Genomic DNA, 57671 nt, shown 5'->3' on the forward strand with positions numbered 1-57671 from the left:
GTGTTGTTTTTAATGTTGTTGTCGTGCTGCATTGCCATAGGTTTGATAAGTGTATTGCCATAGTAATGGAGCCCTGCGCCGACCACAATCGTTTAACAAACTGTATACCCGTCGGGTAGCCAGTGCCGCACCTAAGCCGTTTCAGGCGCTTTGACCGCACCCGCCAGCGCAATTGCCGCAATGTCAAAACAAGCCCGGGAGGGCTATGGTTGAATGGGATCAAATAAGAAATCGTGAGCACCACAGAGGATTCCCAATGGCGACACTTGCAGAAACCGCGTCCAAACTGCCGCGCAAACCCAGCAGCAAAGTTTCCCACATACCCGGCGAAAACGGCCTGCCCGTTGTGGGCTTCACGTTCCAGTTCCTGCGGGATTTTCCCGGCCTGATCGACCGCATGGTGAAAAAACATGGTCCGGTATTCCGCTATCGCGCGGTGATGCAGGATGTGATCACCCTCACCGGCCCGGATGCCAATGAATTCATCCTGAAGGATTCCGACCATAATTTTTCCAGCAAAAAAGCCTGGGACATTATTCTGGAAGAGCTGTTTCCCAATGGCTTGATGCTGCGGGATTTTGAGAATCACAAAGTGCATCGCAAAATTCTGCAGGGGGCGTTCAAAAAGCCCGCCATGCAAGCCTATGTAGACAAAATGAACCCGCGCTTCAACGACGGACTGGCGCAATGGCCCAAAGGCAGCGAGATCATGTTCTTTGATCACATCAAGAACCTGCTGCTGAACGCCGGTGCCGAACTGTTTCTGGGCATCAAAATGGGTCAGGAAGCCACCAAAGTGAACGAATCCTTTATTGCAGCGGTGGACGCGTCGCTGGCGGTTCTGCGCTTGCCCATCCCCGGCACCACCTGGTATCGGGGCTTACAGGGCCGACGTTTTCTGGAGCAGTTCATCGGTTCGCTGGTGGCGGAAAAACGCCGCAGCCAGGACAACGACTTCTTCACCCAGATTTGTCATTCCCGGGGTGAGAACAACGAGGAGCTCACCGACCAGGAAGTGATTGATCATATGATCTTTCTGCTGTTCGCCGCCCACGACACCACCACCAGTACCCTGTGTTCCCTGGTGTACCGCCTGGCCAAGCACCCGGAATGGCAGGAGGCCCTGCGGGAAGAAATCCTGAGCCTGGGCAGCGAAGAAGTCACCTATGAAGATCTGGATAAACTGGAGAAAACCGGCTTGGTGTTGCGGGAAACCCTGCGTATGCATCCGCCGCTGCCCACCATTCCGCGGCGGGCCATTAATGACTGCGAATTCCAGGGTTTCAAGATTCCGCGCAACGCGGCGGTGGGTGTGGTGCCCCTGCACACGCACTACATGGAAGAATACTGGAGCAATCCGTACCAGTTCGACCCGGAACGGTTCAGCCCGGAGCGGGCCGAACACAAGAAACACTTTTACCAGTGGGTGCCCTTCGGCGGCGGCCATCACAAATGCCTGGGCCTGAATTTTGCAGAAATTCAGTCGAAGGTCTTCCTGTTCCAGTTACTGCGTAATTACAAGGTGGAAATCCGCAGCGGCTATGACATGCCGACGCAGGTGGTACCGCTGGCGGTGCCCAAAGACGGCTTTCCCTGCACGCTGACACCGCTGCAATAAACGATTTAACTCAAGTACTTACTTAATCGGGTACTTTCTGTTGTTCGCCGGGCCCCTCGCCCGGCTTTTTTTCATTCTGTTGCAGGGTACGGCGATAGCGGGACGGCGGCATGCCGGTCCAGCGCTTGAACGCCCGATGAAAGGCACTCTGCTCTGAATAGCCCAGCATCATGGCGATATCCAGAAAATTGTAATCGTTGCGAATATACTCCAGCGCCATGCGGCGACGCAGGTCATCCACCATTTCCTGAAAATTCACCCCCAACTTGGCCAGCGCCCGCTGAAAGCTGCGCTCATTCTGCCCAAGGTGTTCACAGACTTCCTTCAACGACGGTGCCCCATGGGGCAGATGATCAATGATGTAACGGCGGACTGACTCCACCAGCTCATCGCTGGCGGACAGTGACTGCAAAACCTGATCGGCGTGCTCTTCCAGAATTTTCTTCAGGCGTGGGTCGCGGAACGCCGAGGCCTGACGCAGGCCTTCAATGTCCACGGTGATGCGGTTGCTGGCCTGCAAAAAATAACAATGGGATTGCAGAAACGTGTCGTAAAACGCCGGGGTGGGACCACCATCGTGTTTGAAGTGCACACTCAGGTACTGGGTTTTCTCATTGGAGGTGGCACGGGATAAAGACAGGCTGCTGGAAACAAAATAATCCACCACATGGCGGCTCCAGGTTCCCCCCAGCAGCGCAAATTCGCAGGACAGGGTCGCACTGTCGGTCAGCCATTTCATTTCCAGGGCATTGGTCACGATGGTGGCAAAGCGCTGGATATACTGGATGCCTTCGATGCCGTTTTCACCGGCCATGATCAGGTAACCCAGGCGACCCCAATGGCGGGCCAGAAAGTTCTCCCCCACCTTCAGGCCGATATAATCGTCGCCGGCAAACTGCGCCGCTGCATCAAACAACGCGGAGAACAGGGCGAAATCCACATAGCCGCTGTCGTTTTCCTCATCCGGGTGGAATCCGTTCTGTTGATAGAATTCCGCCGCTGACAGCCCCAGGCTGTCGAGGTATTCCCCAATAGCTTCAATCAATTCAATGGCGATGTGTAAGCGTGCTGTGGTCATGTCCAATCAGGCTTTATCTTGCTGCTCTTTTGATGGACAATGCCATCATTCTGCGTCTATATGCGATCATTATGTCAAACAGTGTTGTTGCCGAAATCCTTACTGATACTCTGAATCAGGAGCCCTGTGAACTGATCAAGCTGCATAACGGCCTGATCATCGCACTGTCGCCCCGGGCGCTGGGCTGTTACCGCAACCGACAGGCCTTGCACGATCCGCTCGGCAACGGTCTGATTTCCTTCAGCCCCCTGGCCGAAGAGCACCAGATTGAGTTTCAACAGCAGCGCTGCATCACCACTTACAGCGGCGGCTATGTGGGTCTGCTGGACGGCAAGGCCCTGCTGATCGCCCCTTACAAAATCCGCCTCTATCCCAACAACCAGGATGGATTGCGGGGCCACAATTGCCTGGCGGAGCTGGAGCTGCCGGAAATCGACGTGCTCTAACCCGTTCACCGCCACCTGCGGTACGGATTCAACACCAGATTCACATTATAGTAACGGGGATCGTCCGATACCTCCTGCCCAACCCAATCCGGCAGTTCCACCGGCTGGTCTTCGGATTCCAACTCCACTTCTGCCACCACCAGCCCGGCGTTATCCCCTTCAAATACATCGATCTCCCAGGTCAGGTTACCCTGCGGGCGGAGGTAGCGGGTCTTCTCGATCAAGGGGCGGGAACACAGGTTATCCAGCATCTGCTGCGCATCGGAAATTGGAATGTCGTATTCAAACTCCGCCCGCGACAAGCCCTGATTCTTCCCCTTGATGGTCAGCTTCGCCTCATCGCCCTGCAGGCGGATGCGCACGGTGGTCATACCCTCTGAGGGAATGTACCCCTGTCGATAGGGCACGCCGTCCAGCTCACTGCCGTCCTCCCGTCGACGCCACGCGTCACTGATGACCAGAAATTTGCGTTCAATCTCAATCGCCATAATCCCCCCGCTGCCTTACTGGCAAGCCGCCATTAGCAGAAGCGTCCGAACTGCAGGAAATGCAGAATCTGCTGACGGACCCGCTTGTCATTCATGATAAAGGTATGCCCCACGTCCAACGCCCGAAAATCCTTCATCCCCGGGTGACGGCTGCGGCTGACCGACACCTTACCATCATTCTCCTCACCGAACAGAGGCGAGAACCAGGGTTCATAGGAGGTGCGACCGGCGATGACCCCCACCTCCAACGGCAACCCGCCCTGCTCCCGGGCCAGCAACTGCAGGGGGACACTGGTGTCGTCAGTGCCCAGCTGCAGAAACGCCGGCCCCAGTATTTTCGGCAGCAGCGGGACGTGCCGCAGCACATCCACCACCTCACTGCCCTGGGAAGGTGGGGCCAGCATCACCGCCCGCCCCAGTCGACCCGGATGAATGCTCCAGTGCTGCAGACCAAAGCGCAACAGGATTCCCCCCAGGGAATGGGTCACAAAATGGATCTGACCGCTGGCCGGCAGTGCCGGCAGCAAGTCGTGAAACAAACGCCGGCACAGTTCCGCTATATTGCCACGCCGGGAGGCGTAGCCCTGATTGATCACATGATAATCCTGCCGCACCAGATATCGCTCCAGCCCTTTCATTGCCAGGGGGCTGCGGCCCAGCCCATGCAACAGTACCACGGTAGCGGCCGACATAGTCCAGTTCCTTGAATGGTAAACATTGTTCAATTATGCTTTTGGGAACAATAACAGAAAGCGTAGCCTGCCTCTACTTGATACCAACCGGGCAAACCGCTGTGACCAACAGGAATCGACATGGCACGTCGCAATGACCACACACGGGAAGAAATCCAGGGCATGGCCATTGATGCCACCCGCACCCTGATCGCCACCGAGGGACTGGAGGGTGTCAGCGCCCGCAAAGTGGCTCAGCAAATCGGCTACACCGTCGGTACGCTCTACCAGAATTTCGAAAACATCCACGAGCTGATTCTGCACGCCAACGCCTTTTCCCTGACCCAGTTACTGGCTGCGCTGGAACAGGCCTATCACCAGGAATCCAAACCCATGCAGCGCATCATCCGCATTGCCAATACCTACCTGGACTTTGGGCAGATGCATGAGAAACAGTGGGCTGCCATTTTTCGCCATACCCTGCCCCAGGGCTTTGTCATGCCCGACTGGTATCAGGCCCGCATCGACGCCCTGTTCTCGCTGATTGAACGGGCGGTGTGGGAGCTGGCCCCCGGTCGCGACAAGAAACAGATCCAGCTGGCCTCCCGCACCCTGTGGAGCAGTGTCCACGGCATCTGCATTCTCAACATCGGTAATAAGTTGTATTCGGACAATATCGCCACCCCACAAACGTTGATGCAATCTCTGGTCACTCACTATCTGAATGCCTGGGTGCGGGAAGGAAGCAAAGCATGAGCCAGCCCGACGAATCACGTTCACAGTTCAGTCTGCTCAAAACCAAACGCTTTGCGCCGTTTTTCTGGACACAATTTTTCGGCGCGTTTAACGATAATGTTTTCAAGAACGCGCTGATGGCCATGCTGACCTTCGGAATACTGCAGTCGGGGCTGGAACTGGCAAAGATGAACAATCTTGGGGCCATGTTATTCATTCTACCTTTCTTCCTGTTCTCGGCCCTGGCCGGGCAACTGGCGGATAAATATGAAAAGTCGCGACTGATCCGCTACATCAAGCTGTTGGAAATCGTGATCATGGTATTGGGGGCCCTGTGCTTTTTATACCTGCAAACCTGGGGCCTGATGCTGCTGCTGTTTCTGATGGGCACCCAGTCCACTTTCTTCGGACCGGTCAAGTACAGCATCATTCCCCAGCACCTGAAACCCGGTGAACTGGTCGGGGGGAATGCTTTGGTGGAAACCGGCACCTTCATCGCCATTCTGATTGGCACCATCGCCGCCAATGTGTTCAGCGACCTGAAAGCCGGCCCGCAAATGGTGGCCGGTATCGTCGTCATCGTTGCGATCCTGGGATTCCTTTCCAGCCTCAAAATACCCCAAGGTCCGGCCCCCAGCCCGGATTTGAAGATCCGCTTCAACCCCTTCACCGAAACCTGGCACACCATCCAATTCAGTCGCGCCAACAACGCCGTGTTTCTCGCTATCATGGGCATTTCCTGGTTCTGGTTTCTGGGCGCCGCCTATCTCACGCAAATCTACGAATACAGCCGTGTGAACCTGGGGGGTGCCCCCAGCGTGGTGATGACCTTGCTGTCCGCCTTTTCCATTGGCATCGCGGCAGGCTCCCTGTTGTGTGAACGTTTGTCGGGCCATAAGGTGGAGCTGGGCCTGGTGCCCCTGGGTTCCATCGGCCTCACCCTGTTTGGGCTGGATCTCTATTTTCACACCAGCCCCCACCACGGCACGGAACTGATCGAAGTGGGCCAGTTCCTGGCACAACCGGCAAACTATCGGGTGCTGGTGGATTTCCTCATGATCGGGCTGTCCGGTGGTCTCTACATTGTGCCGCTCTACGCCATGGTGCAGGAGCGCTCCGACGAAGCCCACCGGTCCCGCATCATCGCTGCGGTGAACATCATGAACGCGCTGTTTATGGTGGTGTCCGCCGGCACCGGGATTCTGCTGCTGGGCGTGATGGACCTGGACATTCCGGAATTCTTTGTGGTGCTGGCCATCATGAACGCCGTAGTGGCCTGGTTCATCTACACGGTGATTCCGGAATTCGCCATGCGCTTCCTGATCTGGATCATCACCCACACCATGTACCGGGTGACGCACACCGACCTGGATAAAATTCCGCAGCAGGGCCCCTGTGTGCTGGTGTGCAATCACGTTTCATATATGGATGCACTCATCATCGCCGGCGCCTGCCGACGGCCGGTGCGCTTTGTCATGTTCAAACCCATCTACGATCTGCCGGTCCTGAACTTTATTTTCCGTACTGGTAAGACCATTCCCATCCATTCCAAATCCGCTGATCCGTACACTTATGAGACGGCCTTCAAGCGTATCTCGGAGGAACTGCGGGATGGCGAGGTGGTGTGCATTTTCCCGGAAGGCAAACTGACTCAGGATGGTGACATTGACGAATTCAAATCCGGCATTGAAAAAATCATTGCGCAGGATCCGGTGCCGGTGGTGCCCATGGCATTAAAGGGTCTATGGGGAAGTTTCTTCAGCCACAAGGACAGCAAAGCCCTGACGGGTTTGCCACGTCGCTTCTGGTCCAGGGTGGAACTGGTGGCCGGGGCTGCCATTCCAGCCAGTGAGGTCAGCGCAGCACTGCTGCAGGACAAGGTGGCCCTGCTAAGAGGGGATCGCAAATAAGGGTGATGAATCATCCCGATTCATCACCTTGTTTCTCAACGCCCGTTTGTCCGCAGCACGCTGGGCTTTACGGGATTTTTCATGGACACCGCCTTTACGCAACAAGGGATCGTTGGCCAGCGGATTACGCAGCTTCCTGCGTTTGTGATTGTTGTGTTGCTGTTTGTGCTTCATACACTGCTCCTGTTCTAGATACCATGACAACTCAACCTTTGATGCACAACACCTGTTTCAGCCTGTGCACCACTTCCGCCAGATCGCTCTGGTTCTCCATTACCTGATCAATGTCCTTGTAGGCCGCGGGAATTTCGTCGAGCACGCCGCCATCCTTGCGGCACTCCACACCACGGGTTTGTGCGATCAGGTCTTCGCGGCGAAACCGCTTTTTCGCCGCCGCCCGACTCATTTTGCGACCGGCACCATGGGCACAGGAACACAATGAAGCGGCGTTGCCTTTACCACGCACAATATAGGAGTGAGCCCCCATACTGCCGGGGATAATCCCCAGCTCACCCACACCGGCCCGGATCGCTCCTTTACGGGTGACGATCACGTCTGCCCCCTGATGGTGTTCGTGGGCGATGTAATTGTGGTGGCAGTTAATGGCCTCCGAGGTCAGCTCAAACGCCGGCAGGTGATCACGCAACCCCGCCAGCAGCAAGGCCATCATTTCCCGACGGTTTTGGGCGGCATACGCCTGAGCCCACTGCACCGCAAACAGGTAGTCCGCAAAATGCCGGGTACCTTCCTGCAGATAAGCCAGGTCCTTGTCCGGCAGACTGTTCAGATGCACCCCCATATCCTTACGCGCGAGGGCAATAAAATGCTGGCCAATGGCATTGCCCACCCCCCGACTGCCGGAATGCAACATCACCCAGACATCCTGATTTTCATCCAGGCATAACTCTATAAAGTGATTGCCACCCCCCAGGCTGCCCATCTGGCAGACCCAGGTTTTGCCCAGGTTCTTTACTCTGCGGCCAATGGCGGGGTGTTTGCCGACAATGGCATCCAGGCCATCCGCCAGGGAACGGCAGGCACGATCGCGACTGTTGCTCCATTTGTGCATGGCGAAACCCACCGGCACCCGATCCTCCAGGCTACCGCGCAACGGCCGCAGGTTATCCGACAATTGATAGGCCTTCAGTGACAAACGCACCGCATGCATGCCGCACCCGATGTCCACACCCACGGCCGCCGGAATCACCGCCCCCAGGGTGGGAATCACCGAGCCCACGGTGGCGCCTTTACCCAGGTGCACATCCGGCATGGCCGCGATGTGGCCGTGCACGATGGGCAAGCTGGCAATGTTGATGAGCTGCTGAAAAGCCTGCGCCTCAATATCGTGGGTAAAAATTTTAACGGGCACTTTGCCCTTTCTGGTTTCCTGTAAAACAGGCATAACCGTTCTCCTGATCCGTCTGTGAATGCTTGCCGCCGGATGACAGGCATAAAAAAACCCCGGCATCTCGGATACCAGGGTTTCTGGTCCGGAAGCATCAATTCCTGCTTCCGAACGAAGGTTCGAAAGCCGCTTAAAGTACGTTGGTTACCTCTGCACGTTGTGTCATTTCAAACCTCCTCATGTTGTATTTAATCGTGGTATTCAATCACTGTGTTCGGTTGCTGCATTCGGTGTAGCAACGGTGCTGGGGCGCATTCTATGCCGGTGGGGCCAGAAGTCAACCACCCTGGCTAAAAATCAAATCATCTATGGCGATACGCTTTAATAACCCTTCCTGAATAAGCCACCGTGGTGATCCCGTCGTGCTGCGCATGGATTTTCCCCACTCTGCCCGGCTCCGGACAGCAGACTGTGTGACCTTGACTATACTGTTCGAACAACTTTCAGAATCTGCATCAATTCAAACACATAGGTTTGCAATGGAATTCATTGACTATCTGAAATACTTTGCTGAACGGGATGGTTCCGATCTTTACCTCTCCACCGGTGCGCCTCCCAGCGCCAAGTTCTATGGCAAGCTCACGCCCATCAGCAAGGAACCCATGCCCCCCGGGCGGGTAAAGGAAATTGCCGAGTCCATCATGAATGAGGAACAGCGGGCCGAGTTTGAACACAAGCCGGAAATGAATCTGGCCATCTCGGAGCCCGGCGTCGGCCGCTTTCGCGTGAACATCTTCAAGCAACGCAACCAGTATTCCATGGTCTGCCGCGCCATAAAAACGGACATTCCCAACTATAAAGACTTAGGACTGCCAGATATCCTGCCCAAACTGGTGATGCAGAAACGCGGCCTTATTCTGTTCGTTGGCGGCACCGGGTCGGGCAAGTCCACCTCCCTGGCGGCCCTGATCGATTATCGCAACAGCAACAGTGCGGGGCACATCATCACCATTGAGGACCCGGTGGAGTTCGTACACCAGCACAAAATGTCCATCGTCAATCAGCGGGAAGTGGGCATGGACACCAATTGTTACGACGATGCCTTGGAAAACACGTTACGTCAGGCGCCGGATGTGATTCTGATTGGTGAGATCCGTACCCAGGAGCAAATGGAACAGGCCATTGCCTTTGCCGAAACCGGCCACCTGTGTATCTCCACCCTGCACGCCAACAACGCCAACCAGGCCCTGGACCGCATCATCAACTTTTTTCCGGAAGAACGGCACAAGCAATTGTTCCTGGACCTGTCCCTGAATATCCAGGGCATTGTCTCCCAACGCCTGATCCCGACTCTGGACGGCAAACGGGCCGCCGCCATTGAGATCCTGCTGGGATCACCACGGGTGTGCGATCTGATCAAGCAGGGCAAAGTGGATGAGATCAAGGAAGTGATGCTGAAATCCGAAGCCGGCGGTATGCAGACCTTCGATACGGCTCTCTATAAATTGTATAAGGACAAAAAGATTTCGATGGAAGAAGCACTCAAGAACGCGGACTCCAAGAACAACCTGCGACTGCGCATCACCCTGGAAGAAAACCCGTCCCAGAAAGAAGCTCCAGCCGCTCCCAAAGCCGCTGCCCAACCCCAGACGGCTCCTGCCAAACCGGCGGGCCCAGCCCATTCGGCGAACCCGGCACCCGCGCCCACTACGGCCCCAGCCAAACCCGCTTCTGCATTGGATGGTCTGTCTCTGCAACCCATTGACGAAGAGGAAGAGGAAGCCCCCGCAGCCAATGGTCGCGCGTCATTCAATTTACCGAAATGAAGTTGTTATGACACATCCATGACGGCGTAGAGATTTTTTCGGTTTCCAACTCACTCGATTAGTTTTTGGTCTACTCTGATTAATACAGCGGTACATAAATGTACCGCTCCCAGGATATTTGAGTTGTTATCTTCAGGGGAATTTTGATGAGTAGTATTCCTTTCCGGAAACTGGCAGCGCTCGGTGCCATTTCCTTTTCTGTTGCCGTCTCCCAGTCTTTACCTGCTGTTGAAGTCAATGATTTGTTGTCGCAAGAGTTATGGGCGCTGAAGAACGCACCCAGAACCACCGCACCGGACAACGTGGACCCGAACCAGGTGGCGGCCACCGGCACCTGTGCAGAACGACCGGACATCAACGCCGGCAACTACACCTGTAACACTTACACACCCGCCGGTGTGGAAGACATGGACATCAATGCGGAAGAAGGTTGGGACCACTTTGTGCCCGCAACCGGCTTGCCACTGCAGCCGGTCGTGATCGCCCTGATCGATACTGGCATCGACTATCGTCATCCGGACCTGAAAAACAAAGTCTGGTTAAACCCGGGTGAAGCCACCGGTACGGACCTGGATCAGAACGGCGTCGATGATGGGTGTGAAGACGCCATCGATGGCGACAACAACGGTTACCTGAACGATTGCCACGGCGCCAACATGTTGGTGCCCCGGGTCAACGCCGATGGCAGCCTGAACAGCGAGGCAGGTGACCCCATCGACAATGCCGCAGGGCACGGTACCAACATGGCCGGAGTGATGGCCGCGGAAGGCAACAACGCCAGCGCTGATTATCACGGTGGTATTGTTGGAGTCGTCGGTCTGCAGCCCGACATTCAGGTCGCCACCTGCAAATCCGCCAAGATCGAACCTGATGTGCTGCCCCTGGTGCCGGGCGTTTCTGTGCCTGCTGCCAAAGAGACGGCAATACGGGATTGCCTCTGGTACTTCTACAATCTGAAACAAGCCGGCGTCAACATCGCGGTGATTAACGCCTCCGGCGGCATGTCCCGGTTCATCAATCTCTACGGCATCCTGTTCCCCACGGTGGGAGAAGCTTATCTGCTGGACACCCCGGAAATGTACCTGCTGGCGGACCTGCTGGAAGCGGCAGACATTCCGGTGGTGGCCGCTGCCGGCAACAACAGCTGGAGCATCGATCAGAAAACCCATGAACGGGCGTACTTTCCCGCGTCGTTTGAAAACAACAACATCATTGCCGTCGGCGCCACCAACAATCAGGGCAGCCTGTGGAGTGGCAGCAGCTACGGACGCTGGTCGGTAGACGTGCTGGCCCCGGGCGAAGACATTCTCAGCACCGCCCCCACCTATCCTATCTTTCCACAGGAAAACGCGGACTTTGTGGTAACTCACGGCACCTCCCAGGCCACGGCCTTCGTCACCGGCATCATTGCCATGCTGAAAGCCAACGCCGACACCCAGAACCTGGACGCTTTTGCCATCAAGCGACTGTTGATGAGCAGTGGCAAACCGGTTGCCGCCGGCCAGGACAAATCCGTATCCGGGGCACTGGTACGCTTGGCGGACACCGATGGCAAAGGCGCATTAACCTGCACCAATCAGCTGTTCACCCGCCGCCAATCCCCCAAAGCGGATAACCTGGTTGCCCTGCCGGGAGAAACCCTGCACCTGGAAGTACAAAGCTTCAATTGTGCTACAGCCTCCGGCGTTGGCCACATTGCGGTGAGCGTTGCCCCAACCGGCGAAACCTTCAATCTGTATGATGACGGGTTGGGTGATGACGCGCAGGCCAACGACGGCATCTACAGTGGTGACTGGACAGTACCTTTTGGTGAGTTCGAGTATTCGCTGACCACCGGCTGGGATTCCGTGAAAGCCGACGCCGATGAACTGGTGGTCACCGCGGCCATCATAGTGGACAACACCGATGAAACCGATTGGACCGGCAAGTGGTGGCCCTCCATCTATCGCGGTGGATTTTACGGCTCCAACTATCGTTATGCCTCGGTCAATGATCCGGAAAAATTATTCCTTTGGTCACCCACTGTGAACGAAGCCAATTATTACCGGGTCTATGCCCGCTGGCCGGACGGCCCCAACTTCGCCACCAACGCCACCTATCGCATTAATCATCACGACGCGGTCACCGGCAACCAGCAGATGACCTCACTGCAGGTGGACCAAACCCAAAACGGCGGCACCTGGATGGACCTGGGCGTGTATTGGTTTGACGCCGGCACCCAGTCCATTGAACTCACCAACCTGAATGCAAACGGAACGGTGGTGGCCGATGCCATTCTGCTGGTGCCCGACGCTTGATAACCGCTGCGTAATGACCTGAGTATGCATTCTAACCGTGTTTAACCGGGCCGTTTGATCTGCATCAATGCTCCTCCTCTTCACAGTGATAAAATAAAATTGTTGAAGAGGAGGCAGTTATTATGTTCCTAGACGATGTGGTCATTTCCGGTTTGATTGTGGTGGGTGGAACCTTGGCATTCCTGTTGGGAATCGGGGTGTTCGTATATCAGGACGCACATAAGAAGAAGCCGGATTCGGATGCGTTGAAATAGCCATTCATTTTGCTGTGGGCTGCTGCCCGGGGGTTCCGGCGCATCGGCTCATGGCTGCGGTTTTTATTCAACTCTGACATAAATTGTTGTTACCATAAGCGGAATTACAACCTCCCAGGGTAACAAACATGTCCTCAGGTTCCTGTCTGGTCATCAATACCGGCAGCTCTTCTGTGAAGTTTGCCGTTTTCCGTGCGGCAGATGACCAACCCTTGTGTTCGGGACAGGTTGCGGGGCTCCATTCCGCCAGCGCTGAACTGACCTTTTCTGCTACGCAAAGCACACTGCAACGATCCTTACCCAATGCCGATCACCAAGCTGCATTAAACACCATCCTGGCGCTGCTTAACGAATACGACATTCTGGATTCGGTGATTGCCGTGGGGCACCGGGTAGTGCACGGTGGACCTCGCGCCCACAAGGCCGAACCCATTACCGATGACATACTGGGCCTGATTCAGGAATACGCCGAATTTGCCCCCCTGCACAATCCGGCCAACCTCGCCGGTATCGAAGCCTGTCGACGCTTCGCCCCCAACCTGCCACAAATAGCCGTGTTTGACACCGCCTTTCACAGCACGCTCAACCCCGTTGCCAGCCATTATGCCATTCCATTGCAATGGCAACGCCAGTTCGGCATCAAACGCTTTGGCTTTCATGGTATCAACCACCACTACATCGCCCAGGCCAGTGAACCCTTGCTGCAACAATCCGGCGCCCGCAGCCTGGTGTCGGCCCATCTCGGCAACGGCTGCAGCGTGTGTGCAATCCGCGACGGCATCAGTGTCGATACCAGCATGGGGTTCACACCACTGGAAGGCCTGGTGATGGGCAGCCGCAGTGGTGATCTGGACCCGGGACTGCCGGAGTTTCTGTGCAGCAAGTTGAACCTGGACATCGCGGCACTCACTCACCAACTGAATCACCAAAGCGGACTGCAAGGCGTTTCCGGCAGCAGTGGTGACATGCGCCTGCTGTTGCAGGCCCGCGCCCAGGGGGACGAGCAAGCCGCCCTGGCCTTTGAGTTGTTTTGCTATCGTCTGGCAAAGTACATTGCCTCTTATGCGGTCCCGCTGCAGGGAGTGGATATGCTGGTGTTCACTGCCGGCATCGGCGAACATGCGGCGGAGGTGCGAGCCCGCACGGTGGAATGGCTGGCAGCGCTGAATTTCACCCTGGACCCGACGTTGAACGCAGCGCCGCAGCAGGGCCGGCGCCTGATTTCCGGCAACGGTTCCAAACCAGTCTATGTCATCCCGGCCAATGAAGAGTGGATGATCGCACAGCAGGCATTCCAGTACTTGGGCATGGATGCTGCCGCAGCGTTACCACCTGACACCCACACCTGACACCCACACGAGAGGAACCTGACTTGAAAACCTTACTGTTGACCCCCACCGGACCCGGCGTGGGCCTCACCTCCGTTTGCCTGGGCCTGGTCCATGCCCTGGATCAGATGGGTTTACGGGTCAAATATTTCAAACCCATTTCCTTTGCCCGCGAGGGGGTCGACCGTTCCACCGCACTGGTCGCCCAATCCTTCCTGTTTGATCCTCCCGAGCCGGTTGACTTGCAGCGGGCCAACAGCCTCATCAGTGAAGGCAAACTGGACCTGCTGCTGGAAGACATCATCTCCCTGCGCCAAAGTATTCTGGAGCAAAACCCCGACGAGCAACCGGATGTTCTGGTGGTGGAAGGCATCAACGAGAGCAGCAACGAAACCCTGTTTGACCAGTTCAATCTGCATCTGGCCCGGGCCCTGGATGCGCAGGTTATTTTAATCTCCACTCCCCAGGCCAGTACGGTGGAGGAGTTGAACAGTCACCTGTTGGCCACCGCCAGCCAGTTTGGCGGCGTCAATGATTCACGGGTACTGGGTTGCATCATCAACATGTTAAACGCCCCCCTGGACCGGCAGGGCCACATCCGCCCGGACATCACCAGCCCCACCTTCAACACAGCCTTCGGTCATGACACCCTGGTTACCCAGCTGCCGGTATTGCAGCGCGATGATTTTCATCTGGTGGGGGCCATTCCCTGGCATCGCAACCTGACTGCACCCCGCACCGTTGATGTGATGGCGTTCCTGCTGGCCCAGCCGTTGAGTGCGGGCGAAGCCATCGAGCGCCGGGTGTGGCAAGTGGTGGTGGCCACCCAACAGGTGGACCACCTGATCCCCCTGCTGAAACCCGGCACCCTGGTGATTACCTCACCGGATCGCAGTGACATCCTGATTACCGCCGCCATGGCGCAACAGAATGGGGTGGCACTGGCCGGGCTGCTGTTGACCCACCCGAGCTGCGATCGCCCGGCGGTGCGCGAATTCTGCCGCCCCGCCATTGATCTTGGCCTACCCATCTATCAAACGGAGCTGGACACCTATCAAACGGTGAATCTGTTGCCGGGCTTCGACAACCGGGTCCCGGTGGAGGACACCACCCGCATTCAGTACCTGATGGAAACCGTGGCCCAGAACCTGGACAAGCACTGGTTGAGACGGGTCATCGACAGCGACCGGGCACCGCGGGTGTCCCCGGCCGCATTCCGTTACAGCCTGGTGCAAAAAGCCCGCCGCGCCAAACAGCGCATCGTATTGCCGGAGGGGGACGAACCGCGCACCATCCAGGCAGCGATCACCTGCCATCATCGGGGAATTGCCCACTGCATTCTGATGGGCAACCCGGAGTCCGTGCGCACCGTCGCCGCGGCCAACGGCCTGGTACTGCCGGAACGACTGGAGATTCTGGACCCGGAACCCCTGCGCCCGAATTATGTATCGCGTTTGATGGACTTGCGGCGGCACAAGGGGCTCACCGAGGAACGGGCCATTCAGGAACTGGAAGACAACGTAGTGCTGGGCACATTGATGCTGTTCGCCAACGAAGTGGATGGACTGGTGTCCGGTGCGGTACACACCACCGCCAACACCATCCGCCCGGCCCTGCAGCTGATTCGCACCAAACCCGGCGTCAACATTGTGTCTTCAGTGTTTTTTATGTGCCTGCCGGACCAGGTCATGATCTTCGGCGATTGCGCCATCAACCCGGACCCCGACGCCAGCCAACTGGCGGACATTGCCATTGAAAGCGCAGACACCGCCGTCGCCTTCGGTATTCCCCCCAAGGTGGCCATGATCAGTTACAGCACCCTTGAATCCGGCAGCGGCGTGGATGTGGACAAAGTGCGGGAGGCCACCCGCATCGTGCGGGAGAAACGCCCGGACATCCTGGTGGACGGCCCCCTGCAATACGACGCGGCGGTGATCAAAGGCGTGGCCAGCAAGAAAGCACCGACCAGTGCTGTGGCAGGGGAAGCCACGGTGTTAATCTTCCCCGATCTGAACACTGGCAACACCACCTACAAAGCGGTGCAGCGCAGCGCTAACGTCATCAGCATCGGCCCCATGCTGCAGGGCCTGAACAAACCGGTGAACGATCTGTCCCGCGGCGCCAAGGTGGACGACATCATCTACACCATCGCCCTCACGGCCATCCAGGCCCAGGAATAAACGCAAACGGGAAGTGCGCCCTAGCAGGCCACTTCCACTTCGTAGCCGGTGAACTTGCGGATGTTGATCACCCCGCTGTCCAGAATCAGGTACTGCCCCTTGATTCCCAGCAGGGTGCCTTCCACCACCGGGTTCTTGTCAAAATTGAGGCTCACCACCTTGCTCGGATACTCCAGCACCGGATACTCAATACTGATTGCAGCGGCGTCCGTCATGGGTTCGATACTGCCCTCACCCAACTGCTCCCGCAGCACATCCAGCTCCAACCGGCATTGCTCCAGTAATGCGTCCCGCTGCGCCTGCATGTCCAGGGTATCCACCTGGTTTTTCAACATGGCCTGCCAACGGGTTTTATCGGATACGTATTTGCCCAGGGTGATCTCCACCAGCCCGGAGTGAAAACGGTTCTTCACCTGAAACACCGGCAGCGCCTGAATGGCGCCCTGGTCGATCCAGCGGGTGGGCACCTGATCATTGCGGGTAATGCCCACTTTGATGCCCGAGGAATTGGACAAGTACACGGTGTGCCCCTGAAAACAGAAATTCTGCGCCCAGTCCGGCTCACGGCAGGTGCCCTGGTCGAAGTGGCAGTTTTCCGGCTTCACGATGCAGGTATCACACTGCGCCAGTTTGCGAAAACAAGGATAGCAGTAGCCCTGGTCAAAGCTCTTCTTGGTCTTGCGCCCGCAGTGGGTGCAGAAGATCTGGCTGGTGTAGGTGAGCCTGATGGATTGTCCCAGCAACGGATTCAGATCCAGGCGCTGCTCACCCAGTGGCAATGCGTATTCCACCGGCGCCTGCAGCGACGATTTCAGCTTCGATAACGTACCTTGCATAACAGTTTGTGCACCCTTCTCTCATCAAGCTGGCTAAGCTACCAATCATCCTTGACGGGGTCAAACACCGTTGCTAAAACCCCACATACCCCAAAATAAAAAGAGCACCCCACCATGGAATACCGCGCCCTCACCGTCACCATCGAACAAAAAATCGCACACATCGTCCTTAACCGCCCGGCTGAGCTGAACACCATGAACGTGGACTTCTGGCGCGAACTGCCCCACGCCGTGCGCCAGATTGATGAACAGGCCAGTGCCCGCGTGATTGTGATTTCCTCCACCGGCAAGCATTTCACCGCCGGCATGGATCTGGGCGTGTTCATGAACCCGAAAAACATCTCTGTGCACGGCGACCCCGGCCGCAGCGCCGAAAACCTCAGGCGCCTGGTGCTGCAACTGCAGGATGCATTCAACGTGCTGGAGACCGTGCGCATCCCGGTGCTGGCGGCCGTACAGGGTGGCTGCATCGGCGGTGGACTGGACATGATCAGCGCGGCGGATTGCCGCTACTGCACCGAAGACGCCTTTTTCTGCATCAAGGAAACCGACTTAGGCATGACCGCGGATGTGGGCACCCTGCAACGCCTTCCGCACCTGATCCCCCAGGGCATGATCCGTGAGCTGGCCTACACCGGTGCCAAACTGCCCGCACAACGGGCCCTGGACATCGGTTTGGTGAATGCCGTGTACCCGGATCAGGAGAGCATGTTGAGCGCAGTGCAGCAAATCGCCCTGGAAATCAGCAAGCGCTCGCCATTGGCGATCACCGGTTGCAAGCAGATGATCAACTACACCCGTGATCACAGCGTGCAGGACAGCCTGAGCTATATGGCCACCTGGCAATCCGGTATGTTCCGGCCGGAGGATATGATGAAGGCGTTCAGCGCCAAAGCCCAGCAGATGGAGCCGGATTTCGAGGATCTGCACCCCATCAAACCGCCCTTTGCAGCGGAATAAAGTGACCGGTCTCCTGTCATTCAGGCACTCAACTCCGTATACTCGCCCCCCTGTAAATTCCAATTCAGGGGGGAAATGCCATGCAAAAATTCATTTATGCCGCACTGGCGCTGTTGCTTTCAACCCAGGTAAACGCCATCTCCAATATTGAAAGCGAACGCCCAGGCCTGCCCGTAGAAGGCTTAAGCGGTCACGTGGAAATCGGCCTGGACGGTAAAACCGGCAACAGCCGTGAAGAAACCTACAGCGGCGCCGCCAAACTGACCTTTCGCAAAAGCAGTAACATCGTTTTGGGCATCGTAGAGCGGGAATACGGTACCACCCGCGACATCAAGGACACCGACGAGAGCTTTGTACACGGCCGCTGGATTCATTTGCTGGATGAGCGCTGGGCCACCGAAGGCTTTGCGCAATGGGAAGAAAACGAGTTCGACAACCTGGTGTCCCGCTCCCTTCTGGGCGGTGGCGGCCGCTATGTGGTGGCGCAGGACGACCAGGTGTTCGACTGGTCAGTGGGCCTGGGTGCCTTCCGTGAGCGGGAAGTGCTGGATCTGGGCACCTATGAGGAAACCAGCTGGACCTGGCGCATCAACACCTTCACCGTGTACAAACACCGCCTACGGGAAAACATCGTGATCTCCGCCACCGCTTATTATCAACCCAGCACCGACGATTTCGGCGACTTCCGCACCCTGTTGGACGCAGCCCTGTCGGTGAGCCTCACGGACAAGCTCGACCTGAAGATCTACTACAAGGTGGAACACGACAGCGAGCCCGCCCGTAACCCGGATGCAGACCCGCCCATCGACGCCTATGAGACCAACACCGAATACGAGACGTCGCTGGTCTATAACTTCTGACCTGGCTGTTCCTTAATTTAATTCGCTCGCATGCGCTGCGTTCTGAAGCCTTTGACGCCGGAACGCAGCAACTGCCGCAGGAACACCAGCACCGGGCTTTCATTGGGTTTGGTGGGCTTGCCCTGGGCAATGCGCTCCAGCTGCCGGGCATACCACACAGTTTCCATCATGGCCATATCATCAATCGGTTTGATGCCGGTGATGCGGGGCTTGATGTCGATGGACCGGGTGGCTCCACTCAGCAGGCGGGCGCTGAAATCCGGCTCCACCGCCAACGGCCGGGCCAGGCCGACCATGTCCGTGGCGCCGCTGGCGATGGCATCCGCCATTCCCTGGGCCGAACGAAAACCACCGGTGACCATTAGCGCGGTGCTCACCCGGGCGCGGATTTTCTCGGCGTACTCCATAAAATACGCTTCCCGGGCCTGGGTACTGGCTTTGACATTCTTGCCGGTCATCTCCGGAACCTCATAGGTGCCACCGGAAATTTCGATCAGATCCATACCGGCTCCATCCAGCATTTCCACCACCGCCATGGATTCGTCCTCAGTGAATCCGCCGCGCTGAAAATCAGCGGAGTTCAACTTGATGGAAACCGGGTAATCGTTCCCCACCTGCTGCCGGATGGCCCGATAGATCTCCATCACAAAGCGGGCGCGGTTTTCCAGGCTGCCGCCCCATTGGTCCCGGCGTTGATTGTGATGGGGGGATAAAAACTGGCTGACCAGATAACCGTGGGCGCCGTGAATCTGCACTCCACTGAAGCCGGCCTGTTTCACCACCGCCGCCGCCGTGGCAAAACGTTCGATGATCGCTTCGATTTCACCGGGGGACAGTTCCCGCGGTGGGTTGAAGTAGCGCTCAAAGCGCGCGGCCAGCGGAATCGCCGAAGGTGCCACCGGTTGCTTGGTGACCATATTCGGGGACTGCTTGCCCGGATGATTGAGCTGCACCCAAAGCTGGGTAGCGTCCTGTGAGCCGGCCTGCGCCCAACGGGAAAGCAAAGGCAAATCCCGGGCATCCTCAATGGCCACATTGCCCGGTTCCCCCAGGGCCAGTCGATCCACCATGATGTTGCCGGTAATCACCAGGCCGGTGCCGCCCCGGGCCCAGGCATCATACAGGTTCACCAGAAGCTCCGTGGGACGGTTATCCAAAGTACCCAGGGCTTCACTCATGGCAGACTTGCCCAGGCGGTTTTTAATGACGGCCCCGCAACGCAGGGTAAGGGGTTCAGACAGGGGTTGGGAAAGGGATTCCAGGCCGGACACGGGCACCTCCAGAGAGCGCTCTATAGTTCGATACTTGTAAAACTATCGCATAATTGAGGCCTGGTCAATTTGTCCCCGCAGGAGGCTACCCGGGCGGCCCACCCGTGCTACAATCCCGCCACGTTTTCAGGAGCAGATCTATGTTTAAAACCAACCAATATTTTGACGGCAAGGTCACTTCCATTGCATTCCAGGGCGAGTCTCTGCCGGCGACCGTAGGCGTGATGGCCCCCGGTGATTACGAATTCTCCACCTCCCAGAAAGAGACCATGACGGTGGTCAGTGGCGCGCTGACGGTGCAATTGCCCGGCGCAGCAGAGTGGACCACTTATGAACGCAATGACAGCTTTGTGGTACCGGCCAATGCCAGCTTCAAACTGCAGGTAAAGCAGGATACCGCCTATCTCTGTACGTACGAGTAAGCCTGCACCGAATGGCCCCTGTACACCGGGGCCACTCCATCAACCCACCTTACTAACTGCCTTCTGCTTCTCCAGTTCGACCTCAATTTACACAAACCAGATCAAATTCAGAGCGTTTTAACGGTGCATTTTGCGCCATAACGCTGCTAGTATTTAACCAAGTTCACCTAGGGTTTGTAACCCTCGCCGTGGGCGGTTCAGCGTCAAATGGAATTGCACGGTATCGCAGGGATCGGCGGTACTGGTCTTGGGGGACCAGAGCCAGACGCCATCGAATAGTGTTTTGATTTGTGCTTGGAGTATCAACTTTGACGAAAACAGGGATGTTGGGCCTGAACATTGGCCGGGCACCAGGGCGATATCTTTGCCTGCCGCTGATTCTGGTGTTGTTGCTGGGGCTGGGCCTGACACGGCTCTCGTTCAATGTGGACTACCGGGTGTTTTTCGACGCCGATAATCCACAACTGGCGGCCTTCAATCACCTGCAGGACAACTTCAGCGCCTCTGAAAAACTGCTGCTGGTGTACACCCCCTCCTCCGGCGATGTGTTTACCGCAACCAGCCTGCGTGCCCTTCAGGCCGCCACCGCTGAACTCTGGAAAACACCCTATTCCACCCGAGTGGACTCCCTGACCAATTTTCAGCGCACCATCGCCGCCGGAGACGACCTGTTCGTGGACAACCTGGTGCCGGATGACAGTGCCTTCGACTCCGCGCAACTGGCTGACGTGAAACACTTTGCCTTGCACGAACCCATGCTGGTGAATCGTTTAATCGCACCGGGGGGGCATGTTACCGGTTTACTGGTCACCATCAACAAACCCGGCCACTCCCCCAAAGAGGCCGCTGCCATTGTGGCCCACGGCCACGAGGTGGAAGACCTGATCAAGCGGCTGGACCCCGGCGCGCGGGTGGACCTGACCGGCATGATCATGATGTCCAATACGTTTTCCGAAAGTGCGCGGGCCGATATGTCCACCCTGCTGCCGCTGATGCTGTTGCTGGTGGTGGTAGGGCTGCGTTATTTCCTGCAAAGCTGGAAAGCCACCTTCGGCATCGTACTGGTGATCCTGCTGTCGGCGGTGGGCGGCATGGGGGCCGGAGGCTGGATGGGCATTCAGCTGTCCTCACCCTCCGCGATTTCACCCATGATCATCCTCACCATTGCCGTGGCCCACTCCGTGCACATGGCGAACAGCTTCCTGCGCCTGCAATGGCAGCAGGCGAACCCCGACAACGTCAACCAGGCCATCCGCGACAACATCAAACCCATGCTGATCGCTGGCATCACCACACTGGTGGGCTTTATCACCATGAATTTCAGCGACGTTCCCCCATACCATGACCTGGGCAACATCGTGGCGGTGGGCGTGACCCTGGCCACAATGCTGTCACTGACGTTTTTGCCTGCGTTTCTGCACCTCACCAATGCCAGGCCGCGCAAGGAGCTGTTGGTGAACCGCTGGATTATTCCGTCGCTGCTGCGGCTGGTTACTCAACGCAGTGTCACCACTCTGCTGGTGGTGGGCGGTGGTGCGGTGGCCCTGAGCCTGTTCATTGGCAACAGCACCCTCAACGACCAGTTCGTGGATTACTTCGATGAACGCACCCCGTTCCGCATTGCCACCGATTACACCGATGAGCACCTCACCGGCATTTATTCCGTGGAATACGCCATCAGCCGACAAGGGTCCTCCTCCGCTGTGGACCCGCTGCTGCTGGCCGAGCTGGATGAATTCGAGACCTGGCTGTTACAACAACCGGAGGTGCGTCATGTGGCCAGCATCAGCGACACCTTCAAGCTGATCAACCAGAACATGAACGGCGGCGACCGGGCCCACTACCGGCTGCCGGCCAGCCCGGAACTGTCGGCTCAGTACCTGTTGATGTATGAGATGTCCCTGCCCTTTGGCCTGGATGTATCGGACCGCCTGAGCATGGACCGGCGCGCCACCCGGGTGGTGATCACCCTGCACAACATTTCCTCCCAGGACATGCTGACTCTGGAAACCCGCATCAACCAGCACATCAAAACCGTGTTCCCGCAGTGGGAGACCCTCAGTTCCAGCCCCATGCTGATGTTTTCCCACATCGGTCAGAAGAATATCAAAAGTATGATCATCGGGGTGCTGACGGCGCTGCTGCTGATCTCGGTGGCTCTGGCCGTGGTACTGGGTTCATTCAAGCTGGGGCTGCTCAGCCTGCTGCCCAACCTGGTGCCCATCGTATCGGTGTTCGGGCTGTGGGGTCTGCTGGTGGGCGAACTGGGCTTGTCCATGGCGCTGGTGGGGGGCATGTGCCTGGGGGTGGTGGTGGACGATACCGTGCACTTTCTGAATCGCTACCAGCTGGAACGCCGCCGCGGCGCCGATGGCAAGGCCGCCCTGGAACAGGTGCTGTATCACTCCGGCGCGCCCATCATCATCACCAGTGTGCTGCTGGCGGCCGGTTTTCTGCTGCTGGGGGGCTCCAGCTTCAAGCTCAACAGCGATATGGGCAATGCCACCGGCCTGATCATCCTGATGGCGTTGCTGTTTGACCTGCTGGCGCTGCCGGCCTGGCTGGCGTGGAGCAGCCGAACCAGCACGCAAACGGCCACCAAGGCCATCACCGACTAGCAACCTGCCAGTGGCTCAGGCTCGCTACTGGCGCCGCCGCTTGCCTTTGTCGTCCTTGCCGGAGAGCAAACGGGAAGACGCCTGCTCCAGCCAGAGCAAGGTCTCGATGTAATTCACAAACCGCCCCAAATACTCCGGGGCGGACGCCTGCATGGTCTCCAGCGCTCTCACTACCAGACGGTGGGCATTGAGTGGGCCAGCATCTTCCGGCGCCTCTTGCAGGGCTTTGGCCACCGCCTTTTCAGTGCTGCGCCGGGCCCACTCCTCGCGCAACTGCTGCAGGGCTCTGAGCTCACCGGCCGGGGCCAGGGCATCCAGACTGGCCACCGCGTCCGCATCGTCCACCTGTTGCAGGGCTTCCACTTCCTGGCGCCGCAACAGGGCTTCGAAGCTCGCAGGCTCCTGGGGCTGCGTCTCACGGGAGGTGCGTTGTTCCCATTGCCGCAACAAAGCCGCCAGTTCGGAACGGGGTTGAACGGGCTTGTCCTGAAGGCGCTGCGCCGCGGGCTCCGGGCGCGCTTCCAGGGTGCCGATCAGTGCTTCCACTTTGAGCAACAGACGTTGCGCCAGCGGAGCGCGCGCAAGGGCCGCACGCCGCAGCATCGACTTGGCACGATACAGGCGAATGGCATCGGCCTGATTCATGGGCATCCGCTGCATTTGTTCGCAACGCAAACCACAATGGGCCAACTGCTGCTGCAACGCATCTGGCTGCAGACTGTCGTTCCGGCCCGCCACGTCAGAAATGACCCTGGCCTGGCCGGGCAGCCTGAACGGTTGCCGCATCCTGGCCGGCGCGGGGCACCGGCGCCATCTCCACCCGGCGATTCCTGGCCCGCCCTTCCGCCTGCTCATTGCTGGCCACCGGCTGCTGGGCGCCAAAGGCGGCCGCAAACACCATGGCCTGGGGCATGCCCTCTTCAATCAGGGCCCGGGTCACCGTCAGTGCCCGTTGGGCCGACAGCTCCCAGTTATCCTGATAGCGGGTGTTGTTCTTCTGGATGGGCAGGTCGTCGGTAAAGCCACTCACCATCAGCAGTTCACCGTGCTCCTGCAGATACACCTGCAGTGGCACTACCAGGGTCTGCAGCAATTGCCGCCCATCCGGCTGCAGCTCATCAGAATTCAGGGCAAACAGCACACTGCCACTGATGCCGATGCGACCGTTATCCAACGTGATACGGCCACTGGCCAAGGGCTCCGCCAGCGCCTCCTCCAGGGCCATACGCCGCTGTTCTTCCGCCTGGCGTTTGGCCACCTCCTGCTGCAGGTTCTGGGTCAGTTCCAACTGGATGCCCATCACCCACACCAACACCAGCACAAATACCCCCACCAAACCGGACATCAGATCCCCGAAGATGGCCCAGATGGGCGTGGCGTCGGCCTGGTCCTCCAACTGCTCCATCAGCTCGGTTCTCCCTCAGCGACCCCGGTCTTGGCTTTGGCGGCTTTGGCGGCTGTGGCGGCTTTGCTGTTGGCATCGCCTTCGACATCGGCTTCAACTTCAACCTCGGCTGCGGCGCCGGCCTCCGCTTGCTGTGTCTCCTGTTGTGCCCCTTGCTCTGGCCGGGCGGCTGCCTGGGTATCCGCCCCGGCGCGCAGCTCGTCCATGATTTCTTTTTGGGACAGCATGCTGAGATCGATGATTTCCCGTGCCTGGGCTACGTAATACGCCAGCTGTTCATCACTGCGGCTGCTGGATTTGTCGAGGGCGGCTTCCACCCGGTTCAGGTTTTCAATCAGTTTGTCGTTGGACGCGCTGAACAATTCCACCGCATGCCCAAAGGCTTCGCCGAGGCTGGAAACCTCCACCGCACTGGCTTCCAGATGGTCTGCCATGTCCTGCAGCTTGGCGGTTTCACCGCCCACCTGATGGCCAAAGTGCTCACTCACCGCCGCCAGTTTTTCGGTGGAGACGGTCACCAGGGCTTCAATGGCGGCACGTTGCTCGGTGGACGCCTTCTCCACCGTGCCCAGAATGCCGTTCAGGTCCGCCATGATGCGCTGGCGTTCCGCCAGCAGTTCGTTGTCACGCTCGATGTTATTGGAGATTTCCCGACGCAGTTGTTCCAACACCTCGGCCGCGGCTTTGGGCGCCTGGCTCGCAGTTTCGATCAACGCCAGCATAGGCGTTTCCAGCGCGGAGCCCAGCTGCGTAAGGTGGCCGCTGACCACCGCTTCCAGATCCGCCAGGCGTTGCACTGCGGCCTGTCCGCGGCTGGCTTCCTCGGCCCGCAGCTGACCCAGCTCCGCGTGCAGGGTTGCGGTCAATTGCTGCAGGCGCTCGCTTTGCTGCGTTCCCCACTGCTCCTCGGCCTGCAGGCGGGCCTGCACCTGAGCGCTGGATTGATCCAGCACACGCATCCACTCTTGCAACAGGGTTTTCGCGTTCTGTTCCCAGGCCGCCACCAACCCTGAGCTGGTGCCTTCCAGTTGACTCTGCCACTGCAGCAGGCGCTGCTGATCGCCTTCACCCAGGCGCTGCAGCACCTGTTCACTGTGCCCGTTCACACCATTTAGGAAGGCTTCCGCCATGTCGTTGAAACGCTGGTCAAAGCCCTGCATGGCTGCGTCCAGCGAGGTCACCAGTTGTTGCTGGCGCTGATCGTATTGCGCCAGTCCGGACTGCCAGGCATCGCTGACCCCAACCACCGTGGCGCTGAACTGGGTCGCCAGCTCCTGCAGTTGCTGCCGGGTCTGGGATTGCAGCGCTGCCTGGGTGTGCTGTGCCTGCTGCGCCAGCTCGCGCATGGTGCCACTCACCAGCGGCTGAATGCTTTCACCGGCCAAGCGGCCGCTTTCCGCCAGGCTGTTTTTGAGGGACTGCTCCACCGAGCTCGCCAGTTCCGCAAACTGCCGGGCTGCGGTGTCCTGAAACTGTTGCTGCCCCGACACAATGGCGGAGGTCATGGTGCGGGTCATGGTTTCCATCTGATCAGCCATGGACTGCAGGCGCTCCGCCACCTGGGGCAATGCCTGGGCCTGGCTTTGCAGGGCTTTGTAGGTCTCCTGCCGGGAATGGTTGAGGGAGAAGCCGCGGAATTCCTCACCGATCACCTGATCCAGGCGGGCGGTGGCGCTCAGGCGCTCGCGCCGGCTGAGGGTGGAAATCAGCCCCAACATGGCGGAGGCGGCCACCCCGGCCACCGAGGTACCGAAGGCCAGGCCCAGCCCCTTGATGGGAGTGGCCAACCCGGCGCGCATGGCCTGCAGCTCGGTAGTGCTTTCCAGGGCCAATACAGCGCCTTGCAGGGTGACCACCATACCAACAAAGGTGCCCAGCAAGCCCAGCATCACCAATAGTCCCACCAGATAGGGGGTGAACACCGGCCCCGGCAGGGCAATCCGCTCCCCCTCTATGCGCAGGCGCACCGGGTTCCGCAAGCCATCGGGCAGTTGCGCCAGCCATGGGTCCAGGCGCTCCAGTTGGGCCGGCACCGACTGCAGCGCGGCGCCCAGGGACGCTGTGGCTCGCCGGTACTGCAGCATTTCAAAGCAGCCGATACCGTACACCAGGCCGATCATCAGGGTGACGGTCAGGGCCAGGGCATCGCTGCCGATAAACCCGGCCGCAATCCAGATCACCGCCACAGCGCCCAGGGCGAACGCGCCGCCAAACAAAATTCGATTCATAATGGGGGAATTACCTCTATTCATATATCCGGTTTCAGGTGCCTGCTCGGATGCGCTGCGCTGACGTGCTGCGCTCCAGCGACTCCACCAGTCCCAGCACCGGTTGCAGCCTCAGGTCCAGTTCAGCCAGCAACAGCGACTGCACGTCTTTGCGAAATTGCACAAGCCAGCCAGGTTCGGCACCGGCCTCGCCCTCGCCGGCACGCAGGCGATCAAAGCGCCGTTCCAGCAAACGGGGCACCGCCGCCAGAAACCGGGCGGTGTGATCCCACAGGGTGTCTTCCAATACCCGATCCAGCAGCGCCAGTTTTTTCAACGCCGGGGAGCATCCGGTGAGGGCCTCCCGACCGCTGGAGCGCAGCGCCCGCAGGGCCAGATCCTGCTCCCGCTGGTGCGACAGATAAAAGCGGTGAAAGCGCTCGTACTTGAGCTCCGGGTCATCCTCTGCCAGGGCCGGCCAGCGGATCTTCGGCCGCTCTGTGCCGGGGCTGCAGCTTTCGATGATGCCCTGCACCAGCTTGCCCTTGGCATGGGACACCGCCTGTTTGAGCTCATCTGCTGACTCGGTGACCGCCATAAAACCCCGTTCCGGCTTCATCTTGTGGGCGTCCGCCAGAATGATGGAATCGGCAAAATTGAACATCTGCCCCAAGCGGTCGGCGAACTCGCGCTGGGGCCAGTCGTCCTCAATCAGGGCCAACTCGGTAAGCAGCCTGACCAGGCGTACCTGACGGTGGGGGGACGGAGTCAACGACGGGGTCATATTTCTGGATACAAGCTTCTGGATAACACGTTCTGGATAACACGTTCTGGATAACAAAGCCGGGTGCAAAGGCGTGTGAGCGTGGATCGTAATGGGTATTTTTATAAAGGCGCATTATGGCCAATTCAGGGGAAACTTCAAGGCTGCACATTCCCCCGGGGCGCAGCTCAGCCACTTCCCGCAGATTGTTCAAATCCCCCTTAGGGATGACACTTATGTGGCTGAATCCACTGACAAAATCACACCGCCAGCCCCATTTCCTCGTGGATATAACTGTGGATCGAACTGTCGGCAATGCATTTGGAGTGAAAACAGATGCGGGCCCGGTTCCCCCGCACCGACATCACCAGCCCCTCCATGCGACCAAAACTGAACAGCATGGCAATGGATTCACCCACCTGAACGGTGCGCCCTTCCTCCAGGCGCAACATGGCACCGCGCTCGGATAGATCCAGTACCATCACTTCACCGGGCTGACCGCCGATTTCTGCGTGCACGGAATTGCCCACTTTTATGCGGGGGAACTTGCGCCGGGCGCCCTGCAGATACACCCGCTCACAATCCATGAACACATAGGCCACCAGGAAGGCGATCACGCCACCCCGCACCAGGCCGAATACAAAGAACACGGGCAGATCCAGGCGCTGGTACAGCTCCAGCCAGGTCCAGTCTTCCTTGTGATAAATATAAAAGGCACAGCGGATCATCACCTGTAATACGCCGGTGATCAGCGCATACTGCAGCGCAATCTGGGTGGCTTTGCGCTGCACCGCCTGTTGCGTCATCAGCCGACGCCCGCGACTGCGGATCACCACGATGGCCAGCAAACCAAAATTGATGGCCAGCAGAATGTGCGGCGGTTTGAACACCACCGAGGACAGCGCATAAAACGCCATGGAGGCCGCCGCCGCAGTCAGAAACGCGAGGATATAGGTGGCCGGACTGCGGTTGCCAAACTGATTCCGCAGGGTTTCATTCATGTAAAAGCCGCACCCCACCGCCAGCACATAAGACAGACCACCGCCGATGGACCAACCCATCACCCGCTGTTCTGTGAACCAGGGACCGCCACTTCGGTTGTCGGCCCCCACCACATCAAACAGCAGCAAAAACAACATAACGCTCAGGCCGGTGAGCACAAAGGTGCCCATAAACACCAGGGCGATGGGCAGTTTCAGATCCAGCTCTTTGCGATCGGTAAAACGGATCACAAAACCGTAGCGGGACAACAGTTGATGGGCCTCCTGCTGATTCGGTGACAGCTTGACGCCGTTCTTGGCCAGCATTTCCGCCAGCGTGGCCTGCATCCGCTCCAGTTCCCCCACGTACTCCTGAATCGCCACCAGGTTGGCACCGTCCAGCATGGCCGGCAACACACCGGCAATCTCCAGCAGGCGACTTTCGATGCGCTGCAAATCATTGATGCCGGGATAATGGTCTTCAAATTCCCGATTCACCTTCACCAGGTACAGGTTCAACACCAGCAGTCGCCCGGCGATCAAGGGCGTCTCCTGAACGTCCACGCCCCGTGCCACCCGATCCCAGAATTCGGCAAAGCCACGGCTTTCCAGGGTATCGTAAACGCTGTCCAGTTTGCGGTGGTTCATGGGGATGTCCCGCATTGACTGCAGGATCTGCTGCTTGAGATTCAACGCATCCCGCGGTACACGGGCCGAGGCCAGTAAAAAACTGCGCCAGCGTTCATCGGCTTTGGCAATGGGAGCCGCCAACTGCACCAGCAATACAAACACAATCAGATAGGGCGAAAGCAGCGCAAAGCCCAGTTGTTGCCCCAGGGACAGCACCAGCGTTGCGAGATCGTTCTCCCCCAGCAGGGACACCACACTGTTGACGAAGATCCCTTCCAGCCCGGGCACCTGGCTGATGACAAAGGCAATGGCGAGGTAGGTCAGAAAGTACAGCCCGGCGTACTCGCGAAACACCCGGTCGTGGATGTAGTCTTTCGGTTGCCCCTCAAACTGGGACTGTTCCGTCGCTGACCAACGGTTGAAACGGGGCAATATCACCAGCGCAAACAACACCAGGCAGACGCCAATATCCGCCAGAGTGACAATGATAAAAGTTGAGAAGTCGCTGTCCATCGCTTTAATCCAGGGTGCTTTTCTGTGGGAATGTGATCCAGTTCCCAAAATAGGCCAGCCAGCGGGAACATCAAGCACTTTTACGGCTTTTGGTACTAATAGACATTTTCCGTAAAAATGAATACACATACCGCCACAGGCCTGCTCACTCATACAACAAAGCGGTTTCGGCCCGGAGAAAAGCACGCTCAAAAAGCATCCGAACTCCGCGACATTTATCACGCTCTGGATCGCAATAATGCCATTGACCCATGAAACGGGATTAAGGTAAAACCGTTGAAAACCCAACGTTTAAGGAGAGGGGCATGGGCGCACAACAGGACATTGACCAGGATTCGTCCAGCAATATTCAACTACCGGAATGCCGGCGCGACTTTGGGATCCATACCGCAACCCTCATCGGATTCAAAGACGGCTCCACCCCACTGATCAGCCTTTCCCAACCTCCCACCGCCTCTGTCCCTCACCCGACCCCGACATGCACAGCCCTGGCAGCACGTTCCATTGTGGAGCTGCACGGCGATCACATCGGCTCTGAAGTGGTGATCCAATATGAAAACGGTGAACCGGGCAAACCCATGATCATGGGCGTGGTGCGAACCCCAGCGGCCTGGCCCGCCACGGAACGCCCTGCCCAGGTCACAGTGGAAGCCGACGACGAGCGCCTCACCGTGGACGCCAAACAACAGATCGTATTGCGTTGCGGCAAGGCCAGCATCACCCTGACCCAGGCCGGCAAAGTGCTGATCAAAGGTACCTACATTTCCAGCCGATCCTCAGGAGCCAATCGCATCAAGGGCGGCTCCATTCTGCTCAACTGACCGGCGCGCTTACCCATGGAGCTGATCAACGCAACCCGGATGCAGGCCGGCTACAGCATGGGCCTGGAGCCCAGCGGTCGGGAATTGCTGGTGGTTGCGGTCAAAGGCACTTACCACCTGCCGCTGGCCGGGGAACGGCCGCGCCTGCTGGAACAACAGGTGCCATTGGTCATGGCCGACACCTTCAGCGGTGAGCCCGGCCTGTCCGCCCCCATTTATGAAACGGATTTCGCTCCCAAAAAACACCGCTGTGATGTGCTGTTGCTGGGCAGTGCCTATGCCCCCGGTGGCGACCCCTGCCCCCGGGTGGGGGTTGGCATGAAAGTGGGTAACGTGCAAAAGCGCTTTGTGGTGACTGGCCCCCGGGTGTGGAAATCCACGGCGGTAACGGTGCGTCCGGGGGAACCGCAACCCTTTGTCAGCCAACCCATCAGCTATGACATCGCGTTCGGCGGTGTGGACAACCACCATGAGAACGAGGCCAAACACGCCGCGTTTATCGCCAACCCGGTGGGGCTGGGTTTTCACCAACACCTGAAGAGCCAATGGGTGGACGCTGCCCCCATGCCCCGAACGGAGCAGTTCAACGTGCCCATTACCCTGCCCCACAAGCACTATGTGCCGCAAGCCTTCGGGCCCGTTGGTCGCGGCTGGCACCCACGCTCCACCTACGGCGGGACCTACGACCAACACTGGCTGGATGAGATTTTCCCTTTTTTGCCGCCGGATTTTAATGAACTGTATTACCAGTCGGCGCCCGCGGAGCAACAGACTGCGTATCTGCAAGGGGGTGAGGAGGTAATCCTCATCAACCTGACGCCCAACGGCCGGGTACAGTTCAACTTACCCCACACCCACATGCCAGTGTATTTCTTTCCCCGCAAAGGCCCGCTCATTGAGCAGCATGCCAATGCCGATACCCTGGTGTTCGAGCCGGATCAACAACGCTTCACCATCACCTGGCGCACTCATCTGCCCCTGAAAAGGAACATGTTTGAAATTGCGCAGGTGGTCGCCGGCAAACGCTCCAAAGCCTGGTGGCGGGCCAGGCAATCGGGCAAGACATACTATTCCTCTCTGGACCAGGTGCCCGCCCCAAAGAAAACCCGCCACGAGGGCAGCACACCATGAGCAATCAACCCGTCGTCATCGCAGATTCCGGCATGGTATGTGGTGTGGGCCTGGACGCCCCTTCTGCCTGCGCTGCCATTCGTTGCGCCATGGATAACTTTCAGGAAACCCGGTTTGTGGACAAGGGCGGAGAATGGATCATCGGCTCCAGTGTGCCCCTGGCCACCCATTGGCGCGGGCGCACAAAACTGGCGAAGATGGCCAGCATGGCCCTGCAGGAGTGCCTGCAACACTTTGCCACCGTGCCCAGCGAAATCCCCTTGTTCCTGTGCGTGGCGGAACGGGAACGGCCAGGGCGGATGGATGGGCTGGAAGAGCACCTGTTCGGTGAGATCGAAGCAGAACTCGGCTACCAGTTTCATGCACAGGAATCCAGGGGCATTCCCCTGGGACGGGTGTCCGCGGCGGTGGCCCTGAAGCACGCCCGGGAGCTGATCTATGAAAAGCAGTTTCCCTATGTTTTGATCGCCGGTGTGGACAGTTTGTTGAACGGCGCCACCCTGGGGGAATTTGAGGCCGAGGACCGCTTGCTGACCAGCCAGAACTCCAACGGTTTTATCCCGGGGGAAGCCGCTGCGGCCATTCTGGTCTGCCACCCATCGTTAGTCTCTGCCTCCGATCGCGGCCGGTTATTGTGCCAAGGGTTGGGCTTTGCTCAGGAAGAGGCCACCGTAACGGCAGAACGTCCATTGCGCGCTGACGGCTTAACCGCCGCCATCAAGAACGCGTTGGCAGATGCCCAATGCACCATGGGCGACCTGGATTTTCGCATCGCGGATGTGTCCGGTGAGCAATACTACTTCAAGGAAGCGGCGTTGGCACTGACCCGCACCCTGCGCACCCGGAAAGAACATTTCTATATCTGGCATCCAGCCGACTGCATTGGTGAAGTGGGCGCGGCGATGGGCGTGGTGATGCTGGTGGTCGCCCTGGCGGGCAGCCGCAAGGGGTACGCCTCTGGCAGGCAGCTGCTCTGCCAATTCGGCAATGACGCCGGGCAACGCGCAGTGGCCATCTCACGTTATGAAACAGCGGGTGCATAATGGCCAATAAAGTGTTTGCCAACAACATGGAAGTTTCCTGCAAGGCCGGCAGCGGCAAAACCATCTGTGCCTTTCCGGATGTGTGCTTCACCCCACCGCAAACGCCGGCCACCCCACCGGGTGTGCCCATCCCCTACCCGAATACCGGCCTGTCCTCCGACTGTAACGGAGGCACCGGCACTGTGAAGATTTCCGGTCAGGAGGCGATGCTGAAAGACAAATCCTGCTTCAAGAAAAGCTCCGGCGATGAAGCAGGCTCGGCACCGAAAAAAGGCATAATCACCAGCAAGATCCAGGGCAAGGTCTATTTCAATAGCTGGTCGATGGATGTCAAATTTGAAGGTGAAAACGCGGTACGTCATCTGGACCTGACCACCCACAACCATGCGTCCAAGCCGGGCCAGACGCCCCCCTTTCCGGAAGTGGAGGGCATGGCCCCACCGGTGCAGGTGGACTGTGAGAAAGTGCTGTTCGAGTACCCGGTGAAACCCCACAGCGAACAGCAAAAAGACTGCAAGGCCCTGAAGCAGGAAACCGGCATCGAAAAGCAGTCCCATCACGTCATTCAGAATTCCCATTTCCAGAAACCCCGCGGCACCACCATCAAGGCTATCTGCCCGGGGTATGAAGAAAACGACGCGCCCTGCATCGCCTTGCTGGATGGCACCGATGTGAGCACCGAACATGGGCGCGTCTCGCGGATGCAAAAAGCCGATGCAAAACGCTATCGGGATCGGGGCAAAAACCCCACCTACGCTGAAGCCCGGCAGGATGCAAAAAATCAGCTCACCGAGAAGAAACCCGGACCGGGGCTGAAGGAAGAAGAAGCCGAGTGCATACTGAAAGAAGTGGACAAGTATTTTGAAGAAAAGTGCGGGGGCACCGCTGACAAACAGTTACGACCACCGGGCCAGCGTTCCGCCTGGAAGCCCGATATCAAGAAAGCGAAAAAGAAAGTCTCTATTTAATGAGGATGATTGATGTCTGACGTTACCGTTTCGGCACTCACCAGTAAAAATGGAATCAATCTGGCGCTCGTCAACTTTGCGTCGCCCGATCATGATCCCGATGACATGTGGTCGGCGATCTATCAGGAAATCGATGAGGAATGGGACAGTATCTTTTCGATGCAGGCCTGGCTCACAAACCTCACCTTAACCGATGGCGGTGACATCATTGCCTGTGACATGGATGGCCGCCTTGTCCACATAAAAGCCGGTCAGGAAACCGTGGTACCGCTGCCCATCCGTGGCGGATTGGAAGACCTGTGGTGGAATGAGCACAGCGGCCTGATTGCCATCAGCTCGAAAGGGGAACGCGTCCACATCCAGGGGGAACAGGTCACCGTGTATGCCGATCCCAAGGAACGGGCGCTGTACAAGATCCTGGGCATCACGGAACATGAAGTCTATGCCGTGGGGGCGGAAGGTGTGCTCTGGTTCTACGACGGCAGCGCCTGGCAGGAGCTTGATAGCGGCACCAATGTGACTCTGATGGCGCTCTGGAAGGGGCCAACCGGATTGTACGTGGGCGGCGTCGAGGGTGTGCTGTTTCTGCTGACCCCGCACACCAACACTCCTATCAGCATTGATGACCCCATCGACATTTCCTCGCTTTGGGAATTCGACGGCGACCTCTATGCGGCCGCCGGTATCAATGGTGTCTGGAAGCTGGATGGGGACGCCCTGGTGCAGGAAAAGCAGGTTCAGGTGCAAAGGTTATGCGCCGCGCCGGACAAGCTGATTGCCAGCGGCAGCAACGGCATCATTGAATTTGATGGGTCGGGTTGGAGCCTGAGTGAGATCGAAGGTTAATGTCAACAGGCGCCATTCCCCAGATTCTCGAACGGCACCTGGATGATCTGAGTGGCCTCATCAATCAACGCCTGGGCCTGGTGCACCAGGCCAACGGCAACCTCACCTTGTTGGGCCGCATGGATGAGCGCATCGCAGCGCATCTGGATGCCTTGCGCATCAATGCGTCATCCTGCTGGCCCATGTGCAAGGCCTTGCTGGAATCTCCCGACCCGGGGGAGATGTGTGTGGCAACCCTGCTGGCGATTGAACTGGATCGCGCCCAATACGTCAGCCATGTGCTGGCTCTGGCAGAAAGCCTGCCGGAAACCCAAGCGGGTGCCTTGGCGGCATTCGACTGGCTGCCGGAGCCTCTGGGCACACAAAGCTACCTACGCTTGCTGGCATCCGATCAGCCGTTCTGGCGGTTGACCGGTCTTGCTGCGAGCGCCCAGCAGCGCGCGACGCCCATCCCCTTTTTAACCGAGTCAATGAGGGACAACGATCCCGGGCTGCAGGCCCGCCTGCTGCAGGCGGTGGGGGAGCAGGGCCTGACCGGGCACCTGCCCTGGTGCACAGCGCAGTTGTCCAACCCGGAACCGGACATACGCTTCTGGGCCAGTTGGAGCGCCACCCTGTTGGGTTCGCAACACGGCCTCAAACCCCTGGGGGAATTCGCCATCAAACCGGGCCCATTCCAGCAGCAGGCCCTGAGCCTGTTGCTGAAGGCCGTGCCTTTGGCCGCCGCCCACAAGCTGATCCAGTCCCTCTCCCAAACTCCGGAGAACCAGAGAGCGGTGATCAAAGCCGTTGCCATGGCCGGTGATCCGTTCTATGTGCCCTGGCTGATGGAGCGCATGGGGGAACCTGAATTCACTCGCCTGGCGGGTGAATCCTTTAGCTTCATTACGGGTGTGGACCTGGCCTATCAGGATCTGGAACGCAAACCACCGGAAGATTTTGAAAGTGGACCCAACGACGACCCGGACGATCCCAATGTGGATCTGGATGAAGACGACGACCTGCCCTGGCCGGATGTGGAGAAGGTCGCTCGCTGGTGGTGGCAGCACAGTAAAGCGTTTGCCGAAGGCACCCGCTATTTTATGGGCAAGCCGGTGACCGTCGAACATTGCCTGGCGGTGCTGAAGAGTGGTTTTCAACGCCAGCGGGTGGGCGCGGCCCAGTACCTGTGCCTGATTAGCCCCGGCACCCCTCTTTTCCCCACGGCGGCCCCCACCTGGCGCCAACACGCCCTGTTGCAGACCTGGCCCGGCCATTCATAAAGACGCAGTCGGTGACCACTCAGTTGGTCAGTACCTTTTTGCCCTTGATGATCACATCCTTGCTGGCTTTCACATTGATCTTGCCGCTGCCTTTGAAATCGATGTCTTTGCCACTGACCGTGATGGTACCGTCCTTTTTCATGGTGATGGAGGCCTTGCCCACGGTGATCACCAACTCATCCTCCGCGGAAATCTGTATTTTCTTGGCCGTGTGCGTACTGGTGTTGCCCACGTTCAGGGAGCGGTCCTTGCCCACATCTTCGGACATGCTCTGCCCCACCACCAGGAAGCGGCTGGCCCCCACCTCTTCCGCCTTCACCGCCGCTACGGTTTCGTTCATGGCCGCTCCCACGGTCACCTGATACAGACCTCCGATGGTGAGCTCCTTGGCGGCACCCACGGTTTCGGCAAAATTAACGGCAATGGTTTCGGTCTTGTTGCTGGCGATGGTATTGCTTTGATTGGCGCCCACGGTTAGGGTCTGGTTGGTACCCACCGTCAAAGACTGGTTGGCGCCCACGGTTTTGGTTTCATCCGCCCCCACGTCTACCGAGCGCATATTGCTGACCGCCAGAGACTGGTCGTTATGCACTGCTCCGGTTTCATTATTGGCCACCACAAAGTTGTAATCCTTGCCGGCCTTCATATAGACCTCTTCTGCTCCGTTCTTGTCATCAAAGCGGAATTCATTGGCGTTGCCGCTTTGGGTCAGCCAGCCGGATTGGGTGGCGGTGTACTTCGGCCCTTGGTTATCTTTGTTGTACATGGCGCCCACCACAATCGGGCGGTCCGGATCGCCGTTGATAAAATCCACCAGTACCTCCTGCCCTTCACGCGGCACAAAACTGGCCCCCCAACCACTGCCGGCGTAACCCTGTAACACCCTCAGCTTGCAGCTGTTGTGCTCGCTGTCCCAGGGAAACTGCACCCGGATCATGCGTTGCGGGTCCGCGTCCCCCTGGGAGGCGGAAGCGCTCATGGACATCACCTTGGCCATCTGGGGCCCCGGCATGTGGCGCTTGACCTGCTCCCGGGGTGGCCGTACCGGCACTTTGGCGGCCACACACTGGAACCGGTTCTGATACCGTTCCAAACCGCCGGTGCTGTTGCTGGCCTGATGGCTGACCCGGGTCAACAGGTACTTGTCACACTCCGACGCCAGGGCGTGATCCAGTTCGAACCGGGCGCCGGCACGAAAACCGGTGCAGTTGGACGTCGCCTCGGCCACATTGTGTGTGGACTCCATGGCTTCCATCCAGTGGGCGGTGAGCAGTTTGTTGTAGTCCGGCTCAAAGTCATGGCAACTGTTGCTGCCATCCTTGAAGTTGTAGCCGCCATAGCGCTGCAGGCTGTTGACCGCCGGCACCTGGGAGAATTTGGAGGTGGTGGGAATGTTCTGTTTGTAGAAATTCTTCGGCGTGTCCTGGTTGTAGTCGAGCTGCTCACAGGCCTGGGGATGATAACGCAGGGTGCGACGCCACTCGAAAATCGCCACCCCTTCGCTGCCACCGGTGCGGGCCCGGTTCTCGATCACCACCGTGCCTTCCGGGGTATCGGCAAAACCACCGGGGGCATCTGCCAGCACCAGGGTATGCTCCGTCTCACTGTGGGTAAAATAATAATTGATGCCGTCTTCCGCCAGCAGCCGTTGTACAAACGCCAGGTCGCTTTCGTTGAACTGTACACAATATTCCCGCACCAGATAGCGTTTGCTCACCTTCAGTTCCAGGGGGCAAAACGCACCGTAGGACTTGATCACTTCCTTCACAATCTCGACGGCGGTCTTGTTCTCAAAAATCCGGTTGCACCCGGCCTGAGACAAAAACCACAAGCCCGGCACCAGGGACAATTCATAACCCCGAGTGCCGTTGTCCGATACATCCTGCAGCGTCAACTGGTTGACCCGTCCGTGCAGGTAGTGGGGGTCCGAACGGCCCTGGGGATGAATGGCAACCGCCACCTTCTGGCCAATCACATCCTCGCTGGAAAAGGATTCCCGGATGGATTGAAAACCCAGCTGTAACTGGAAGGGCTGTGACAACGATTCGGACCCGTTCAAATAGGTCACCACACAGGAATCGTCGATAAAACTGGCCTTTACCCTTAACAAGCGCGCGTTCTGTGACATGGCCTGAACCCCGTTGGATACGCAAAGCGGACGATGATCTGGATATTTTACCGCCAGAGCACAAGGGGAAATAGGGAGAAATGCCGCCCTCGGTGTGCGATTAGGCTTCTAATGACGCTATCCGGGAGGCAGCTGCCTTCTCCCGGGCGCGCCGGATCAGGGTCAACTCCGCCAGAATTGCCACTGCGATTTCGGGTGCCGTCTTGCTGCCAATGGCCAAGCCCACCGGGGCATGCAGGCGGGCGATGTGGTCCTCAGACAATTGCAGCTGCCTGAGCCGCTCTATCCGATTTTCGGTGGTGCGGGCAGACCCCAGCGCCCCGACGTAGAAATTGCCCAGGGTCAGGGCTTCCATCAATGCCATATCATCAATCCTCGGATCATGGGTAAGGGTGATGACGATGCTGAAAGGATCACTGGCACGGCTCCGCACCACATCATCCGGCATGCCGAGTATGCATTCACAGCCTGAAGAGGGTTCAAGAATATGAAGACGGAAATCGTCCAGCTTATCCGCACGGGGATCGGTCACCAGGACCCGGTAATCCATCATCCCCGCCATCGCGGCAAGACACCCCGCAATCTGACCGGCCCCCACCAATAGCAGGGTGTAACCGGGTCCGTACACCTGCACAAAATGGCGTTCATCCAGCTGGACAGGCCTTATGCTTTCCGCCGCCTTCAGCTGGACGTTGCCAGTGGCCAGGTCCAGTTTACGTTCGATACAGCGGCGCTGACTGAGCGCCTGGTTGATTTGCACCAGATCCGGCAGCGCGCTATCCGGGATCTGCTCCACCAGTACGCTGAGGTAGCCACCGCAGGGTAAACCCAGGCGGGCGTTTTCCTCAGCACTCAGGCCATACGTCTCCAGCCGCGGGTATCGGCTGAAGTCACCGGACTGCAACTTGTTGAGCAGGTCATCCTCCACGCAACCACCGGACAGGGAACCCACTACCTGCCCCAACTGGTTGCAGGCCATTAAAGATCCGGCGGGCCGCGGCGACGAGCCGTGGGTGGCAACAATGGTGCACAACCAGGCGGGAATCCTGCGCTCCACCCAGTCCTGCAACGTGGCCAAGACCTGATGATCAAGACTGTGCATAGACACCTCTGAACCAACTGCAGCGCGACCCGGTTGCGCTATTCAACACCCAGATCGAAGGTTTCTTCACACTCCTGCCGCAGCAGTTCATGCTGGCGCCGTTCCTCTGCCAAATGCTCGATCAACACCCTGACGGTGGGATAACGCAACATCTCGATTACCGGAATGGGACGACCAATCCGGTCCTGAAGACGCTCCACCAACTCCACCGCCTCCACCGAATCCATCCCCATATCAGCGAAGGTGGCGTCCAGCGACACATGGTGAAGTTCCACGTCCAGCTTCTCCGCTACCCACAATTGCACATCCAGGCAGAGCGCCTCCTGCCAATCCAGATGCATCAGCACTTCAGTGCCGGCATGACGCTCCGGCTCTACCTTGCGCGGCTCGCGATGGCTGCCTGAACGCCAGACGTGCAGTGACTTCAATGTACCATCCTGGTAGCGCTGGCGGGCCTCCACCCGTTGCAGTTTGCCACTGGAGGTGCGCGGCAGCGCATTCAATGGCAACAACACCACCACCGTGGGCAGCACACCATGGCGGGCGGCCACAGCACGGGCGGCCATGGCGGCCGTCACGGCAAGATCGTTATTGCAGTTCCCATTGCGTTGCAGCTCCTGCAGAATCACCAGTTGCTCGCGCCCACTGCCCGGCAGGCCGAAAGCGGCACCACCGCGGCGTCGGAAATCCTCATGGCTTGCCTGCACAGTCTGTTCAATATCCTGTGGATACAGGTTGCGGCCGGCCACAATGATGAGTTCTTTGATGCGACCGGTGACATACAGTTGATCCTGCCAGCGAAAGCCCAGATCCCCGGTGCGCAAAAAAGCCTGTGACGGGTGCGCCTGTGATGAATGCTCCTGTGATGAATGCTCACGCGCGATACGGGCCTGGAAAGTACTTTCCGACAAAGCCGGTTTACCCCAGTAGCCTTGCGCCACGGAAGGGCCATGCACCCAGATTTCCCCCACTTCACCCTCGGCGCAGGGCAGCCGGGTATCCGGCTGTACAATACGCACCGCGGTACCTTCTGCAATCCGGCCGCTGCTCACCAGATCCTGATGGGGATCCACGCTCTTTGAGCCAGGGGCCACAAATCGTCCCTGCTGCAATGCAAACTGGTCCGCCGCCAGTGTGCGGGCGCCGCGCCCACCCTGGGCACCGCTCACAAACAGGCTGGCTTCCGCCAGGCCATAGCAGGGGAAGAACGCATTGCGATTAAACCCACAGCCGGCGAAGCGGGCAGAAAATCGCTGGAGAACGTCGGCCTGAATAGGTTCAGCACCGTTGTACGCCACCTTCCAACAGGACAAATCCAGATGTTTGAGTTGCGCATCCGTGACTTTCTGCAAGCAGTAATCGTAGGCAAAGTTCGGTCCGCCACTGATATGAGCACGCTGTACGGAGAGGGCTTTAAGCCAGACATCGGGCCGTCGCAAAAACGTCATCGGCGCCATTAGGGTGACCTGGGCGCCAGCAAAAATCGGCGTCAGGATACCGCCGATCAAACCCATATCGTGAAACGGTGGTAACCAGCAAACGGAACGCAATTCCTCCAACCAATCCACCATCGGATGATCACGCAGAAAACCCTGCAGAATCTGGGCGAAGTTCGCTAACAAATTGGCGTGAGACACCACCACGCCTTTTGGTCGCCCGGTGGACCCGGACGTATATTGCAGAAAGGCAACATCGTCAGGCTGCGCCTGAAAAGGCACAAACGCCTCCGGCGTGTCTGTCCACAGCAGGTGATCCACACAAATACGGGGCACATCCCAGGTCACGCCCAATCCACTTTGCCACCCGGTGACCTGAGGCAGCAAACCACTGTTGGACAAAATGGCCCCCGCCTGGCAATCCAGTGCAATTTTTCCCAGTCGCTGCAGATCCTTGGTACCGGTGGGCGGATACGCAGGCACGGGAATGGCGCCGGCATACAGGCAACCGAAAAAGGCCCGGATGTAATCCAACCCGGGCAAAAACAACAACAACACAGTCCGCCCAGCCAGGCCCTGCTCCCGCAAGGATGCGCCGATCTGGCAGGCGGCCTGATTCAACTCCCGAAAGGTCAACTGTTCCGCCAGTTCGCCGTCACTGTTCAGGAAGTTGGCGTAGACAGCCCGCCCGCTGCTGTGTGCACGCTGGGTCAACATGTCAACCAGGTTGCGGTAGGAAGGCATCAGGATCATCGAAGAATCTCTCCAAGAGAATGGTGTAAAGATTTAACCAATTCCGAAACAGAGCCAACAAGCGGCTAATCAGGCAATTTCTGTCCGGTTTCGGCAACGTCTGCCCCTGCCGGTTTAGGCCGTGCTTTTGCCTGAATACAACCTTGTTCCGCTGCCAGGGCCATGGCGCAATGCTATGTTGAGAGCCAAAAACAAAAATGAAACGTGAGGAATCGGAATGAAGTACAAACGCAGTATCAACAAACCAATACCCCGGGGCGGGATGCTGGCAGCGGGGATATTCCTGCTGGTGGGCATCGGCGGTTGCGAAAAAATTGAAAGGTACACCGTGACAGTGCACCAGCCGGATAAGGTCTGGGACAGTTACACACTGCCCTCCAGCGCTTTGGGTGGCTACACGCCGGTGATCGACATGGAGGGGAACATCGTCACCCATTACGACTGTGGTGGCAACCCATCCAAAATGTTACCAGACACCACCATTCTGTGTTACGCATCCAAAATCGGCGGCTTTGTGCAGAAGACCCTGCGCCAACTCACTGCAGACGGTGAGGTGCTATGGGAATTCAATGACTGGGACAGCGACTCCGCACGACAACACCATGACTTTCAGTTCGCCGGTGGTAACCCCGTTGGCTACTATGTTCCCGGCAAAGACATGATCGGTCCCGCCGAGGGCGGCAATATGCTGGTGCTCAGCTACCTCACCTACACACGTTCCGAACAGGACATCCGCAAAGGCAGACTGATCGATAGTGTGCTGTATGAAATTGATGCCAGCGGCAACGTGTTATGGCAATGGGATGCGATCGATCACCTGGACGAAATGGGATTCAGCGAATCCGCTATGAAAGACCTGGAACGGGGATTGCTGGGCGCCGATTGGCTGCACGTCAACACCGCCTCCTATATCGGGCCCAACCAATGGTATTCCGAATTCGGAGACCAACGGTTTCACCCGGACAACATCATGATTGGATCGCCCCATGCACGCTGGGTCGCCATCATCGACAAGCTCAGCGGAGACATCGTGTGGCGCCTGGGGCCCGATTACTCACCAGGAAATCCCGGTGCGGATTTCGACGGCCTGAACTTTTCCCATGCCGCCCATATTATTCCCGAAGGCTTGCCGGGGGCGGGCAATCTACTGGTTTTTGATAACGGCAAAGCGTCGGGCTATGGCGATCAACATGCACGGGGCCGCCGCCCCCGCACCCTGGAAATCAACCCGATTGATTTTTCGGTAGTCTGGCAGTTCGATCATCCACACTACAGCCCGATCATGGGCAACGTCCAGCGGCTGCCCAATGGGAATACCTTCATTACCGAAGGGGTTTCCGGAAGAATGCTGGAGGTGACCTCCGACCATGAAGTGGTGTGGCAAGCCCGGGGATTACCCCTATATCGCGCCTATCGGGTGCCAAAGGAATGGGTGACAGCGGGAGCGAACAGCGACGCCATCCAGGACGCCGAGTAACAAGAGGAACAGAAAACGTGCCGGATCCCCGGATTTAGCCGGGGATCAGTTTAGGCGGGTGATACCTGTTGCGACTCTGCCGCTGCCTGTTCTGAGCCGGCCTCGTCATTTGATCCGGACTCGCTCAAACTGGACTCGTTCAAGCTGGCATCCTGCAAAAAAGTATCGTAAATCACAGCATAGTCCCGACGGATACGCTCTTCGGTAAGACCGAAGCGGGCCAGATCGTATTGATGCGCACTTTTGTATCGGCGCTGTTTGTCAGCAATACTCCGGATCGTTTGCTTCAATTCAGCAGAAGGCTCAACATCCACAAACTTGAGAATATCGTCCATGACCACATCGAACTGCTGCATCAACCGCGGGAAGGTGACGATATACAGATTGTCTGGCGGAATCCGGCCGGAAGTGTAGTCCTCGTGGAAACGCAGGCTCAATCGCAACAGGGCGGCGTACATATTCTCGATAAAATGTTGTCGTTGCTCCAGCGGCAAAGACCAGAAACCGAAACGGCCATCCAGCACACCGGTCACCAGGCTCAAGCCGGAGGGCACCGTCTCCAACGGATCACGCACCATATACAACACCTTGGCATCGGGAAAGCGCCGTAAAAATTGTGGCAGACGCAAGGACAGGGAAAACAACTTGGCCACGACGCGATCGCGCTTTTCACTCACCAGGTTGCGCCGCCAGAGGGATTCATACCAATTGAAATCACGCTCGGCATTGGCCACAAAACGCTGTTCAAACCCATCCAGGGTTTCTGTTTTCGACCAGGCATAGAAGAAGCCATACAGGAACAAACCATCAAAGTAACGAAACAACAAAGAGGGGTCATCCGTTTCAATGGCGGTCAGATTGGTTTCATGGGCGGCGTGGGCATGGTGTCGAGCCGGGCTGATCTTTTCCAACAGAGGTAGCAGCGGTTGCAGAGGCACCTGCAATGTCGGCGAGGGATACAGCATTTTCCAGATGCGCATGCCGGCACCCAGTTCATGCTCAACCAGAAACCGGTGCAAAAAGGTGGTGCCACTGCGGGGATTGCCCACAATTACAATGGGGCCGGAGATTTTGGTTCGCCGCAATGCGGGAAAGAACACACGGTCCGCCACCAGCCCAACCGTCACCAGGCCGTGGAGCAGGATAAATCCGGTGAAGGTCACCAAAGGTGAAAGACGTTGTTTAAACTGGCTGGCGACAATGCCATAGGCCGTGTACATGCGCTGCAACATGAGGAATCTCCCGAATCGGCACTTCGCAATCTGCGTTGTGGTTTATGGTTATCACGGTGTCAATTAATGCGGTTACCATTGCAACAGGGCAAAGGCAATGGACAGGCCTGCACCGGTACCACCGATCAACACCCGGTCGCCACGGCGCAATCGACCCTGCTCATTGGCAATGGCGAGCGTCATTGGAATGGAGGCTGCTACACAGTTGCCATAATCCGCGACGATATTGACGATTTTTTCCCGGGGGAACCCAAGTTTGACGAAGGCCTCCATACCCGGACCCGAAGCCTGATGCAGGATAAACAGATCAATATCATCGAACGTCATGTCATTGCGCTCAAACAACGTTCTCAGTACCCGGGAGATATGCATCAGCACCATTCTGAATACTTTGGGGCCTTGCATATTGAAGAGATTATCATCGTGCCGGGTATCAGGGTGCCCCGGCGGACGCCGCGTGCCACAGCCGCGGAATTCGGTGAATTCCGAGCCCTCCGGCCAGGTATACATGATCCAGTCCTTGACCGCACTTTCGCCTTTGCTTTGCTCCAGCAACGCCGCCGCGGCACCATCCCCGAACAATGCCGCGCTTTCCGGCTGCTCCAGGTTACGCCAGGGTGTGCCGGCCTCAGCGGAAACCACCAGCACACTGCGATAAATCCCGGCCTGAATCAAACCCGAGGCGTTGAGCAACGCCACCACAAACGACAGACAGGTGGCATGCACCGACCAACAGGGCACCCCCTCCCATCCCAACGCTTTCTGCACGAACACAGCGCTGTCCGGAATCAGTTGCACCGGCGTCAGTGACGCATTGATGATGCAATCCGGGCGGGGTCCATCACCGATGGCTGCCAAAGCCGCCTTGGCGGCTAGGAACTCCATTCCCTCTTCGGCAACCCGACGTTCCCGCACCCCGGTGCGGGATACAATCCACTCTTCACTGCGACCGATCAAACCCGACAATTCAGCGGATGACTGAATGCGCGGCGGCAAATACAACCCAGTGGACGAAATACAGATTTCCATAACGGATGCGTCTCTTTTTTGTTGTGTTTTCCATCAATCTATCCAAAAAGGATCACCCGAACAATGGGTAAAAATGAACCGCTTTTTGCCGAGATAAACCATTCAAGACAAACCGTTTTAGCCTTAGATTAAAGGCGTGAATTCGCGTCGCGATTGGCCAATGATGACGTTGAGCAACGCCAATCCGGCGCGGTAGTCTACGCGAGCAACTCGAACCAAAACCTCAAAACAAAAACGCACATCCGGAACAATGGAGTTTGATAATCATGAACACCTTCGCACGCGCCCTTGCAGCCCTCTCCCTTTCGGTGGGCTTCACCATCAACGCCAGCGCTGACAATAGCGTCGCACTGGAAACGTTTTTCAACAACAACATCAACCCTCAACTTCAGCTCTGCGGTGTTTGCCACATCCCCAACGGCCTGGCGGATGTTGAAGAGGGCAATGGATTTCTGCTGTATCCGGATCGAAGTCACTATCAGAGTTTTTACGATGCTTGGGTGATTCTGGGTGAAGGAGTCAACAACAACCGCCTGCTCACCATGAACTCCGACCCGGCACTCAATCACACCGGATTGCAGAACTGGCCCACCAGCTCTGCACATTACCGTAATGTCGAAACACTGTTGACTTGCTGGGATCAGCCCGAGCTGTGCCCTATCACCCCGCCGCAGGATTCCGCTGATTTGGCGGTCACGATGGTGGGCAACAACGGCAAGAACAATGGCGGGGTAATCAACTATCGCATCAACGTATCGAACGCGGGCCCAAGCACCGCAGACTCCTTGGAGATCACCCACCTGTTACCCGCCCAGGCTACCCTGAGCGAAGTGACACCAGACTCCATCGCGTACACCACAGCAGGCCGCGAAGTCACGTTCTATCTGGACACTCTGACCATGGGCTCCAGCCAAGGCATCGAACTGACCGTGAACACCGCAATCGACAATAACACCCTGATGAGTTTCACTTCCGCGGTGAGCGCCATCACCGAGGACACAAACCCGTCCAACAATTCCAGTACCGCCTATTTTGGTGGCGGTGTAGTGTCTGACAGCGCAGATCTGTCAGTAACCATGGCGGGTAACAACGGCAAGAATCAGGATGGCGTGATCAACTACAGTCTCACCGTTAAAAACGCAGGCCCGAACACCGCCAACGCAGTCAAGATTGCCCACCGGATTCCCAACCTGGTAACCCTCAACGCAGTAACGCCCAGCTCAATCGCCTACACCTCCGTTGGGAAACTGATTACGTTCAATCTGGATTCTCTGGCGTCCGGAACCAGCCAAGTGATTAATATCAAGGTAACCACGGCCACGGACAACAAAGACAAAATGGATTTTTCCGCCACCGTGAGCGCTGCAACAGAAGACCCGAACAGCGCCAACAACACCAGCACCGAAAAATTCGGTGGCAGCATAAACGGGTGGGTACTCCTGATATCGGCGCTGGCGTTGTTATTAAAAACACGATGCCAGCAACGCAACCAATAAAGGAGTGAGTTCATGAACATGGTGAAATTCTGGCTTCTGCTGATACCCCTTACCCACTCGGCCCTGGTCCTAGCCATGCCACCGCCATTGCAGCCAATTGACGCATTCAAAGTAATCAGCCTGGACGGGGAAGACATTCCCTGGGTATTGGATTGGAAACTTGATGAATTGTCACTGGCGGCCATGGTGGATGGCGTGATGGAACCCATCCCGTTTCAGATCGATCAGTACAATACCGGTGGCGCCATCTACTTTGATGGTTGGCACGTCCCCCTGGCCGGTCACCCCGAGCGGATGGATGCGACGGATAAACTGCTGTTTCTATTCAAGGATGCCGGGGCACGCCGCCCCTTCCGCACACCGTATGATGGTGAAATGGTGGCTGAGATCGTGACCCGGGATCGCGACGGTGTCGAGCGCTTTGTATACCTGGTGCGGAATTCCCGGCTGCGCTCGGATGAACAGTACGTGCGCTACAGTGCCGAAATCGGCTTGGTGGAAACGGACTTCTACAGCTTGCGTTACAACCCGGACAACCATATGAAATGGGATGATTTCACCTACGTGAACTACGTCGGTGAACGCCCCCTGGATTCCCTGAAGCTCCGCCTCAATACCGGCATCATCACCTCCGTCACCAGCACCGAGCTGAACAACGACCAGATTGTAGCCCTGCCCTCCAGCGAGATCATTGGTCCGATTCGCACCACCACACAGTTGGAAGTCAACCTGTACCTGTTTGGCGTCTCCATTATGCAAATGAGTATGCAGATTCATCATTATCCCAAATCCATCATGTTTGATGTGCGGGGCGTGATTCCGGAGCTGCGACGCAAACTGATGGTGAACCCGACCTTGACCATGTCGGTGGATGCCAACCGCTTGCTGGGGGCGGCCACCTACACCTCGGCCTGGCCCGACAATCCTGGCATTGTCGACGGAGTCGTGGATGAAAACGAAAAAAAGATGATCAAGGCCGGTCTGGACCCGGCTGACAACTGGATCTGGGTAACCTCAAAGCGCTACCTGGATATCGTGGCGTTTGTGGATTACCTGGGTGACTTCAATGAGCCCATGTCCCTTCTGTATGAGGATGACCTCGAGCGGGAAGATCCACCGGAGGTCTTCCCCGGACAGATGCCGAATGTGGGATACGGTATTGAAGCATTCCCCACGAGCGGCTTTATGGGTCTGGTGGTCAGCATGTTCATCAGTGACGGTTTTGAGGGAGACCCTAGCCAGTTCGCACCTTATTTAAGAACGTTACCGGATCTGGAAGTACGGGCGATGTAGTAATGTCAGAATTGAGTTTGAAACATGACCGGGGTGGCGTTAACCACCACCCCGGCTACTCCTGGGTTTAGAGAGTCTTCAGATATTCGAGTACCGCGCGTCGCTCTTCCGCAGTCAACAAATCACCGTAGGTGTGTCCTGCATTGGAGTTGCCGCGTTTACGGGTATCGTAACGACCCCGGCCAATACCGATCCCCGTCAGAGGCTTGACTTCAAAATTGGGTCTCCAATCCAGGGGCTTGTTCTCCCAACCCACGGCATCCCAATCGTAGTCATTGTCTTTGTAGTTACTGGTCCAAACGGTTGGGCGCTTGGACGAATCCAGAACCGCCTCAAGCGTAGGCACGGAACCATTGTGGAAATAGGGAGCGGTAATGAACACACCATCAAGCGGCGGCGCAACATAGCCGTTGGTGACCTCAATACTGGACGTACCACGCTTACCGTACCAGGAATTGTCCCACCAGGTTTTTACAGGGTAAATCCAGTTCTTCTGAGCCAGGTAGGGGTCGGTGCCAACTTCTTCCAGATCCACCAGGAAGTTCGGGTAGGTTTCTTCTGCGTCATTCTCTGAGTAGGTACCGTGGCAAACCGCGCAGTTTCTGAGGAATACCGGCTCACCTGCACTGGCAAGGTTGTAATCAATCGGTGGGCCGAAATCCTCGTACTTGGGCACTTCAATTTCTTCTTCGATCCACTTCTGTACGTGCGCAAAGTTGTTCTGGATTTCTTCAGCTTCTTCAATCCCGTCAACGGAGAACCAACTCATGTAGAGCATGTGATCGGCCTTTTCCCCACGTCCATTTCCAGCTTGGTAAAGCGCGTTCTTTTTCTTCGTCAGCCACCAGGCAGGGAAATCGATCCAACCCTTCATACCGGAATTCGGGTTGTGGCCTTGCAAGCGGTTTATCCGGCCGGTCCACTCCAGGGTATCAGGATCATGACGCATGCCCAGCCCGGCAAACACATCGAACAAATGACTGTGCAGTGATGCATCGCGGAACAGACGGGTCAACAGGGTGAGGCCATGCTTAAGCTGATCCAGGGTATCGCCACGGAATATAGAAGCCGCGCCAATACCCAGAACATTCAAGGTAAAGCCGCTGGCATCGGTACCGATAAAGTGGTTGAAGCGACCCAACCCCTGTACCAGTTTACCCTGCACCACACTGGAGTGGCACACGGTGCAGTTCGGCGCCGCCAGATCCGCACCGTCTGCCGCCTTCACCGCATTCAGGTTATAAGGCAGCCTGCGTTGGCGGGCATCATCCCGATAGGGAGGCCGCTCGGCGTTCTTTACCCGGCCGGAGGCAGCAACAAAGGATGGATAGGAAACACCAAGGCGAACAAAGTCGCCGTTGTACATATAGAATCCACCAAGGGCCGCATCCGGCTCTATCATGGGCCGATTGGTCAGTAGAGCGCCCATATTGTCGTAACTTTTATCAAAGTCGTAAAAGTAATTACCGGGATCAGTGGGCTGCGGCTCTCTTTCGATCACAGAGATGTGATCCCATTGCACACAGCGTTGTCCGTTAGCAACCAGAAAACCGTTGTCGCAAGATTCGGCGGCAGCCGTTTCCATTGACAGCGCCAGTATAGGTATTGTGGTTAAGGCGAGTGGCCATTTGGCCCGTTTTATTGTATCTATGATTTTCATTAAGGCTTCCTCTTATTTTTTTGAATACTGCTGTTTCTACTTCTTGTGGTGACTACCGAAAGTGCAGATCTACACCTCCTCAGCAAGGCACAATAATCGTCAGAGTTACTCGCATTCAACTCGCAAACTGCATAAATTGGCTGCACAATCGCAAATACCGGATCTTACTCTCAAATAAATACTTCCCATCAAAACGATGAGATTCCAAAGACTCAAAAAAAGAATGAACGCCGGGATCAGGAACTGACCCCGGAGGGATTGAAACCGTTTAACTAGGCGGCAGGCGTCGCAAATCGACCCTCACGCCGGGCAAGCATCGACGACACCAACACCGCTATATTGATCACACAAATGGATACCACAGTAACGCCCCAATACATCACCAGATTTTCCTGATCGTGGGAAACCATCCCGATCACAAACAGAATCAGGCAAACCAGATTCAACATGATCGTGGTTTTGGTAAACCTGGGCCGGGGAGGCAATGCCCAGATCGTGGCCAGGTTGGGGATGGAAACCAACAGGGCGAGCAGCACGACGATCAAACGATCCACTCCATTACTCTCTGTGTTGACCTGAATCAGATTGTTGTAAATGGCTATCGACAGGATAGCCACCAGATACAATCCATTGATGATTTTAGTTGCCTTGTATACGCCCATTCAGGTGCTCCTTTTATCCATGACCCATTTGAACTTACGACACACTGCTAACGGCGTGTCTTTTCGGTAAAATGCAGTTCCATTTCTTCTACCTTCAGCGAATAGGTATTCGTACTCGCGTCATAGCTCACCGGATTAATCGTCGCAAAGTTGACGCTTCGGTTGAAATTCGGGTGCGAAAAAGCAATATTGCCGGCCACCAGCCCCAGCACTGGAAACGACGTGGTAACGCTCACCTTCACCAACTGGTTGTTTTCATCCAGAAACTGACTGGTGCCTCTTATTCTGCGCAACGACCCAATTTTTCGAATATCAATCCTGCCCGACAACATCCTGCCCTCTTGCGCAAACCCCTCACCGTTGGCCTTGTAGCGTATTTTCACAAAGTCATACTCAGGGGGTAACACTTCCACTCGCTGGGGTGCCGAAACATCTGACTTGCCTTCTCCGGTTACAGGGTCAATTTCACCGTCCATGACCTTTAAGGTCACATAATAGGTTCCCGTTCGATCGTAGGTGTGCTCAACCACCGCACCCTGCGCACTATGGCCGTCGCCAAAATCCCATTCGTAGCGCAGGATGCCATGGTCATCATGTGATTGCGTGCCATCTGCTACCAGGGTTCGGTTTTCGTATTCCAGGCGGATGACACCGCCATAAGGGTTAAAGGCGCCGCCTTTCTCCTGCGCCCGGACAACGGATTTGGGATACGTGGTGATGCTCTCTCCGTTGCGCTCGCTGAGTCGAATACCCAGATTTTCCAGAAATAAAGGGAGTTTAAGAAATCCACCTGCGACGACGATGGGTTCACCGCCATTCACGGTGGACTGCAATTCAGGTGTAGTTTGTACGCCCAGATGCAACGCTTTACGAAGGGTAAGAATGTTATTCAGCGCGGCAGCAGGGGAATCCGACTGCATCAGATCCGGCCGCACCGACAAGCCCATAGCGATTGCGGCAGTCACATAAGGCGCTGCGAATGACGTACCGTTGTCACTATCCGGACTGAACAAGGTGATATCCAGCAGGTCATTAGAAGGCCAGGTGCTTTCCAACTCTGTACCGGGGGCAGCCAGGTGCGCGTGCGCGCCGTAAGAACTGTGGTCCCGTGGCTCTGGCCCGGACTGATCCCAATCCGCGGCCAGGGCGCCCCGGCGGTTGATGGATGCCACATTGATTATATTGGGCCGGTCCCACTGGTAAGGAAAATAGTCCGGATTCAGTGACCCACTGTTGCCGGCCCCGGCAACAATGATTATGCCTTTATCCTGGGCCTTCTTCAGTAGTGATTCCACCGTGGCTTTCAGGTGCGGATCCGACTCCACCGCACTTAACGCCACCGCAGATGAAAAGTTAATGACGTTGGCCCCGTTATCAATGGCGTAACTGAAGGCGCTTTCAAGGCGCTGGGCACGTGACGCAGCCGAAACAGGCATCAGGCCAAGCAGCTCCAACGTGGAATAAACCCGCAACGACATGATCTTGACCGGCATATCCCCGGTCAACCCCACCACCGAATAGTCGTTATCCTTTTCCGCGGCAATGATGCCAGCAATGGGCGTACCGTGGGGGAATAACATGTCCACCGGATTGGAATCGTCGTAAACAAAGTCATAACCCGGTGCAACACGATTCACCAGATCAGGGTGGGTACTGTCAACACCGGTATCGATCACTGCAACGATCACTTCCGATTGCGGTTTGTCCTTTACCATTTCCCATGCGGTGAGCACATCCACATCGGCGTCATTGGGCTGCTCGAATCCCCATTGACTGTAAAATCTGGGGTCGTTGGGGTAATCCGCTGATTCCACTACTGCAGAACAGGGCGTGGTGAGTAACAATGAGATCATCGCTCCCAAAAGAGATGATTGAACTGATGTTGCCGGCATGGGTACTCCAAATTACGTGTTCTAATTATGATTGTTATTGTTGGTTTTTCGGTTGCAGAATTTATAGTAAAGGCGCTCAAACAGCCCTCCAGGAAAACATCACGTCTTCCTGATCAGGGCAAAGCCAATACGTCTACTTGAGTTGAAGGTTATGATTCATCATGGGCAGCGATTTGATGCGTTCTCCTGTTGCTTGATAGATCGCGTTCGCCAGAGCCGGTGCCACACAGGGAACACCCAACTCACCCACACCACCGGGATGCTCATCACTGTCTATCAGGTGCGTTTCTATGGTGGGTGTTTGGTGCATGCGCAAAATCGGGTAGTCGTGATAATTGCTTTGCATGACGTCGCCGTTGTGGAAGCGGATCTCCCCCATCGCGGAGGACAATCCGAACACCACCCCGGATTCGATCTGGGCCTGCACCAGATCCGGGTTGATCACAATGCCGCAATCCACGGCACTGACCACTCGGTGAACCCTCAGTTGATCACCGTCCAGACTGGCCTCTACCACCTGGGCGATATAGCTGTTATAGGAATTGAGAAGGGCCATTCCCCGATAGAGACCTGCAGGCGGCGGGCTGGACCAACCCGCTGCTGCGGCCACCCGCTCCAGAACCCGCCGGCAGCGGGGGTTGCTGCCCAACATACTGCGGCGGAAGTCATAGGGGTCCTGCCCGGCCGCTTCCGCCAGTTCATCCATAAAGGTTTCCAGGGCGTAGATATTGAAAGAGTTCGCCACCGAGCGCATCCAGGTGACGGGTACATCGTAGTTTTCGTAATGCACTTCGGCCCTTAGATTGGGAATGTCATAGGGGACCTCCTGAATGCCTTGGGCAGTACGAGCATCCTCGCCGATCAAGGCTATGAACGCTTCCATCAACGGCCCGATGGCAACCGATTGCGAGGCTATACGCCCCAGCAGAGCGGTGACCTCCCCTCTCCTATTGAGGCTGCCGGTTAAACGAACCACCGCGCTTGGGCGATAATACCCGCCCTTGATGTCATCCTCCCGCGTCCAGACGAGTTTGATGGGCTGCTTTATTATTTTCGCCAGGTGCGCTGCTTCACGCACAAAATCCTGATCCATGGTACCGCGGCGCCCAAAGCCACCCCCGCTGAGCAGGGGGTGCAAGGTGACCCGCCGAATGGGCAGCCCCAGCACATTGGCTGCCGCCGACCGATCTGCATCCGGCCACTGGGTACCACACCAGATTTCGCAGTTTCGGCCGTCGTAATCCATGACCACATTGAGTGGCTCCATGGGCACATGGGCCAGATAGGGAAAACGGTAAGTGGATTCCAGCGTTTGATCGGCGCGGGCCTGGGCCAGTGCCACCAGACCTTGATTCCGGCGCACGGTGCCCCTTTTTTCCATCAGGTTTTCGTAGTGGGTGAGTTGTTCCTCGGTGGACACCTGTTCGGCCGCACTCAGATCCCACTCCGGACGCAGCCTGAGCCTGGCCTGTCGCACTGACCAGAAATCGTTGCCTACCACTGCAATGCCACTGGGAATCTCAACCACGTCGACCACCCCCGGACTGCTTTTCACCTCCGCGGCATTGAAACGGATGAGCCTGGCACCGAATTTCGGAGCCCGTTTCACCACCGCGGTCAGCATTCCAGGCAGATAGAGATCAAAACCATATTGCGCACGGCCATTGGATTTGTCAGCACCGTCCAAACGCACTTTTGAGCGACCAATGATGGTGAATTCAGAACGGCGTTTTAACGTTGGCGATCTCGGCACTGAAATGCTGGCCGCCTCTGCGGCAAGCTCACCGTAGGTGGCACTTCTGTTGTTCCGCCTGTCGATGACTCTGCTCAGTTCAGTCTCTAACGATGACGCCGCAACACCCCATTTCCGCGCAGCAGCCTTCACCAGCACCGCCTTTACCGCCGCCCCCGCCTGCCGTTGTTGCTGATATAAGGAGCTGATGGTGGAGCTGCCGGCGGTCAATTGAGTGAACGTTTTGGGGTTGTTGTACTCCCGCGTGGGGTTCGCCAGTTCCCAGCTTACCCAATCCCAATCCGCATCCAGTTCCTCCGCAACCAGCATGGGAATCGCGGTTAAGGTGCCCTGACCGATTTCAGCGGCGGTGGTAATGATGGTGATGCGGTTATCCGCCGCAATACGGACAAATGCGTTGGGCTGAATGGCGTCATCGGCCGCGGCAATTTCGTTTTCCGCGGCCAGCACTGGAATTCGCCAGGCGGCCAGCAACCCACCACCGGCCAGGGCAGAAAGCTTCAGAAAAGAGCGACGTGAAACAGGAGAAACTTGTGACATAACCGATACCCCTGATCAACTGTCAGCAACGCTGTGAATGGCTTTTCGTATTCGGTTATAGACGCCACACCGGCACAAGTTGTCGGACATAGCCAAATCGATATCCGCATCGCTGGGGTTGGGATTCGCGTTCAACAGCGCCACCGCAGACATGATCTGGCCAGTTTGACAATAACCACATTGATGGACGTTTTGCTCCGTCCAGGCTTGCTGCACCCGTTGCCCCATGGCCGATTGACCGATGCCTTCGATGGTGGTGATGTCCCGACCGATGGCGTTCGCGGCAGGATAAATACAGGATTTCACCGGCTCGCCATCAATATGAACCGTACAACTGCCACACAGCCCCACACCACAGCCATACTTGGCCCCGGTCAGGTGAAGGTAGTCCCTGAGCACCCACAGTAGCGGTATCCCATCAGGTAACTCAACCGTGGCTTTTGTGCCATTGATCATCAGCTCGGGCATAGAAACCTCCGTGCATTGTTCGCATTCATTATTGTTATGTACAAAACGCTTTGTTTTATTCTTGCGGGCTGTCCACCCACTGGAATGGAATCCGATAGGCGCGGTACGTGGGCGGGCCATGGGCCTCCCACACCAGTTCCTTATCCGCAGTGACTTCCAACAACGTGCCGCTCAAACCTTCTGTGATAAAGGTGTTGCCATTGGGCAAGCGTTGGGCACTGCTCATGTTCGGACTGAACAATCTGGTGTCGGTGTATTCCCACACCAGAGAAAAATTGATGGGGTTGAATTCCAGAACGCGGGATTTGAACTTACCTTTCAACGCCAGATCACCGCGCCCGGATGGCATGCCGTTGTCGAAGACCAGAATGTTCCCCTCACCGGGCAACCCTTTTGGAATGATATGAGCGTTGTGCGAAAAACGAATACCACCCAGATTCGCACCGGGCATGCCTTCGGAGTAATCCGGCCCCATACGCCAGACCAGGCGGCCAGTTGATTTTTCAATAATGGCAACCCAGTTGGCCTTTGCTGACCCGACAATCAGGTTCTCAGGGTGAAAGCGCTCATCGCCCAGGTCCTCATACCATTGATTGGGGCCGACATAAGAGACTGTGTTCATGTGCAGCCAGTCATTGGACAAACTGCGCCGGATACTCCTCAGCGCCGACTCGGTAAACCCCATTTCATCAATATGATCACTGGCATACCATTCCCACACAACATTGCCAAACGGATCGACCTCATAAATCACATCGTCTTTTAAAAATCCGTAATGGATATCCTGCTCCCAGGGCGCCAATGTTTTATTCGCCATAATAAGTACATTGCCGCCATCGGCGGGGCCCACCATGGTCATACCCGGCACATAGTAACCCACAGGATTACCGGTAACCTGATAGTCGTGATGCTGCTTGGCCGAGTTGTTTGACCAACCTCTGAACTGCCACAGAACATCACCATCGCGGGAAACCTGGCGAATTTCAGGCACAATCAGGCGGCCGAATTTCAGGTTGTTGCAGATAATGGAACCGTCATCCAGCATTTTGGCGGGGAACCCGGGGCACGGGAAAGTTTTGACAATGTTACCCTGCAGATCCATTGCCGACGTGGTACTGCCCAGTGAGCGCGACGGCAAAACATAACCAGGCCATACCTTTTCCGGATCATGCACCGTCACCGTGTACTTACAGCCGGCCAATACGATCAACAACAATACCAGCACGGACATTCGAACACCCTTCACAACCCGACTCCCATTATTATTCTGTTTTATCTGATTACCCTTTTGTGTAATCACTTTCTTGTGTAATCACTTTCGGCCTGCACAGTCTCATCACGAGCGGTTCGCCGAAGATCTATAATGAACGTTCAGACCACCAGCAAAAAAGAGGGAAATCGTTCATTATCAGGCTTAATTTACACAGCCCATGCGTAACGCAACGGACGTCACAACACCCATTCCAAACCGGAAAAACAAGAGATAAAAAACCTCGACCAAATTACACTTTCTGCTTCTGCTCAACCTTGCTTGCCGTTCAATTAGCCCTTAACATATTTTGAGCATACATACTTATTTAACTCGTATTTTTGATTCAGGCTCGCCATGCGCAAGATTCCAAAACAAAAACGTTCACGCGAAATGGTAGAACGATTACTCGAAGCCACCGCCACCACACTGGCAGAGCGCGGACTGGAAGACACCACCACCAATCACATTGCCGAAACCGCCGGTGTCAGCATAGGCTCCCTGTATCAATATTTCCCCGACAAAGAGGCCTTGCTGGAAGCACTCATGGAGCGGGTGAGCGAAAAGGTCGCCAACGTTTTTCGGGAACACGCCACCCAGTTGGGTTACGTCGAGTTTGATCTGAAGTCCGTGACCAACTATTTGATTCTGTATGGCATGAACGCCATCAGGAACGATGCACTGTCATTGGAGATCATGAGGAGCTGGAACAGTCTGCCCCTGGAAAGACTTTTGGACCCGCTGGAGAAGTTTTTTCTGTCGATGGCGCAACCGTATTTTGTGCGTCACTACCAGGATTACCCGATACAGCACCTGGAGGGAAAACTTTACGTCATCATCAACTCCACGCTGTTCACGGTGGTGCGCTATTTGCGAAGTGCACCGAATAACACGATCACAGAGAAGAAGCTGGCGCACATCCTTTCCGACATGATCGTGGCCATGCTCGCACCTCCACCCAGCGCCTGAACAGGGTGCGACAACACATTCACCTCATGGCTCAGAATGAGCTGGTGTAACTCAACTCAAACAGCAAACCCTGCACCTGCGAACTGAAGTCTGTGCCCGCATAGGGGTTATAGATGATATTGTTCAGTTGATCTGAACTGTTGGAATTGGTACTGCTGCCGGCCGGCACATCGGCTTCTGCATGCAGATAGCCAACGCCCGCCTCAATGATCTGATCGACACCGAATCGATACTCAAACCCAAACGCAAACAATTCTGCATCCCCCAACGGCAACAGAACGTCTTGCTTATCATCCGGTATGGAGGTCTTACGGGGCTCGTAGCCAAACCTGAATGCCAGATTGTGGTTGTACTGATACTCCAGACCCAGCGCCCAGTTCCAGACACTTTCATAGTTCCTGGGAATGGTAAGGGTTTCCAACTCTGCATAAGGGGAAAGCAGGCTCGCCAACTTCAAAAAATCCAGTTGCTTGTCGAACTCCAGTTCCAGGCCTTCCCATGCCCCCCAATCCGTCCACTTCACGTCAAAATTCACTTTCCAGGCTGGCGTCATTTGTACACTCACCCCCGTAGAGAAGTGGGCCGGCATGATCACATCCATGGACACATCACCGGTCTCAACCCCAATACCAGCCGGCGAATCCTGCAACCCCGATGGAAACGGGATCACGGCATTGATGACGTTCCAGGCATCCGATTGACGCAGATCCCCAAAGAAGTTGACCCACTCATCCCCGTATTCCAACCGGTAAGAACCTTCCAGGTGCCCGATGCTCTCGGCCTGATAAACGAATCCCCAGGTGAACCAGGGAGTGGGCTC

The 57671-nt window shown here is 57.0% G+C and carries 47 protein-coding genes (1 of these 47 cut by a window edge); 23 read left to right on the plus strand and 24 right to left on the minus strand.

The features are described 5' to 3' along the window. Window positions 1-256: 256 nt before the first annotated feature. Window positions 257-1618 carry a cytochrome P450 gene (locus D9N14_RS07375; RefSeq protein WP_290578571.1) on the plus strand — a complete coding sequence of 454 codons (1362 nt, stop codon included), beginning with the start codon at window positions 257-259 and terminating at the stop codon, window positions 1616-1618. Window positions 1619-1640: 22 nt separating this feature from the next. Here D9N14_RS07375 and D9N14_RS07380 read toward each other — a convergent pair whose 3' ends face one another. Next, entirely contained in the window at window positions 1641-2696 is a 1056-nt protein-coding gene (locus D9N14_RS07380; protein WP_290578572.1) for an AraC family transcriptional regulator, read from the minus strand. 71 nt (window positions 2697-2767) lie between these two features. Between D9N14_RS07380 and D9N14_RS07385 the strand changes: the two genes are divergently transcribed. Continuing rightward, complete coding sequence (locus D9N14_RS07385; protein WP_290578573.1) at window positions 2768-3142, plus strand: hypothetical protein; 375 nt, start codon at window positions 2768-2770, stop codon at window positions 3140-3142. 5 nt (window positions 3143-3147) lie between these two features. Here D9N14_RS07385 and D9N14_RS07390 read toward each other — a convergent pair whose 3' ends face one another. Beyond that, window positions 3148-3630 (minus strand): CYTH domain-containing protein, encoded by a 483-nt coding sequence (locus D9N14_RS07390; RefSeq protein WP_290578574.1) that lies wholly within the window; start codon window positions 3628-3630, stop codon window positions 3148-3150. 32 nt (window positions 3631-3662) lie between these two features. Continuing rightward, window positions 3663-4322, minus strand: coding sequence for an esterase/lipase family protein (locus tag D9N14_RS07395; RefSeq protein ID WP_290578575.1), 660 nt, complete (start codon window positions 4320-4322; stop codon window positions 3663-3665). A gap of 120 nt (window positions 4323-4442) precedes the next feature. Here D9N14_RS07395 and D9N14_RS07400 point away from each other — a divergent pair, with 120 nt between their 5' ends. Both D9N14_RS07400 and D9N14_RS07405 read left to right on the plus strand, forming a co-directional pair. Then, on the plus strand, window positions 4443-5057 hold the full coding sequence (locus D9N14_RS07400; protein WP_290578577.1) for a TetR/AcrR family transcriptional regulator: 615 nt from the start codon (window positions 4443-4445) through the stop codon (window positions 5055-5057). Beyond that, complete coding sequence (locus tag D9N14_RS07405) at window positions 5054-6946, plus strand: MFS transporter (protein ID WP_290578579.1); 1893 nt, start codon at window positions 5054-5056, stop codon at window positions 6944-6946. Before D9N14_RS07400 ends, D9N14_RS07405 begins: the two co-directional genes overlap by 4 nt. On the opposite strand, the gene D9N14_RS07410 is transcribed toward D9N14_RS07405, so the two are convergent. Next, complete coding sequence (locus tag D9N14_RS07410; protein WP_290578581.1) at window positions 6926-7120, minus strand: hypothetical protein; 195 nt, start codon at window positions 7118-7120, stop codon at window positions 6926-6928. The genes D9N14_RS07405 and D9N14_RS07410 overlap by 21 nt on opposite strands. 31 nt (window positions 7121-7151) lie before the next feature. Then, a complete protein-coding gene (locus tag D9N14_RS07415; protein WP_290578583.1) occupies window positions 7152-8348 on the minus strand; it encodes an RtcB family protein in 1197 nt (398 codons plus the stop codon). A gap of 482 nt (window positions 8349-8830) precedes the next feature. On the opposite strand from D9N14_RS07415, the gene D9N14_RS07420 reads away from it, so the two are divergent. The 5 genes from D9N14_RS07420 (at window position 8831) to pta (ending at window position 16176) form a co-directional block, all read left to right on the plus strand. Further along, window positions 8831-10117: a PilT/PilU family type 4a pilus ATPase gene (locus tag D9N14_RS07420; RefSeq protein WP_290578584.1), complete on the plus strand. Its 1287-nt coding sequence runs from the start codon at window positions 8831-8833 to the stop codon at window positions 10115-10117. Between the two features lie 146 nt (window positions 10118-10263). Further along, entirely contained in the window at window positions 10264-12414 is a 2151-nt protein-coding gene (locus tag D9N14_RS07425) for a S8 family serine peptidase (protein WP_290578585.1), read from the plus strand. A gap of 122 nt (window positions 12415-12536) precedes the next feature. After that, a complete protein-coding gene (gene ccoM, locus D9N14_RS07430) occupies window positions 12537-12668 on the plus strand; it encodes a cytochrome c oxidase subunit CcoM (protein WP_290578587.1) in 132 nt (43 codons plus the stop codon). A 128-nt stretch (window positions 12669-12796) separates the two neighbouring features. After that, a complete protein-coding gene (locus D9N14_RS07435) occupies window positions 12797-14017 on the plus strand; it encodes an acetate/propionate family kinase (RefSeq protein WP_290578588.1) in 1221 nt (406 codons plus the stop codon). A 23-nt stretch (window positions 14018-14040) separates the two neighbouring features. After that, window positions 14041-16176 (plus strand): phosphate acetyltransferase, encoded by a 2136-nt coding sequence (gene pta, locus D9N14_RS07440; protein ID WP_290578589.1) that lies wholly within the window; start codon window positions 14041-14043, stop codon window positions 16174-16176. A 20-nt stretch (window positions 16177-16196) separates the two neighbouring features. On the opposite strand, the gene D9N14_RS07445 is transcribed toward pta, so the two are convergent. Further along, complete coding sequence (locus tag D9N14_RS07445; protein ID WP_290578591.1) at window positions 16197-17012, minus strand: DUF2797 domain-containing protein; 816 nt, start codon at window positions 17010-17012, stop codon at window positions 16197-16199. A 114-nt stretch (window positions 17013-17126) separates the two neighbouring features. Between D9N14_RS07445 and D9N14_RS07450 the strand changes: the two genes are divergently transcribed. Both D9N14_RS07450 and D9N14_RS07455 read left to right on the plus strand, forming a co-directional pair. Then, window positions 17127-17972, plus strand: coding sequence for a crotonase/enoyl-CoA hydratase family protein (locus tag D9N14_RS07450; RefSeq protein WP_290578593.1), 846 nt, complete (start codon window positions 17127-17129; stop codon window positions 17970-17972). Between the two features lie 80 nt (window positions 17973-18052). Beyond that, window positions 18053-18832, plus strand: coding sequence for a YdiY family protein (locus D9N14_RS07455; RefSeq protein WP_290578595.1), 780 nt, complete (start codon window positions 18053-18055; stop codon window positions 18830-18832). A gap of 17 nt (window positions 18833-18849) precedes the next feature. Here D9N14_RS07455 and D9N14_RS07460 read toward each other — a convergent pair whose 3' ends face one another. Continuing rightward, the gene (locus D9N14_RS07460; protein ID WP_290578597.1) at window positions 18850-20103 is read right to left on the minus strand and encodes an NADH:flavin oxidoreductase/NADH oxidase family protein; all 1254 of its coding nucleotides are present in this window, start codon (window positions 20101-20103) and stop codon (window positions 18850-18852) included. A gap of 140 nt (window positions 20104-20243) precedes the next feature. Between D9N14_RS07460 and D9N14_RS07465 the strand changes: the two genes are divergently transcribed. Continuing rightward, window positions 20244-20525, plus strand: coding sequence for a pyrimidine/purine nucleoside phosphorylase (locus D9N14_RS07465; protein WP_290578599.1), 282 nt, complete (start codon window positions 20244-20246; stop codon window positions 20523-20525). Window positions 20526-20833: 308 nt separating this feature from the next. Further along, window positions 20834-23143: an efflux RND transporter permease subunit gene (locus tag D9N14_RS07470; RefSeq protein ID WP_290578601.1), complete on the plus strand. Its 2310-nt coding sequence runs from the start codon at window positions 20834-20836 to the stop codon at window positions 23141-23143. A 24-nt stretch (window positions 23144-23167) separates the two neighbouring features. Here the strand turns inward: D9N14_RS07470 and D9N14_RS07475 are convergent, their stop codons facing one another. The 5 genes from D9N14_RS07475 to D9N14_RS07495 all read right to left on the minus strand — a co-directional run bounded on the left by D9N14_RS07475 (window position 23168) and on the right by D9N14_RS07495 (window position 29641). Next, window positions 23168-23881, minus strand: a complete 714-nt coding sequence (locus tag D9N14_RS07475) for a DUF2894 domain-containing protein (RefSeq protein ID WP_290578603.1) — start codon at window positions 23879-23881, stop codon at window positions 23168-23170. A gap of 1 nt (window position 23882) precedes the next feature. Further along, a complete protein-coding gene (locus D9N14_RS07480; protein WP_290578605.1) occupies window positions 23883-24548 on the minus strand; it encodes an OmpA family protein in 666 nt (221 codons plus the stop codon). Beyond that, window positions 24548-26776: a DUF802 domain-containing protein gene (locus tag D9N14_RS07485; RefSeq protein WP_290578607.1), complete on the minus strand. Its 2229-nt coding sequence runs from the start codon at window positions 26774-26776 to the stop codon at window positions 24548-24550. The genes D9N14_RS07480 and D9N14_RS07485 overlap by 1 nt, the downstream gene beginning before the upstream one ends. A gap of 34 nt (window positions 26777-26810) precedes the next feature. Further along, entirely contained in the window at window positions 26811-27539 is a 729-nt protein-coding gene (locus D9N14_RS07490) for a DUF3348 family protein (protein ID WP_290578609.1), read from the minus strand. Window positions 27540-27778: 239 nt separating this feature from the next. Further along, window positions 27779-29641, minus strand: coding sequence for a PilZ domain-containing protein (locus D9N14_RS07495; protein ID WP_290578611.1), 1863 nt, complete (start codon window positions 29639-29641; stop codon window positions 27779-27781). Window positions 29642-29946: 305 nt separating this feature from the next. Between D9N14_RS07495 and D9N14_RS07500 the strand changes: the two genes are divergently transcribed. Genes D9N14_RS07500 through D9N14_RS07525 form a run of 6 tightly spaced genes read left to right on the plus strand, consistent with a single transcriptional unit; the run spans window position 29947 to window position 35712 of the window. Beyond that, a complete protein-coding gene (locus D9N14_RS07500) occupies window positions 29947-30462 on the plus strand; it encodes a DUF6484 domain-containing protein (protein WP_290578613.1) in 516 nt (171 codons plus the stop codon). Window positions 30463-30477: 15 nt separating this feature from the next. Next, window positions 30478-31593 (plus strand): DUF2169 domain-containing protein, encoded by a 1116-nt coding sequence (locus D9N14_RS07505; protein ID WP_290578615.1) that lies wholly within the window; start codon window positions 30478-30480, stop codon window positions 31591-31593. Further along, window positions 31590-32636 (plus strand): hypothetical protein, encoded by a 1047-nt coding sequence (locus tag D9N14_RS07510; RefSeq protein WP_290578617.1) that lies wholly within the window; start codon window positions 31590-31592, stop codon window positions 32634-32636. Before D9N14_RS07505 ends, D9N14_RS07510 begins: the two co-directional genes overlap by 4 nt. Next, window positions 32636-33604, plus strand: a complete 969-nt coding sequence (locus D9N14_RS07515) for a DUF4150 domain-containing protein (RefSeq protein WP_290578619.1) — start codon at window positions 32636-32638, stop codon at window positions 33602-33604. The genes D9N14_RS07510 and D9N14_RS07515 overlap by 1 nt, the downstream gene beginning before the upstream one ends. 12 nt (window positions 33605-33616) lie before the next feature. Continuing rightward, window positions 33617-34450, plus strand: a complete 834-nt coding sequence (locus D9N14_RS07520) for a hypothetical protein (protein WP_290578624.1) — start codon at window positions 33617-33619, stop codon at window positions 34448-34450. Next, window positions 34450-35712 (plus strand): TIGR02270 family protein, encoded by a 1263-nt coding sequence (locus D9N14_RS07525; RefSeq protein WP_290578626.1) that lies wholly within the window; start codon window positions 34450-34452, stop codon window positions 35710-35712. Before D9N14_RS07520 ends, D9N14_RS07525 begins: the two co-directional genes overlap by 1 nt. 19 nt (window positions 35713-35731) lie before the next feature. Here D9N14_RS07525 and D9N14_RS07530 read toward each other — a convergent pair whose 3' ends face one another. The 3 genes from D9N14_RS07530 to D9N14_RS07540 form a co-directional block, all read right to left on the minus strand. Continuing rightward, entirely contained in the window at window positions 35732-37840 is a 2109-nt protein-coding gene (locus tag D9N14_RS07530; protein WP_290578628.1) for a type VI secretion system Vgr family protein, read from the minus strand. Window positions 37841-37940: 100 nt separating this feature from the next. Then, entirely contained in the window at window positions 37941-38942 is a 1002-nt protein-coding gene (locus D9N14_RS07535; RefSeq protein WP_290578630.1) for an XdhC family protein, read from the minus strand. A gap of 38 nt (window positions 38943-38980) precedes the next feature. Next, window positions 38981-41131 carry an AMP-binding protein gene (locus D9N14_RS07540; RefSeq protein ID WP_290578632.1) on the minus strand — a complete coding sequence of 717 codons (2151 nt, stop codon included), beginning with the start codon at window positions 41129-41131 and terminating at the stop codon, window positions 38981-38983. Window positions 41132-41348: 217 nt separating this feature from the next. Between D9N14_RS07540 and D9N14_RS07545 the strand changes: the two genes are divergently transcribed. Continuing rightward, window positions 41349-42608 carry an aryl-sulfate sulfotransferase gene (locus D9N14_RS07545; RefSeq protein ID WP_290578634.1) on the plus strand — a complete coding sequence of 420 codons (1260 nt, stop codon included), beginning with the start codon at window positions 41349-41351 and terminating at the stop codon, window positions 42606-42608. 50 nt (window positions 42609-42658) lie between these two features. Here D9N14_RS07545 and D9N14_RS07550 read toward each other — a convergent pair whose 3' ends face one another. Both D9N14_RS07550 and D9N14_RS07555 read right to left on the minus strand, forming a co-directional pair. Beyond that, window positions 42659-43840, minus strand: a complete 1182-nt coding sequence (locus D9N14_RS07550) for a sulfotransferase (RefSeq protein WP_290578636.1) — start codon at window positions 43838-43840, stop codon at window positions 42659-42661. A 72-nt stretch (window positions 43841-43912) separates the two neighbouring features. Next, on the minus strand, window positions 43913-44869 hold the full coding sequence (locus D9N14_RS07555) for a 3-oxoacyl-ACP synthase III family protein (RefSeq protein ID WP_290578638.1): 957 nt from the start codon (window positions 44867-44869) through the stop codon (window positions 43913-43915). Window positions 44870-45135: 266 nt separating this feature from the next. Between D9N14_RS07555 and D9N14_RS07560 the strand changes: the two genes are divergently transcribed. Both D9N14_RS07560 and D9N14_RS07565 read left to right on the plus strand, forming a co-directional pair. Then, a complete protein-coding gene (locus D9N14_RS07560; RefSeq protein WP_290578640.1) occupies window positions 45136-46365 on the plus strand; it encodes a DUF11 domain-containing protein in 1230 nt (409 codons plus the stop codon). Window positions 46366-46377: 12 nt separating this feature from the next. Next, complete coding sequence (locus tag D9N14_RS07565; protein ID WP_290578642.1) at window positions 46378-47658, plus strand: hypothetical protein; 1281 nt, start codon at window positions 46378-46380, stop codon at window positions 47656-47658. Between the two features lie 67 nt (window positions 47659-47725). On the opposite strand, the gene D9N14_RS07570 is transcribed toward D9N14_RS07565, so the two are convergent. The 6 genes from D9N14_RS07570 to D9N14_RS07595 form a co-directional block, all read right to left on the minus strand. Then, on the minus strand, window positions 47726-49243 hold the full coding sequence (locus D9N14_RS07570; RefSeq protein ID WP_290578644.1) for a hypothetical protein: 1518 nt from the start codon (window positions 49241-49243) through the stop codon (window positions 47726-47728). Between the two features lie 347 nt (window positions 49244-49590). Continuing rightward, window positions 49591-49980, minus strand: coding sequence for a hypothetical protein (locus D9N14_RS07575; protein ID WP_290578649.1), 390 nt, complete (start codon window positions 49978-49980; stop codon window positions 49591-49593). 47 nt (window positions 49981-50027) lie between these two features. Next, a complete protein-coding gene (locus tag D9N14_RS07580; protein WP_290578651.1) occupies window positions 50028-51833 on the minus strand; it encodes a S8 family serine peptidase in 1806 nt (601 codons plus the stop codon). 172 nt (window positions 51834-52005) lie between these two features. Then, entirely contained in the window at window positions 52006-54165 is a 2160-nt protein-coding gene (locus tag D9N14_RS07585) for a xanthine dehydrogenase family protein molybdopterin-binding subunit (protein ID WP_290578653.1), read from the minus strand. 15 nt (window positions 54166-54180) lie between these two features. Further along, window positions 54181-54633 (minus strand): (2Fe-2S)-binding protein, encoded by a 453-nt coding sequence (locus D9N14_RS07590; protein WP_290578655.1) that lies wholly within the window; start codon window positions 54631-54633, stop codon window positions 54181-54183. A gap of 55 nt (window positions 54634-54688) precedes the next feature. Further along, complete coding sequence (locus D9N14_RS07595; protein ID WP_290578657.1) at window positions 54689-55864, minus strand: aryl-sulfate sulfotransferase; 1176 nt, start codon at window positions 55862-55864, stop codon at window positions 54689-54691. 411 nt (window positions 55865-56275) lie between these two features. On the opposite strand from D9N14_RS07595, the gene D9N14_RS07600 reads away from it, so the two are divergent. Then, the gene (locus D9N14_RS07600; RefSeq protein ID WP_290578659.1) at window positions 56276-56851 is read left to right on the plus strand and encodes a TetR/AcrR family transcriptional regulator; all 576 of its coding nucleotides are present in this window, start codon (window positions 56276-56278) and stop codon (window positions 56849-56851) included. 31 nt (window positions 56852-56882) lie between these two features. On the opposite strand, the gene D9N14_RS07605 is transcribed toward D9N14_RS07600, so the two are convergent. Next, on the minus strand, window positions 56883-57671 hold the end of the coding sequence (locus D9N14_RS07605) for an OmpP1/FadL family transporter (RefSeq protein WP_290578661.1). Its footprint extends 810 nt past the window's final position; only the last 789 of its 1599 coding nucleotides appear in the window; its start codon lies beyond the right edge, outside the window; its stop codon occupies window positions 56883-56885.

The sequence above is a fragment of the Ketobacter sp. genome, from assembly GCF_003671495.1.
In the GTDB taxonomy this organism is placed as follows: domain Bacteria; phylum Pseudomonadota; class Gammaproteobacteria; order Pseudomonadales; family Ketobacteraceae; genus Ketobacter.

Excerpts from the sequence above, each read along its gene's own strand:
- D9N14_RS07375 (WP_290578571.1), top strand. The coding sequence starts at position 257 with ATGGCGACACTTGCAGAAACCGCGTCCAAACTGCCGCGCAAACCCAGC.
- D9N14_RS07380 (WP_290578572.1), bottom strand. The coding sequence starts at position 2,696 with ATGACCACAGCACGCTTACACATCGCCATTGAATTGATTGAAGCTATT.
- D9N14_RS07385 (WP_290578573.1), top strand. The coding sequence starts at position 2,768 with ATGTCAAACAGTGTTGTTGCCGAAATCCTTACTGATACTCTGAATCAG.
- D9N14_RS07390 (WP_290578574.1), bottom strand. The coding sequence starts at position 3,630 with ATGGCGATTGAGATTGAACGCAAATTTCTGGTCATCAGTGACGCGTGG.
- D9N14_RS07395 (WP_290578575.1), bottom strand. The coding sequence starts at position 4,322 with ATGTCGGCCGCTACCGTGGTACTGTTGCATGGGCTGGGCCGCAGCCCC.
- D9N14_RS07400 (WP_290578577.1), top strand. The coding sequence starts at position 4,443 with ATGGCACGTCGCAATGACCACACACGGGAAGAAATCCAGGGCATGGCC.
- D9N14_RS07405 (WP_290578579.1), top strand. The coding sequence starts at position 5,054 with ATGAGCCAGCCCGACGAATCACGTTCACAGTTCAGTCTGCTCAAAACC.
- D9N14_RS07410 (WP_290578581.1), bottom strand. The coding sequence starts at position 7,120 with ATGAAGCACAAACAGCAACACAACAATCACAAACGCAGGAAGCTGCGT.
- D9N14_RS07415 (WP_290578583.1), bottom strand. The coding sequence starts at position 8,348 with ATGCCTGTTTTACAGGAAACCAGAAAGGGCAAAGTGCCCGTTAAAATT.
- D9N14_RS07420 (WP_290578584.1), top strand. The coding sequence starts at position 8,831 with ATGGAATTCATTGACTATCTGAAATACTTTGCTGAACGGGATGGTTCC.
- D9N14_RS07425 (WP_290578585.1), top strand. The coding sequence starts at position 10,264 with ATGAGTAGTATTCCTTTCCGGAAACTGGCAGCGCTCGGTGCCATTTCC.
- ccoM (WP_290578587.1), top strand. The coding sequence starts at position 12,537 with ATGTTCCTAGACGATGTGGTCATTTCCGGTTTGATTGTGGTGGGTGGA.
- D9N14_RS07435 (WP_290578588.1), top strand. The coding sequence starts at position 12,797 with ATGTCCTCAGGTTCCTGTCTGGTCATCAATACCGGCAGCTCTTCTGTG.
- D9N14_RS07445 (WP_290578591.1), bottom strand. The coding sequence starts at position 17,012 with ATGCAAGGTACGTTATCGAAGCTGAAATCGTCGCTGCAGGCGCCGGTG.
- D9N14_RS07450 (WP_290578593.1), top strand. The coding sequence starts at position 17,127 with ATGGAATACCGCGCCCTCACCGTCACCATCGAACAAAAAATCGCACAC.
- D9N14_RS07455 (WP_290578595.1), top strand. The coding sequence starts at position 18,053 with ATGCAAAAATTCATTTATGCCGCACTGGCGCTGTTGCTTTCAACCCAG.
- D9N14_RS07465 (WP_290578599.1), top strand. The coding sequence starts at position 20,244 with ATGTTTAAAACCAACCAATATTTTGACGGCAAGGTCACTTCCATTGCA.
- D9N14_RS07480 (WP_290578605.1), bottom strand. The coding sequence starts at position 24,548 with ATGGAGCAGTTGGAGGACCAGGCCGACGCCACGCCCATCTGGGCCATC.
- D9N14_RS07485 (WP_290578607.1), bottom strand. The coding sequence starts at position 26,776 with ATGAATCGAATTTTGTTTGGCGGCGCGTTCGCCCTGGGCGCTGTGGCG.
- D9N14_RS07490 (WP_290578609.1), bottom strand. The coding sequence starts at position 27,539 with ATGACCCCGTCGTTGACTCCGTCCCCCCACCGTCAGGTACGCCTGGTC.
- D9N14_RS07495 (WP_290578611.1), bottom strand. The coding sequence starts at position 29,641 with ATGGACAGCGACTTCTCAACTTTTATCATTGTCACTCTGGCGGATATT.
- D9N14_RS07500 (WP_290578613.1), top strand. The coding sequence starts at position 29,947 with ATGGGCGCACAACAGGACATTGACCAGGATTCGTCCAGCAATATTCAA.
- D9N14_RS07505 (WP_290578615.1), top strand. The coding sequence starts at position 30,478 with ATGGAGCTGATCAACGCAACCCGGATGCAGGCCGGCTACAGCATGGGC.
- D9N14_RS07510 (WP_290578617.1), top strand. The coding sequence starts at position 31,590 with ATGAGCAATCAACCCGTCGTCATCGCAGATTCCGGCATGGTATGTGGT.
- D9N14_RS07515 (WP_290578619.1), top strand. The coding sequence starts at position 32,636 with ATGGCCAATAAAGTGTTTGCCAACAACATGGAAGTTTCCTGCAAGGCC.
- D9N14_RS07520 (WP_290578624.1), top strand. The coding sequence starts at position 33,617 with ATGTCTGACGTTACCGTTTCGGCACTCACCAGTAAAAATGGAATCAAT.
- D9N14_RS07525 (WP_290578626.1), top strand. The coding sequence starts at position 34,450 with ATGTCAACAGGCGCCATTCCCCAGATTCTCGAACGGCACCTGGATGAT.
- D9N14_RS07530 (WP_290578628.1), bottom strand. The coding sequence starts at position 37,840 with ATGTCACAGAACGCGCGCTTGTTAAGGGTAAAGGCCAGTTTTATCGAC.
- D9N14_RS07535 (WP_290578630.1), bottom strand. The coding sequence starts at position 38,942 with ATGCACAGTCTTGATCATCAGGTCTTGGCCACGTTGCAGGACTGGGTG.
- D9N14_RS07540 (WP_290578632.1), bottom strand. The coding sequence starts at position 41,131 with ATGATCCTGATGCCTTCCTACCGCAACCTGGTTGACATGTTGACCCAG.
- D9N14_RS07545 (WP_290578634.1), top strand. The coding sequence starts at position 41,349 with ATGAAGTACAAACGCAGTATCAACAAACCAATACCCCGGGGCGGGATG.
- D9N14_RS07550 (WP_290578636.1), bottom strand. The coding sequence starts at position 43,840 with ATGTTGCAGCGCATGTACACGGCCTATGGCATTGTCGCCAGCCAGTTT.
- D9N14_RS07555 (WP_290578638.1), bottom strand. The coding sequence starts at position 44,869 with ATGGAAATCTGTATTTCGTCCACTGGGTTGTATTTGCCGCCGCGCATT.
- D9N14_RS07560 (WP_290578640.1), top strand. The coding sequence starts at position 45,136 with ATGAACACCTTCGCACGCGCCCTTGCAGCCCTCTCCCTTTCGGTGGGC.
- D9N14_RS07565 (WP_290578642.1), top strand. The coding sequence starts at position 46,378 with ATGAACATGGTGAAATTCTGGCTTCTGCTGATACCCCTTACCCACTCG.
- D9N14_RS07570 (WP_290578644.1), bottom strand. The coding sequence starts at position 49,243 with ATGGAAACGGCTGCCGCCGAATCTTGCGACAACGGTTTTCTGGTTGCT.
- D9N14_RS07575 (WP_290578649.1), bottom strand. The coding sequence starts at position 49,980 with ATGGGCGTATACAAGGCAACTAAAATCATCAATGGATTGTATCTGGTG.
- D9N14_RS07580 (WP_290578651.1), bottom strand. The coding sequence starts at position 51,833 with ATGATCTCATTGTTACTCACCACGCCCTGTTCTGCAGTAGTGGAATCA.
- D9N14_RS07585 (WP_290578653.1), bottom strand. The coding sequence starts at position 54,165 with ATGTCACAAGTTTCTCCTGTTTCACGTCGCTCTTTTCTGAAGCTTTCT.
- D9N14_RS07590 (WP_290578655.1), bottom strand. The coding sequence starts at position 54,633 with ATGCCCGAGCTGATGATCAATGGCACAAAAGCCACGGTTGAGTTACCT.
- D9N14_RS07595 (WP_290578657.1), bottom strand. The coding sequence starts at position 55,864 with ATGTCCGTGCTGGTATTGTTGTTGATCGTATTGGCCGGCTGTAAGTAC.
- D9N14_RS07600 (WP_290578659.1), top strand. The coding sequence starts at position 56,276 with ATGGTAGAACGATTACTCGAAGCCACCGCCACCACACTGGCAGAGCGC.